This is a genomic window from Rhodococcus sp. IEGM 1381 (genome assembly GCF_030056795.1).
In the GTDB taxonomy this organism is placed as follows: Bacteria; Actinomycetota; Actinomycetes; order Mycobacteriales; family Mycobacteriaceae; genus Rhodococcoides.
Genome location: NZ_JASHKQ010000010.1, coordinates 1 through 57,455, shown reverse-complemented (window position 1 = coordinate 57,455; position 57,455 = coordinate 1). Strand labels below are relative to the sequence as shown.

The 57,455-nt window shown below is 63.2% G+C and carries 54 protein-coding genes and 2 pseudogenes (1 of these 56 running past the window's edge); 36 read left to right on the top strand and 20 right to left on the bottom strand.

Annotated elements, in window-relative coordinates; all coding sequences use genetic code 11:
• The 3 genes in view from QM797_RS19440 to QM797_RS19430 are tightly spaced (at most 60 nt apart) and all read right to left on the bottom strand, a layout consistent with a single transcriptional unit that may run on beyond the window.
• Positions 1–32 carry the start of a hypothetical protein gene (locus tag QM797_RS19440; RefSeq protein WP_283277303.1) on the bottom strand. Its footprint begins 157 nt before the window's first position, so the window shows 32 of its 189 coding nt (coding positions 1–32); it begins with the start codon at positions 30–32; its stop codon lies off the left edge, out of view.
• A gap of 60 nt (positions 33–92) precedes the next feature.
• Positions 93–656: an ester cyclase gene (locus QM797_RS19435; RefSeq protein ID WP_283277302.1), complete on the bottom strand. Its 564-nt coding sequence runs from the start codon at positions 654–656 to the stop codon at positions 93–95.
• A complete protein-coding gene (locus QM797_RS19430) occupies positions 653–1,357 on the bottom strand; it encodes an SDR family oxidoreductase (RefSeq protein ID WP_502942366.1) in 705 nt (234 codons plus the stop codon). Before QM797_RS19430 ends, QM797_RS19435 begins: the two co-directional genes overlap by 4 nt.
• 228 nt (positions 1,358–1,585) lie before the next feature.
• Between QM797_RS19430 and QM797_RS19425 the strand changes: the two genes are divergently transcribed.
• The gene (locus QM797_RS19425; protein WP_283277300.1) at positions 1,586–2,767 is read left to right on the top strand and encodes a lipase family protein; all 1,182 of its coding nucleotides are present in this window, start codon (positions 1,586–1,588) and stop codon (positions 2,765–2,767) included.
• 167 nt (positions 2,768–2,934) lie between these two features.
• Here the strand turns inward: QM797_RS19425 and QM797_RS19420 are convergent, their stop codons facing one another.
• The 8 genes from QM797_RS19420 to QM797_RS19385 all read right to left on the bottom strand — a co-directional run bounded on the left by QM797_RS19420 (position 2,935) and on the right by QM797_RS19385 (position 10,015).
• Entirely contained in the window at positions 2,935–3,783 is an 849-nt protein-coding gene (locus QM797_RS19420) for an SNIPE associated domain-containing protein (RefSeq protein ID WP_283277299.1), read from the bottom strand.
• Positions 3,784–3,978: 195 nt separating this feature from the next.
• Entirely contained in the window at positions 3,979–4,413 is a 435-nt protein-coding gene (locus tag QM797_RS19415; RefSeq protein WP_283277298.1) for a hypothetical protein, read from the bottom strand.
• 478 nt (positions 4,414–4,891) lie between these two features.
• Positions 4,892–5,746 carry a PaaX family transcriptional regulator gene (locus tag QM797_RS19410; RefSeq protein ID WP_283277297.1) on the bottom strand — a complete coding sequence of 285 codons (855 nt, stop codon included), beginning with the start codon at positions 5,744–5,746 and terminating at the stop codon, positions 4,892–4,894.
• Positions 5,727–6,947, bottom strand: a complete 1,221-nt coding sequence (locus QM797_RS19405) for a kynureninase (RefSeq protein WP_283277296.1) — start codon at positions 6,945–6,947, stop codon at positions 5,727–5,729. The genes QM797_RS19410 and QM797_RS19405 overlap by 20 nt, the downstream gene beginning before the upstream one ends.
• Entirely contained in the window at positions 6,947–7,801 is an 855-nt protein-coding gene (locus tag QM797_RS19400) for a tryptophan 2,3-dioxygenase (protein ID WP_283277295.1), read from the bottom strand. Before QM797_RS19400 ends, QM797_RS19405 begins: the two co-directional genes overlap by 1 nt.
• 83 nt (positions 7,802–7,884) lie before the next feature.
• Positions 7,885–8,742, bottom strand: coding sequence for an acyl-CoA thioesterase (locus QM797_RS19395; protein WP_283277294.1), 858 nt, complete (start codon positions 8,740–8,742; stop codon positions 7,885–7,887).
• A complete protein-coding gene (locus QM797_RS19390) occupies positions 8,739–9,173 on the bottom strand; it encodes a cupin domain-containing protein (RefSeq protein ID WP_283277293.1) in 435 nt (144 codons plus the stop codon). The genes QM797_RS19395 and QM797_RS19390 overlap by 4 nt, the downstream gene beginning before the upstream one ends.
• Positions 9,170–10,015: a fumarylacetoacetate hydrolase family protein gene (locus QM797_RS19385; RefSeq protein ID WP_283277292.1), complete on the bottom strand. Its 846-nt coding sequence runs from the start codon at positions 10,013–10,015 to the stop codon at positions 9,170–9,172. Before QM797_RS19385 ends, QM797_RS19390 begins: the two co-directional genes overlap by 4 nt.
• A 118-nt stretch (positions 10,016–10,133) precedes the next feature.
• On the opposite strand from QM797_RS19385, the gene QM797_RS19380 reads away from it, so the two are divergent.
• Complete coding sequence (locus tag QM797_RS19380) at positions 10,134–10,523, top strand: RidA family protein (RefSeq protein WP_283277291.1); 390 nt, start codon at positions 10,134–10,136, stop codon at positions 10,521–10,523.
• Here QM797_RS19380 and QM797_RS19375 read toward each other — a convergent pair whose 3' ends face one another.
• On the bottom strand, positions 10,524–11,393 hold the full coding sequence (locus QM797_RS19375; RefSeq protein WP_283277290.1) for a PaaX family transcriptional regulator: 870 nt from the start codon (positions 11,391–11,393) through the stop codon (positions 10,524–10,526).
• A gap of 130 nt (positions 11,394–11,523) precedes the next feature.
• On the opposite strand from QM797_RS19375, the gene QM797_RS19370 reads away from it, so the two are divergent.
• The 6 genes from QM797_RS19370 to QM797_RS19345 all read left to right on the top strand — a co-directional run bounded on the left by QM797_RS19370 (position 11,524) and on the right by QM797_RS19345 (position 19,299).
• Positions 11,524–13,143, top strand: a complete 1,620-nt coding sequence (locus tag QM797_RS19370; RefSeq protein ID WP_283277289.1) for an AMP-binding protein — start codon at positions 11,524–11,526, stop codon at positions 13,141–13,143.
• Positions 13,140–13,532: an acyl-CoA thioesterase gene (locus QM797_RS19365; RefSeq protein WP_283277288.1), complete on the top strand. Its 393-nt coding sequence runs from the start codon at positions 13,140–13,142 to the stop codon at positions 13,530–13,532. The genes QM797_RS19370 and QM797_RS19365 overlap by 4 nt, the downstream gene beginning before the upstream one ends.
• An 83-nt stretch (positions 13,533–13,615) precedes the next feature.
• On the top strand, positions 13,616–15,979 hold the full coding sequence (locus tag QM797_RS19360; protein ID WP_283277287.1) for a bifunctional salicylyl-CoA 5-hydroxylase/oxidoreductase: 2,364 nt from the start codon (positions 13,616–13,618) through the stop codon (positions 15,977–15,979).
• Between the two features lie 85 nt (positions 15,980–16,064).
• Complete coding sequence (locus QM797_RS19355) at positions 16,065–17,660, top strand: amidohydrolase (RefSeq protein ID WP_283277286.1); 1,596 nt, start codon at positions 16,065–16,067, stop codon at positions 17,658–17,660.
• A complete protein-coding gene (locus QM797_RS19350; protein ID WP_283277285.1) occupies positions 17,657–18,907 on the top strand; it encodes an amidohydrolase family protein in 1,251 nt (416 codons plus the stop codon). The genes QM797_RS19355 and QM797_RS19350 overlap by 4 nt, the downstream gene beginning before the upstream one ends.
• Entirely contained in the window at positions 18,904–19,299 is a 396-nt protein-coding gene (locus QM797_RS19345) for a nuclear transport factor 2 family protein (protein ID WP_283277284.1), read from the top strand. The genes QM797_RS19350 and QM797_RS19345 overlap by 4 nt, the downstream gene beginning before the upstream one ends.
• Before the next feature lie 5 nt (positions 19,300–19,304).
• On the opposite strand, the gene QM797_RS19340 is transcribed toward QM797_RS19345, so the two are convergent.
• A complete protein-coding gene (locus QM797_RS19340; RefSeq protein WP_283277283.1) occupies positions 19,305–19,841 on the bottom strand; it encodes a helix-turn-helix domain-containing protein in 537 nt (178 codons plus the stop codon).
• Positions 19,842–20,019: 178 nt separating this feature from the next.
• Here QM797_RS19340 and QM797_RS19335 point away from each other — a divergent pair, with 178 nt between their 5' ends.
• From QM797_RS19335 to QM797_RS19300, 8 genes are all read left to right on the top strand, one after another.
• Complete coding sequence (locus QM797_RS19335) at positions 20,020–21,651, top strand: ABC transporter substrate-binding protein (protein ID WP_283277282.1); 1,632 nt, start codon at positions 20,020–20,022, stop codon at positions 21,649–21,651.
• Between the two features lie 3 nt (positions 21,652–21,654).
• Positions 21,655–22,761: an ABC transporter permease gene (locus tag QM797_RS19330; RefSeq protein ID WP_283277281.1), complete on the top strand. Its 1,107-nt coding sequence runs from the start codon at positions 21,655–21,657 to the stop codon at positions 22,759–22,761.
• Positions 22,758–23,672: an ABC transporter permease gene (locus QM797_RS19325; RefSeq protein WP_283277280.1), complete on the top strand. Its 915-nt coding sequence runs from the start codon at positions 22,758–22,760 to the stop codon at positions 23,670–23,672. The genes QM797_RS19330 and QM797_RS19325 overlap by 4 nt, the downstream gene beginning before the upstream one ends.
• A gap of 1 nt (position 23,673) precedes the next feature.
• The gene (locus QM797_RS19320) at positions 23,674–24,753 is read left to right on the top strand and encodes an ABC transporter ATP-binding protein (RefSeq protein ID WP_283277279.1); all 1,080 of its coding nucleotides are present in this window, start codon (positions 23,674–23,676) and stop codon (positions 24,751–24,753) included.
• A complete protein-coding gene (locus QM797_RS19315; protein WP_283277278.1) occupies positions 24,750–25,703 on the top strand; it encodes an ABC transporter ATP-binding protein in 954 nt (317 codons plus the stop codon). The genes QM797_RS19320 and QM797_RS19315 overlap by 4 nt, the downstream gene beginning before the upstream one ends.
• A gap of 80 nt (positions 25,704–25,783) precedes the next feature.
• Positions 25,784–26,089 carry a TIGR04076 family protein gene (locus QM797_RS19310; RefSeq protein ID WP_283277277.1) on the top strand — a complete coding sequence of 102 codons (306 nt, stop codon included), beginning with the start codon at positions 25,784–25,786 and terminating at the stop codon, positions 26,087–26,089.
• Positions 26,086–27,114, top strand: a complete 1,029-nt coding sequence (locus QM797_RS19305) for an LLM class flavin-dependent oxidoreductase (protein WP_283277276.1) — start codon at positions 26,086–26,088, stop codon at positions 27,112–27,114. Before QM797_RS19310 ends, QM797_RS19305 begins: the two co-directional genes overlap by 4 nt.
• Positions 27,111–28,169, top strand: coding sequence for an alpha/beta hydrolase (locus tag QM797_RS19300; RefSeq protein WP_283277275.1), 1,059 nt, complete (start codon positions 27,111–27,113; stop codon positions 28,167–28,169). Before QM797_RS19305 ends, QM797_RS19300 begins: the two co-directional genes overlap by 4 nt.
• Before the next feature lie 62 nt (positions 28,170–28,231).
• Here the strand turns inward: QM797_RS19300 and QM797_RS19295 are convergent, their stop codons facing one another.
• From QM797_RS19295 to QM797_RS19280, 4 genes and pseudogenes are all read right to left on the bottom strand, one after another.
• Positions 28,232–29,377, bottom strand: coding sequence for an FAD-dependent oxidoreductase (locus QM797_RS19295; RefSeq protein WP_283277274.1), 1,146 nt, complete (start codon positions 29,375–29,377; stop codon positions 28,232–28,234).
• Positions 29,378–29,483: 106 nt separating this feature from the next.
• Positions 29,484–30,487, bottom strand: a pseudogene (locus QM797_RS19290) (IS3 family transposase); the annotation flags it as partial.
• Between the two features lie 867 nt (positions 30,488–31,354).
• Positions 31,355–31,987, bottom strand: a complete 633-nt coding sequence (locus QM797_RS19285; RefSeq protein WP_283277273.1) for a TetR/AcrR family transcriptional regulator — start codon at positions 31,985–31,987, stop codon at positions 31,355–31,357.
• A gap of 61 nt (positions 31,988–32,048) precedes the next feature.
• The gene (locus QM797_RS19280; protein WP_283277272.1) at positions 32,049–32,819 is read right to left on the bottom strand and encodes an esterase/lipase family protein; all 771 of its coding nucleotides are present in this window, start codon (positions 32,817–32,819) and stop codon (positions 32,049–32,051) included.
• Positions 32,820–32,973: 154 nt separating this feature from the next.
• Here QM797_RS19280 and QM797_RS19275 point away from each other — a divergent pair, with 154 nt between their 5' ends.
• The 9 genes from QM797_RS19275 (at position 32,974) to QM797_RS19235 (ending at position 43,350) form a co-directional block, all read left to right on the top strand.
• Complete coding sequence (locus tag QM797_RS19275) at positions 32,974–34,809, top strand: multicopper oxidase family protein (RefSeq protein ID WP_283277271.1); 1,836 nt, start codon at positions 32,974–32,976, stop codon at positions 34,807–34,809.
• A 68-nt stretch (positions 34,810–34,877) separates the two neighbouring features.
• Complete coding sequence (locus QM797_RS19270) at positions 34,878–35,591, top strand: MlaE family ABC transporter permease (RefSeq protein WP_283277381.1); 714 nt, start codon at positions 34,878–34,880, stop codon at positions 35,589–35,591.
• A gap of 32 nt (positions 35,592–35,623) precedes the next feature.
• Positions 35,624–36,442 (top strand): MlaE family ABC transporter permease, encoded by an 819-nt coding sequence (locus QM797_RS19265; RefSeq protein WP_283277380.1) that lies wholly within the window; start codon positions 35,624–35,626, stop codon positions 36,440–36,442.
• 1 nt (position 36,443) lies between these two features.
• Positions 36,444–37,649 (top strand): MCE family protein, encoded by a 1,206-nt coding sequence (locus tag QM797_RS19260; protein ID WP_283277270.1) that lies wholly within the window; start codon positions 36,444–36,446, stop codon positions 37,647–37,649.
• Complete coding sequence (locus QM797_RS19255; RefSeq protein WP_283277269.1) at positions 37,646–38,668, top strand: MCE family protein; 1,023 nt, start codon at positions 37,646–37,648, stop codon at positions 38,666–38,668. Before QM797_RS19260 ends, QM797_RS19255 begins: the two co-directional genes overlap by 4 nt.
• Positions 38,665–39,720 (top strand): MCE family protein, encoded by a 1,056-nt coding sequence (locus QM797_RS19250; protein ID WP_283277268.1) that lies wholly within the window; start codon positions 38,665–38,667, stop codon positions 39,718–39,720. Before QM797_RS19255 ends, QM797_RS19250 begins: the two co-directional genes overlap by 4 nt.
• Complete coding sequence (locus tag QM797_RS19245) at positions 39,717–40,943, top strand: MCE family protein (protein ID WP_283277267.1); 1,227 nt, start codon at positions 39,717–39,719, stop codon at positions 40,941–40,943. The genes QM797_RS19250 and QM797_RS19245 overlap by 4 nt, the downstream gene beginning before the upstream one ends.
• Entirely contained in the window at positions 40,940–42,058 is a 1,119-nt protein-coding gene (locus QM797_RS19240) for an MCE family protein (RefSeq protein WP_283277266.1), read from the top strand. The genes QM797_RS19245 and QM797_RS19240 overlap by 4 nt, the downstream gene beginning before the upstream one ends.
• Positions 42,055–43,350, top strand: coding sequence for an MCE family protein (locus QM797_RS19235; RefSeq protein WP_283277265.1), 1,296 nt, complete (start codon positions 42,055–42,057; stop codon positions 43,348–43,350). The genes QM797_RS19240 and QM797_RS19235 overlap by 4 nt, the downstream gene beginning before the upstream one ends.
• Here QM797_RS19235 and QM797_RS19230 read toward each other — a convergent pair.
• Both QM797_RS19230 and QM797_RS19225 read right to left on the bottom strand, forming a co-directional pair.
• Entirely contained in the window at positions 43,347–43,829 is a 483-nt protein-coding gene (locus QM797_RS19230; RefSeq protein WP_283277264.1) for an Rv1363c family protein, read from the bottom strand. The genes QM797_RS19235 and QM797_RS19230 overlap by 4 nt on opposite strands.
• Positions 43,826–44,467, bottom strand: a complete 642-nt coding sequence (locus QM797_RS19225; protein ID WP_283277263.1) for an Rv1363c family protein — start codon at positions 44,465–44,467, stop codon at positions 43,826–43,828. Before QM797_RS19225 ends, QM797_RS19230 begins: the two co-directional genes overlap by 4 nt.
• Positions 44,468–44,623: 156 nt before the next feature.
• Here QM797_RS19225 and QM797_RS19220 point away from each other — a divergent pair, with 156 nt between their 5' ends.
• The 11 genes and pseudogenes from QM797_RS19220 (at position 44,624) to QM797_RS19170 (ending at position 56,609) form a co-directional block, all read left to right on the top strand.
• Positions 44,624–45,727 carry an alpha/beta hydrolase family protein gene (locus tag QM797_RS19220; protein WP_283277379.1) on the top strand — a complete coding sequence of 368 codons (1,104 nt, stop codon included), beginning with the start codon at positions 44,624–44,626 and terminating at the stop codon, positions 45,725–45,727.
• Positions 45,724–46,977, top strand: coding sequence for an oxygenase MpaB family protein (locus QM797_RS19215; protein WP_283277262.1), 1,254 nt, complete (start codon positions 45,724–45,726; stop codon positions 46,975–46,977). The genes QM797_RS19220 and QM797_RS19215 overlap by 4 nt, the downstream gene beginning before the upstream one ends.
• A complete protein-coding gene (gene hmgA / locus QM797_RS19210) occupies positions 46,974–48,296 on the top strand; it encodes a homogentisate 1,2-dioxygenase (RefSeq protein WP_283277261.1) in 1,323 nt (440 codons plus the stop codon). The genes QM797_RS19215 and hmgA overlap by 4 nt, the downstream gene beginning before the upstream one ends.
• Positions 48,293–49,780 (top strand): aldehyde dehydrogenase family protein, encoded by a 1,488-nt coding sequence (locus QM797_RS19205; protein ID WP_283277260.1) that lies wholly within the window; start codon positions 48,293–48,295, stop codon positions 49,778–49,780. The genes hmgA and QM797_RS19205 overlap by 4 nt, the downstream gene beginning before the upstream one ends.
• Positions 49,781–49,815: 35 nt before the next feature.
• Positions 49,816–50,886, top strand: coding sequence for a lipocalin-like domain-containing protein (locus QM797_RS19200; protein WP_283277259.1), 1,071 nt, complete (start codon positions 49,816–49,818; stop codon positions 50,884–50,886).
• 71 nt (positions 50,887–50,957) lie between these two features.
• Positions 50,958–51,692, top strand: coding sequence for a hypothetical protein (locus tag QM797_RS19195; RefSeq protein ID WP_283277258.1), 735 nt, complete (start codon positions 50,958–50,960; stop codon positions 51,690–51,692).
• 458 nt (positions 51,693–52,150) lie between these two features.
• The gene (locus QM797_RS19190) at positions 52,151–52,303 is read left to right on the top strand and encodes a hypothetical protein (RefSeq protein WP_283277257.1); all 153 of its coding nucleotides are present in this window, start codon (positions 52,151–52,153) and stop codon (positions 52,301–52,303) included.
• 102 nt (positions 52,304–52,405) lie between these two features.
• Positions 52,406–53,821 (top strand): sugar porter family MFS transporter, encoded by a 1,416-nt coding sequence (locus tag QM797_RS19185; protein WP_283277256.1) that lies wholly within the window; start codon positions 52,406–52,408, stop codon positions 53,819–53,821.
• Between the two features lie 28 nt (positions 53,822–53,849).
• A complete protein-coding gene (locus QM797_RS19180) occupies positions 53,850–54,206 on the top strand; it encodes a universal stress protein (RefSeq protein ID WP_283277255.1) in 357 nt (118 codons plus the stop codon).
• Positions 54,207–54,238: 32 nt separating this feature from the next.
• Positions 54,239–54,881: pseudogene (locus QM797_RS19175) on the top strand (Gfo/Idh/MocA family protein); the annotation flags it as partial.
• 621 nt (positions 54,882–55,502) lie between these two features.
• Positions 55,503–56,609, top strand: a complete 1,107-nt coding sequence (locus tag QM797_RS19170) for a GGDEF domain-containing protein (protein WP_283277254.1) — start codon at positions 55,503–55,505, stop codon at positions 56,607–56,609.
• A gap of 143 nt (positions 56,610–56,752) precedes the next feature.
• Here the strand turns inward: QM797_RS19170 and QM797_RS19165 are convergent, their stop codons facing one another.
• Complete coding sequence (locus QM797_RS19165; protein WP_283277378.1) at positions 56,753–57,301, bottom strand: PadR family transcriptional regulator; 549 nt, start codon at positions 57,299–57,301, stop codon at positions 56,753–56,755.
• Positions 57,302–57,455 lie beyond the last annotated feature (154 nt).

Sequence of the window (57,455 nt, the reverse complement as noted above, 5' to 3'; positions counted from 1 at the left end):
GCGGTCATTTTGATTCTGGGGTCGATACTCATGTGCCTCAGTTCCTTTCGAGGAAATTGTTGTGGGGTGGTCGCTCGATTCGGTGAGCCGACCTACGCAATTCCGGCTTGCTGGAGGAAAGTCAGGTTGTCTTCGAGGTGCCAGTCCGCGTCGATTCGGCTGTCGCCGACGTGCTGTATGTCGATCGCACCGAATTCGATCGGTTCCGAGTTTCCGGTGTGGCCGTCGTACGTGCCGGTGACATGACCCCGAAAGATCAACCGCGCTGTGAACGTGTCGCCGGCGATGTAGAGATCGGCGAGCTCGCACGTCAAGTCGGGTACCGCGGTGCGGAACGTGCTCGACGCCGCGATGGGGCCGGCAGGGCCCTGCGGCCGGCCCGACTGCAGCGTGTTGTCGACAAAGCTGGGGTCCACTGCTCGGTCGAGGTACGCGGCGTCGCCGGTGTTCCAGAACGTGTACAGCGTTTGTGCAAGGCGCACCACCTGGCGCGTGCGGTCGGTGACCGGTGCATCGCCGACGTTCACGGTTCCGGGGGCGACGAGGTCGACCGCAGAGTCCACCAGGGGGCGGTCAGAGCTTGTCGTGCCGGTGGAGCATGCCGACAGCGACAGCGTCATCACCGCCAGTGCTGTCATTGCTGTGAGCTGCCTCATGAGAGCCGCCCGCCACCGTCGACGTGCAGCGTGACGCCGGTGACGAAGGTGTTCGTCAACAGAGACAGCGCAGCGGCCGCAATATCGGACGGTTGGCCCACTCTGCGCACAGGATTGGTGCGTGCAGTGTCCGCGAACAGCGTGTCCTTGCCTGATCCCATGGAGTCCCAGGCACCCGAATCCACGATGCCGGGCGACAGGGCATTGACGCGCGTGGGTGCGAGCTCCACCGCCAGCGCCTCCACCAGGAACGCCACCGCGCCGTTCGTCGTCGCCATCACCGACAGGCCGGGTGCAGGTTTCCAGGCGGCGACACCGGAGAAGAACAGAAACGAGCCACCCTCTCGCACCTGTGGCGAGAAGTGCTTCGCCAGCAAAATCGGTCCGATCACTTTGGCGTCGAACGCGTTTCGGACTGCGGTGCCGTCAAGATCGCCGAGTGGTCCGTTCGCATGATCGGCGGCGAGGCTGATGACATGGTCCACCGACCCCACCGACGAGGCTGCTTGCGCGATGGAGGACTCGTCCGCGAGGTCGATCACCACAGCACTCGCTCTCGGACCCAACAGAGCGACTGCCGCGTCGAGGGACTCACGGTGTCGGCCGGCGAGAACCACCTCACCGCCGCCGTCGAGAACAGTCGACGCAATGGCTTGGGCGATTCCCGACGCTCCGCCGATCAGAATTACTCGCATTGTCATGAACCTTTCGTTGTGTATGTGTGCCATTCGAGTGAAGCAAGAAAGTGACCGTCGAACAATCGATAGTTTTACTCATTGCCATCGATACTTTCGATACCTTTCGCCTTCGCCGGCTCGACATAGGAGCCAAGGGCCGCGGGGACGTATCCATTTTTGCGTTGACCGACCGCCTCGCGCGGTACGGTGACCGCGGGGATGGGTACGGCTCGAGAAGAATGTCGGGGGATCATGACTCTGTTCGGTGTGCTCGATCGCGTATTGACTCGACGACTGCCCCTGGAGCCTCCGGACGATCCCCATGCCGCGATCCTTCCGACCCCGATCGACAACGACGCCTTCTTCCTCACCCCTCCCGGCATCGAGGACCTCGCACCCGGTGCGGTGATCCGGCAGCGCACGACCCGCGGTCTGGTGCCCCGGCCGCGAACCGCCCTGCATCAGTTCATGGTGCGATCGACCGACGCGCGGGGTCTCCCCGCCGGCGTCACAGCCTCGCTGCTGATCCCGAGGCGACCGTGGACCGGACGCGGACCGCGGCCCGTCGTCGCCCACAACGTGGCCATCGATTCCCTCGGAGCCAAGAGCACGCCGTCGTACCGGCTCGTGCACGGTGTCGGTGCCGACCTCCCGCCGGTGATGCCGCTCTGGCTCGCCCGCGGATACGCCGTCCTCGTCGCCGATCATCAAGGCCCGCGGATGTCGTACTCCGAAGGCACGATGGCCGGGCATGCCGTCCTGGACTCGCTACGCGGGATGACGGTCGTCGCCCCGGAGCTCGCCGACAGCCCAGTGGTGGCCTACGGCTACAGCGGCGGCGCGATCGCCACCACGTGGACGGCGCAACTGCAGCCGAGGTACGCGCCGGACGTGAGGTTGGCGGGTGCCGTCGCCGGTGGAACGCCCACCGACTTCTCGATGCTGCTGGACACCATGAACGGCACCGTCGCGGCCGGCCTGCTGGGTGCGGCGAGCATGGGTCTCGCGCGTGAGCACCCCGAGATGGTGGAGTTGTTCGGCCCGAAGGCGCTGCTGTTGGCGTCCTGGGTGAAGGACATGTCCGTCCTCCCCCTGGCCTTGGGCGGGTTGGCACGCATGCGAATCGAGGACTTGGCGTCCGAGCCCGACCCGTTCGACTCCGACATCGCGCGGCGGGTGATCGCCGCGAACCGTCCGGGCGCCGACGCGCCGTCGATGCCGGTCGCGTTCTTCCACGGTTCCGCGAGCAAGTGGATCGGCGATCGCTTCATCCCCGAGGCCGGCGTGACTGCCCTGATCGAGCAGTGGCGCAGCAAGGGTGCCAACGTGCACTACGAGCCCGTGGCAGGCGACCACTTCATCGGTGCCATGACTGGGCTACCGTTCGTGTTGCGTTGGACCGCCGGGCAATTCGCGGTCAACGGTTCGGGCTAGCTCGCCGCCCGCCGAGTTCGGCGTGATAGGTCTGCATCGCGTCGATCATGTACGGCCGTGATCACCTACGGCGGGCCTCGACGAAAGAATCCTCGAACTGTCACGGACCAGGTCGCGATATACGGATAGACCGGCGTCAGTTTCGTTGGCCTCTGTCTACGCCTTGATCACGCTTCCGGCCGCGACAGCACGCTGGTCGGCCAAGAACCACGGCTCTGAAAGTATTGCGTCGCTTCGGGTTCCTCCGTGTACTCCAACAGGTTCCCCACCTTTCGAGCCAACACCTCTCGCACTTGGCCAGGTTCGGCGAAGAAGAATTCACGCCTGAGATTCGCGTGGTTCAGTCGACGAGTCGTGAAAGCCGCGTGGAGTGCTCCCTCGAGGGCAACGGCGTCGTCGGAGAAGTACAACGCGTGCACATCGAATGGGAACGGTACCGAGGCGCTCCCCAATTCGCGGACCCGATCCATCGGTTCGAGCCGCCGCGTCATACCGATCTTGACCACATCCGGTCCGAATGCACCGCGGTTGCTGATCACGTAAACATAGCCAGCGCGAATATTGGCACGCCGATAGTCGTTCTGCGCAATGGCCTGGTCGAGTTCACCCAACTTGTCTCGAATACGTCGAGCCTCCTCATCGGTGCGGCCGGCCAGAGAGTCGAGCACATTCTGATAATGCGCTCGTTCCTTGTCGAGCTTCTCCCTCTGCGCAGCCAACTCAAGCTCGACCTTGCGTTCCTCTCGGAGACGCTCGCGCTCCTCACCTTGAGCGAGTTTCTCTTCCTGCACCTTCATCATGTAATCGGCTGTGAGCTCGAGTTCTTCGACCCGATGCCTGTGATAAGACTCGGAGACATGCATCTGCATCATGTCTCCGAGCTTGGCGATCGTAGCGGCGGCCTTCTCCAGACGGCTCACGGCCGTCGCTAGGTTTCCCGCCCGGATGGTACGAACACAAATGTCGGCCTCGGCGTTGTAGGCGCGCAGCATGAGCTTCGACAGATCCGAAGTCATCTTGCGGCCTTTGGCGAGGGAGTTGTTGAAGCTCAACATGTCGGAAGCGACCGCACAGGACCATCTTGCGGTCTGGCATTCTGGGTCTTGGAATTTGCCCACGGTGCGATCGACAGCGTGGGTCGCTGTGTGTGTCCCGTTATTCGCGGCTGCTATTGATCCGCGTAAAGAGAAGAGCAAACCGATCCAGCGTTTCTATAGACAGCTTCGGCAATATCTTTGCCTGGCCTCGGAGTAGCGTCTCAGCTGGCTTGTAATGGTCAAATTTTTGTCGGGCAGCTTGTCGCTGATGCGCTTGACGATGCGGTCGCCAGGCGAAATCGAGGTCGTCGCTGCTCGGCGCTCGAAGGCGGCGTTATAAAGGTGCAGGTAGTCCTCCGGCGTGAAAATATCTTCAATGTCGCTGTTCTTACTGTTCGTGATTTCGCCGACCTCGACCAGACGCCGCTGACCGAGCCTCCCTGCCTCAATCGCTCGCTGTAGCCGCTGTGCTCCGTCGGTTCCCGCGTCGATCAGCACCGACACTTCCATGTTGGTCCCGATCAATGCTACGAACGATGGAATGTTGTTGGCCCCGCCAGCGGGCATGATGCGCCAGTCCTCGTCAAGGTGTGGCATCTTCTTCGCCACGAGATAACGGCTAATCGCATCTAGGTGTATAAAGTCGCTGGGCCCTCAACCAGGAGGTTCGCCCCGCCGATGAACAGGTGTTGGGCCACGTCATAATCAAGCGCGGCCTGAAGTGGGGACAAACTGTCTTTACTGACTCGCAAAACTTCTTTACTGACGGTTGCTCCGGTCTTCGGACCGCCGTCCTCGACGATTCGGGTGCGCTCTATCTTGTCAGTCTCGACCATGAACGGCGAGTGGGCGTGTACAGAAAGCATCATCGAGGCATGGGGTCCCGCCAACGCTCCGGTGAGATCGGCGACGACTGGTCCGCGCAGAGGCCCCGAGCGACTGGGGAGTTCGCTAGTGGCTTCGCGGACAGGCGTGGACGCAGCGGCGGTCATTTCGACTGTTCCGATCGGTTGAATACGGGATGGAGAACCAGACTGTAAACGGTCTTCGTTGGATGTATGTCTGAAGCGTGCGGGTTCTTTTTGAATCAGCCACTGACAACTGGCATTCCAACCCACTCGCGGCTCAGTGTGAGATAGCGGTCACGGGAGGAGAAGAACTCTGCCACAGTCAACTCTCCCGGCCAGTTTGCTGGAGTCATGGATGGCGGTAATCCTGGATCAACGTAGGGAATGATCCGCCACTCGTCGAGCAGGGGGACGAACCTCACGAACGCCTCTCTGCGGTCGGCCGGACCGGACTCCAACCCCTTCGACATCTCAAGGAAGGCTCGATGTCTACGGGCAATGCCGTCCAGATCCCACCACCGCTCAGCTGCATCGAGCAGTGAACCTGCAACCGCAATGTTTGAGGCGACGAAGCTCGTCACGTGGTGATTCAATTGCAGAGCCTTTATGATCTGCGAAGCTTCGGCCGCCAGATATTCGGGCGCGATCCACAAACCGGGAGAGACCGTGCCGCAGCCTATTGCGGTCAACCTTCGTCGTAGCTGGTAGCGCGCGGCACGTTGCGATTCAGGGATGGTAAACGAGATCAGACGCCATGGGTCTCCGTCTGTCATTCGGCGGAAGCCGAAGATGCGACCGTCACCCCGCTCGAACATCGCGGTAGCAGGCTCGGTGATGTCGTAGCCTGCGCGTCCCGCGCGTGTACTGGGCTGGACTATCCCCTTCTTCTTCAACCGGGTGACGGCAATTCGCGTGCTCTCCGGGGGCACCCCGAGCGCCTCCATCCAGACGACGAAATCTGCAATCGCGAACCACCCGCCCAACGGCCGTACGTACGCACCGAGAACAGTTCGCACCAACGAGGTGGCGCTCCCTGGTCGGGAGTCGAAGTCGTCGAGTATCGCACCTGCGGTGTCAGGCGAGGAGGTCGTCACGAATCGCAACGATACCGACGGCCACCTCGTGGAACGAGGTGCTGAGCGGGCTGAGCCCCAGACGGATGCCCTGTGGTGCCCGATAGTCCGGGATGACGCCCTTCTCCCACAGCCGCGCGGTGACGGCCTTGAAGTCGGGATGATCGATGGTGACGTGCCCACCGCGGCGGTCCGCATCCTCGGGCGAGGCGATCTCGACGCCCAGCGGAACCAACAGCTCCCGAATCAGTTCGAGCGCGAACTCGGTCAGCGCAATGGATTTCGCTCGGATCGTAGGCATCCCGACATCGGCGATCATCTCGATCGTGTCCTGCATCGCGATCATCCCGAACACCGACGGGGTCCCGCTGATGACGCGACGAATACCCTTCGCAGGCTCGTAGCCCTGCGACATCTCGAACGGGTCGGCGCGTCCCATCCAGCCCCAGATGGGCTGCACGAAATCGTCGAGATACTCGGCCCGTACGTACGCGAACGCCGGAGCGCCCGGTCCGCCGTTGAGGTACTTGTACGTGCAGCCGACCGCAAAATCGACGCCCCACGAATCCAATTCGATCGGCACGGAACCGACGGAGTGACACAGGTCCAGCAGCAGGAGCGCCCCGGCAGCATGCGTGACGCGTACCAACTCGGCCGCGTCGAGCAAGTAACCGGACCGATAGGCGATATGACTCACGACGACGAGGGCGGTGTTGTCGCCGACGACGGCGTCCAACTCCTCGGCCGTCACGCCGCCGTTGCGATCGGACTCGATCCACGTCAGCGTCAGACCCAGTTCACCCGCGATGCCTTCGAGCAAGTAGCGGTCGGTGGGAAAGTTGTCGCGATCGAGCACGATCTCGGTGCGACCCGGGCGCAGGGCAATGGCTCCGCGCGCGATCTTGTACAGCAGAACCGTCGTCGAGTCGCCGATCGTCGTCTGGCCTGCCGCCGCACCCAGGGCAGCGGCCGCGAGACTGTCCCCGATGGTGATGGGGAGATCGAACCACTGCTCGTCCCAGCCGCGGATCAGTCGGCCGCCCCAGGACTCGGTCATGAACGTGTTGATGCGATCGATGCTCGCCTTCGTCGGGCGTCCCAACGAATTGCCGTCGAGGTAGGCCGAGACAGAGTCGTCTTCGCTGCTGACGAACAACTCGCGGTGCGACCGCATCGGGTCGGACGCGTCGAGCTGCGCAGCCCGTTCCAGGAAGCTGGTCATCAGCGTCCGATCTCGGTGCGCACGGCCAGCAGTTCGGGGAAGAACGTCAGTTCCAGCGCCTTCTGCAAGAATCCGACGCCACTCGAGCCGCCCGTTCCACTCTTCATTCCGATGGTCCGCAGGACGGTGCGCATGTGCCGGAAACGCCAGAGCTGGAAATTTTCCTCCAGGTCGACGAACTCCTCGAATGCCTCGTACACGGCCCAGTGCTCGGTATGGTTCTCGTAGACGAACTTGATGAGCGGCATCAGGTCGGCGTTGAACGTGTACGCCTCGGCGACGTTGCGATCGAGGACCGACTCCGGCACGTCGTACCCCTTCCTGGCCAGGCAGCGCCAGAACGCGTCGTAGAGGCTCGGCTGCTCGAGGAGACCCGACAGCAGCTGATGCGCAGCAGGATCGGATTCGAAGACGGCGAGCATCCCGGCATTCTTGTTGCCGAGCACGAATTCCACTGCGCGGTACTGATAGGACTGGAAGCCCGAGGAGTTGCCGAGAAAGTCGCGGAACTGCGAGTACTCGGTCGGGGTGAGTGTTGCCAGTACCGACCACTGCTCGGTCAGAGTCTTCTGGATGTGCTTGACGCGGGCCACACACTTGAGCGCGGTTGCGATGTCGTCTACGTCGAATGCGTCACGCGCTGCGATCGTTTCGTGCAGGACGAGCTTGAGCCAGAGCTCGGTCGTCTGATGCTGAATGATGAACAGCAGTTCGTCGTGATGCTCCGGGGTGCTGACCGGGTTCTGCGCGCTGAGCAGGACATCCAGATCGAGGTATCCCCCGTAGCTCATCCGCTTGCTGAAATCGGTGACGATGTCTTTCTCGATCGCCCTCGTATTGGCCTCGACGCTCATGAGTTGTCCTCGCACTGGTGGGCTGATGCCACCAAGCGTATTACACATACATGGCGGCCGCCACTTCAACGTAATCTCATCGATCAGGGCAGGCTGACGAGCCCTTCTTGGGCCACGCTCGCCAGCAAGACGCCGTCGCGGGTGTAGATGCGACCCTGGGCGAGGCCGAGTCCGCCCGATGCGGCGGGCGATTCCTGGACGAGTGCAATCCAGTCGTCGACGCGGCCGTCGTTGTGCCACCACATCGCGTGGTCGAGACTCGCGGTCATCAATCCGTCGTCGGACCAGGAGACGCCGTTGTTGCGTAGCACCGGTTCGAGCAGCGTGTAGTCGCACAGGTAGGCCAACGCTGCGCGGTGGATGTTCGGATCGTCCGGCAACCGGTCGTATGCCTTGAGCCACACCACTTGCCGTCGAGTCCGCTCGCCGTCAGCGGTGACGTACACCGGCGAGGGGCTGTGCCGGATGTCGAAGTTGCGATCGTGTGCCCAGTAGTGCGCGTCGCGGACGTCCGCATCGCCGAGGACCTCGGCTACCGACGGAAGATCTTCCGGCGCAGGCAGATCGGTCGGCATCGGCTCGTGGTGCGCAACGCCGGCGGCCGCGATGTGGAACGACGCCTGCCCGGAGAAGATGGCCTTGCCGTTCTGCGATCCGGTCACTGCGCGTGCCGAGAAGCCGCGTCCGTCCCGAACCCGGTCCACGGTCCAGTCGGTCTCGGTGTGCACGTCACCCGGGCGCAGGAAGTACCCGTGGAAGGAGTGGATCGACCGGTCGTCGGCGACGGTGTTCATCGCGGCGACGACGGCCTGGGCCACCACCTCGCCGCCGTAGGCGCGGCCCGACGGGATCACCTGATGGTGCCCGGCGAACGCGTTCTCGCCGCGCGATTCGAGATCGAGCGATTTCAACAGTTCCGCACTGGACAGTGAGGTGGTCATCGGCGCGAAAATCCTTCCAGGATCGAATCGTCGACGTCGGGCAGGTTCACGACGATGTTGTCCGGCGTCCTGGCAGTCAGCCAGACCAACTCGTCGGTGGTGCTCATGTTCACCTCGACGTGCGGCATGTAGGGCGGCACGAAGACGAAGTCACCCTCGGACAGGTCGATGTACTCGGAGTAGTTCTCGCCGAAATAGATTCGCGCTATCCCCGTCAGAACGTAGCCACCGGTCTCGGCTTCGCCGTGGTGATGCGGCAGCGAGCGGTAGCCGGGTTCGTTGCTGACCTTGCCGAACCAGATCTTGGTGGCCGGCGTGTGCCCGATGCTCACACCGGAGATGCGAACCGCTCCCCCGGACTGGCCCGTGTCGGCTGCTTCGCTGCCCTTGCGGGTCACGACCGGAACAACCCTGTCGGTGCTTGTCGTCATGACGCATCCTTTCCGATGATGTTGCCGCTGATGGTGTTACGCAGTGTGCCGATTCCATCGACCACTGTTTCGATGATGTCTCCTACCTTCAGAAAGTGCGGCGGCGCCGCCGCGGCTCCGACGCCGCTCGGGGTACCTGTCAGGACGACATCACCGGGGCGCAACACGGTGAACTCGCTGATGTACGCGAGCAGATCAGCGGTGTCGAACACGAGGTCGTCGGTCGAGCCGTTCTGGTGTACCACGCCGTTCACGGAACACGTGATCTTCGCGCCTGCTGCCGGGTCGAACTCGTCCGGGGTCACCAGCACCGGACCGAGCGGTGTGGTGGCGTCGAACGCTTTGCCCTGCAACCACTGTGGGGTGCGGCTCTGCCAGTCGCGTGCCGAGATGTCGTTGGCGACGGTGTATCCGGCGATCGCCGCGCCCGCCTCGACGCGGTCTGCGTTGCGTATCGTCGTTCCGACCACGACCGCGAGTTCGGCTTCCCAGTCGAGCTTCGTGACCGAGTCAGGAAGGACGATGTCGTCCGTGGCGCCGACGAGGGTGTCCGCGAACTTGGCGAACAACGTCGGGTGGGTGGGTGTGTCTCGGCCCATTTCGGCGATGTGTTCGCGGTAGTTGTGCCCGCAGCACAGGATCTTTCGCGGCGTCGGGACGACCGGGGCGAACACGACGTCGTCGATAGGCTGCGCCCCGGTGGGCCGAGCCAGGATCTCGGCCATGTCGGGAGAATTCAGCAGTGCGCCGACGTCGGTGGCGTCGAGCAGCTCCCAGACGTCGCCTCGGTGGACTGCTGCGCGGGTGTCACCGCGAGCGGTCCGGACTGTCGCAAGCCTCATCGATATCGTCGCCTTTCGCCGTTCACACCGCACCTGTGTGTCGCTTCGATTACGGTGGTGAATGTAGCACCATATAGTGATGGTGTCAGCGAACCTCGACAGAAGGGACTCGGCGGAAATGACCATCGAGCGAATCAACCCGTCCACTCTCGGCAAGCAATCGGGCTTCTCCCACGCGGTGCGGGCCGACAATGCCATCTACCTGGCCGGACAGACCGCCCTGGATGTGTCGGGTTCGATCGTCGACGGCGGCATAGTCGCGCAGTTCCGTCAGTCGATGACCAACCTACTCACCGCGCTCGAGGCAGCGGGCGGTGGCCCCGAGAATCTGGTGGACGTGACGATCTACCTGCTCGACATTCCCGAGTACCAGGCGAACGGGCGTGAGATCGGGCAGATCTGGCGCGAACTCGCGGGAACCGAGTACCCCGCCATGGCCGGCATCGGCGTCACGTCGCTGTGGCAGCCCGAGGCTCTCATCGAGATCCAGGCCGTCGCTCACATCTGATCAGGGATGAATGATCGACAACGCGTGTTCGCGAGCAGGACCGCCCAACCTCCGGTTCAGCTCGGCGAACAGCTCCTCCGCGGTGACACCGGTCCACCCCTGAGGCAGCAGCGTCAGGGGCAGGCCCGGATCGAGGTAGGGTAGCCGTCGCCATTCCGTCAACATCGGTACGTACTGCTCGAACGCGACGGCCGGAGAGACTCCCTCCGAGGCGAACGAGGTCGCTACGCTGCGGTAACGCCGCACGAAATCTCCGTAGAGCTCCGACAGTTCGTCGAGATTCCACCACGATCTGACCTTGGACCGAAGGTCCTCGAACGCCACGTGCTGAGACGCGAATATGTCCACGAAGCTCGACAGACCACGCTTGTCGAGCATGGCGCGCGTCTCCCGTTCCAGATTGCCGGGAGCCACCCAGACCCCGGGCGCAGCAGTACCGAATCCGAGTGTCGTCAGGGCGCTGCGCAGCGAATGCCGCTTCTCCCGCTCCGACTCGGGCACAGAGAACACCACCAGTAGCCAGCCGTCGTCGACGGTCGCACGACGTCGATCGAAGATCCGCGTGTCACCCTCGTTCACGACGTCCAGACTGCGCTGCGACAACGAATAACCGGCAGCGCCCTCGAAACGACTGCTGAGCAACACGTCCCGACGCTTTAATCGCGAGATCGACGATCGCACCGCGGGACCGTCGACATCGAGGTCGGCCATCAGCTTGACCAACGACGCAACGGACAACCAGTTGCTCTCCGCCCGGGCGTACAGCCCGAACAGGGTAACGATCAGTTGGCGCGGCTGAATCTCCACCGTCGCATCCGACCGGACCTCGTCGGCCCTGCCCCCACGTGAACGCCCCTCGAGACTCGACATACGCACACCGTAATCGAGCCATTCCCCTGCGATGTATTGCAACCATCAGGTTAACTATCTATGTCGCCTAACGTTTCGTCGTCACAAACTGTGCATACTGGTTTCACCGCACAGAACCGAAAGGTCGATCATGCCTCTGTCACCGTCGGCGCACGTCGACACCTTCTGTCGCGACAATCTGCCACCCGAGAACTCGTGGCCGGAATTTCGCTTCGAACTGCCTTCTCTCGATTACCCCGAGCGCCTCAACTGCGCCACCGTTCTGCTCGACGACATGGTCTCGACGGTCGGGCCGGACAAGCCGTGCCTGCTCTCGCCGTCGGCGACGTGGACCTACGGGGAATTGCTCGCACGCGCCAACCAAGTCGCTCGCGTCCTCACGGAGGATCACGGATTGATACCCGGCCAGCGCGTACTGCTGCGCGGCCCCAACAATCCCTGGCTCGTCGCCTGCTGGTTCGCCGTCGTCAAGGCCGGTGGCGTCGTCGTCACCACGATGCCCATGCTGCGTGCACCGGAGATCACCAAGATCGTCGACATCACCACACCGACACTCGTACTGTGCGATCACCGGTTCGCCGCAGCGTTGGCCGACGTGGTCACCACCGCCACTGTCATCACCTTCGGCGCAGAATCCGACACCGACCTCACGGTGCGCAGCGCCACCAAGGCCGCGGACTTCACCAACGTCGATACCGCAGCAGACGACGTCGTCCTGCTTGCCCCGACGTCGGGCACCACCGGAGTGCCCAAGGCCACCATGCACTTTCATCGCGACGTCCTCGCCAATGCCGACACCTTCTCCGAGCACGTCCTCAAACCGACGGATACCGACGTCTTCACCGGCACTCCCCCCCTCGCGTTCACGTTCGGCCTCGGCGGATTGGTCATCTTCCCCCTGCGCATCGGTGCCACCACGCTGCTCATCGAGAAGGCGACCCCGACCGAACTCGCAGCGCTGGTTCGCGAGCACTCGGTGACCGTCCTGTTCACCGCCCCGACGGCGTACCGCGCCATCCTGGCCGCAGACGCCGAGATCGATCTCGTGTCGCTTCGCCGTTGCGTCTCTGCAGGCGAGCATCTGCCCGTCGCCGTGTGGGAGCAGTTCCACGAGCGCACCGGCATCAAGCTCATCGACGGCATCGGCGCGACCGAGATGCTGCACGTCTTCATCTCCGCCGCGGACGACGACATCCGTCCCGGCGCAACGGGACGTGCGGTACCCGGGTTCGATGCACGCATCCAGGATGCGGCCGGAAATCCGCTGCCCGCGGGGACCGCCGGACTGCTCGCCGTGCAGGGACCGACCGGGTGCCGGTATCTCGCCGACGAACGGCAGAGCGTGTACGTACGCGACGGCTGGAACGTCACCGGCGACACGTTCGTGTGCGATGCGGACGGGTACTTCTGGTACCAGGCGCGTAGTGACGACATGATTGTCAGCTCCGGCTACAACATCGCCGCACCCGAGGTCGAAATGGCCGTCGATCAGCACCCGGCCGTCGCCGAGTCCGCCGTCATCGGCATCCCGGACGAGGCCAGAGGGATGATCGTGCATGCCGCGATCGTTCTCGAGCCGGGCATCATCGGCGACGACACCCTCGTCGCCGAGATCCAGACGTTCGTGAAATCCATTGCTGCGCCGTACAAGTACCCGCGCAGCATTTCGTTCGAGCAGTCACTACCGCGAACCGAGAGCGGAAAGCTGCAGCGATTTCGTCTGCACGAACGCGCATCGACCGCATCGTGACCGATCCGCGCGGAATCTCGGCGGAGGCGCGCGTCGAATGGTCCGACACCGACGCCGCAGGCCACTATCACCACTCGACCGTCATCCGATGGGTCGAGGCCGCCGAGGCAGCGCTGCTGCGGTCGATCGGGCGCGCCGACTTGTTCGGCGTGATCCCCCGGGTCAGCTACAGCGTCGAGTACCGCGGACGTGTCTGGTTCGGCGACGCAGTCACGACGACACTCACCGTCCAACGCGTCGGAACCAGCTCTCTCACCTACGGTTTCGTCGTCGACGGCCCGAACCGACAGGTGGCCGAGGGAAGCATGACCGTCGTACACACCGGCACGTCGTCGACCGGTTCCGCCCCGTGGCCCGCGGACGTGAAGTCGGCCCTGCAAGACTTATAGCGCCGCCTTGACGCACGTATCAAATCCGCTATATTGAACGTATCCGCGACGCAGGTCGACGCTGCCGAACTCTAAGGAACACAATGCGAATCGCAGTAGTAGGCGGTGGCCCCGGCGGGTTGTACTTCGCAGCTCTCGCCAAGCAACTGAACCCGTCCCACGAGATCACCGTGTGGGAACGCAACGCAGCCGACGACACGTTCGGCTTCGGGGTGGTCTTCAGTGACGAGACGCTCGGCGCCATCGAGAATGCCGACCCCGTCATCTACCACCGCATGGCACGACATTTCGCGCGCTGGGACGACATCGACGTCCACTACCGAGACACCGTCCACACCGCAGGCGGCCAGGGCTTCGCGGCGATGTCCCGCAAGGTCCTGCTCCAGATTCTGCAGGAACGCGCATTCGAACTCGGCATCGACGTGCAGTTCTCCACCGCCGCCCCGGACGTCGACGAACTGCGGCGCAGCCACGACCTGGTCCTTGCCGCCGACGGTCTCAACTCCGCCGTCCGGACGCGCTACGCCGACACGTTCGCCCCGTCGTTGGACGCCCGACGCAGCAAGTACATGTGGCTCGGTACCGACAAGGTTTTCGAGGCGTTCAAGTTCTACGTCGCCGAGACCCCGCACGGAGTCATGCAGATCCACGGCTACCCCTACGGCAACGACGGCAGCACGTTCATCGTCGAGATGCACGAAGACGTCTGGGAGCGAGCCGGATTCGCAGCCCACGCCGACCATACCTTTGCACCGGGCGAGAGCGACGAGAAGTCCATCGACATCGTCCGTGACCTGTTCGCGGATGTCCTGGGCGATCATCGAATCCTGTCCAACAACTCCCGCTGGATCAACTTCACCACGGTACGCAACGAACGCTGGCACGACGGCAACGTCGTCATCCTCGGCGACGCTGCGCACACGGCACACTTCTCCATCGGGTCGGGCACCAAGCTCGCCATGGAAGACGCACTGGCCCTCGCTGCGTGTCTGCACGAGAATCCGACGGTCGAGTCGGCGCTGACGGCCTACGAAGCGGAGCGTAAGCCCGTTGTCGTCTCGGTCCAGCGTGCCGCACAGGCCAGCCTGGAGTGGTTCGAGAACATCGATCAGTACGTCGGGCAGGATCCGCGGCAGTTCGCGTTCAACATCATGACCCGGAGCCGACGCATCACGTACGACAACCTCAAGCTGCGCGATCAGGAGTTCGTCGCGGACGCGGACACGTGGTTCGCCGCCGACGGACCGACCTGTCCACCGATGTTCCAGCCGTTCACGCTCGGGTCCCTCGAACTGAACAACCGCATCCTGGTGTCCTCGATGGACATGTACTCCGCTGTCGACGGCGTCCCCGGCGATTTCCACCTGGTCCACCTCGGCTCGAAGGCAATGGGTGGTCCTGCCGTCGTCATGACCGAGATGGTGTGCGTCAGCCCCGCCGGACGCATCACCCCGGGGTGCACCGGTTTGTACACCGCGGAGCAAGAGCAGTCGTGGACTCGCATCGTCGATTTCGTGCACGAACGCTCGTCGGCGAAAATCGGCGTCCAGCTGGGTCATTCCGGTCGGAAGGGTTCGACCAAGCTGATGTGGGACGGCATCGACACCCCTCTCGACGACGGCAACTGGGACGTCGTGAGCGCCTCGCCGCTGCCCTACTCGGACAAGAACCAGACACCGACCGAACTCGACGCCACGTCGATGGCCGCCATCGAGGCAGAGTTCGTGCACGCCACCGAGGCGGCCGCTCGCGCCGGCTTCGACATCCTCGAGCTGCACTGCGCTCACGGATACCTGCTGTCCTCGTTCCTGTCCCCGCTGTCGAACACACGTCAGGACGAATTCGGCGGATCACCGGAGAACCGACTGCGCTTTCCACTGCGCGTGTTCGACGCCGTCCGCGCAGCCTGGCCTGCGGATCGTCCGATGTCCGTTCGTATTTCCGCGACCGACTGGGCCGACGGCGGCAACGATGTCGACGACGCGGTGGCCATCGCGGCCGCGTTCGCACAGCGCGGTGTCGACGTCGTCAATGTGTCCTCCGGTCAGGTCGTCTCGACCGAGAAGCCGCAGTACGGCCGCAGCTACCAAACACCGTTCGCCGACCGCATTCGTAACGAGGTCGGCACGAAATACGGCACCGCTGTCATCGCTGTCGGTGCCATTTCCTCGCACGACGACGTCAACTCCGTTCTGCTGGCCGGTAGAGCGGATCTGGTGGCCATCGGCCGCTCGCACCTCTACGATCCGCAGTGGACATTGCACGCCGCGGCCGAACAGGGATACGTCGGCCCGGGAGCGGTGTGGCCCGCGCAGTTCGCAGCAGGCAATCGCAAGCCACCGACGGGACGGACCGACGGCCCACCGCCGCGGCTCAGCCTGGTTCGAGACGGCATCTCGGGTACCCGGCATGCGCGGTGGACACCGCGGCCGTCCGTACCCGCGTGACGAGAATGTGAACAATATTTACACCGGCTACACATCTGTATGTCAGGGTTAAACACATGCTCGAACTTTCGCATTGGATACCGGCATGGACTGGCTGATCTGGAATGGCAGTATCGAAACGTTCGATCCGATACTGGGGCGCGTGGAAGCCCTCGGCATCTCCGGTGGGCGTGTCGTCGCTGCAGGTACATTCGCCGAGGTGGACGCCAGGTCGACTGTCGAGACCGTGCGCCAGGACCTCAGTGGGCGCACGGTGCTCCCGGGGTTCATCGACACCCACATGCACCTCGAGAAGGCCTCGCACGAGTTCACGATGCTCCGACTGGAACACGCGCGATCCGTGGCCGAGGTACTCCAGTCGGTGGCCGGCAGAGCCCGAATCATCGCACCGGGCGGTTGGATTCGTTGTTTCGCCGATAACGCAGCCTGGAACGAGGCCAACCTCGCCGAGGGCCGCCTGCCGACGGCGGAGGAACTCGATTCGGTCAGCCCGGACGTGGCGGTGTACCTGTATCGCCGACCCGACCGCGCCGTGATCAACTCGGTCGGCGCGCGTGCGATGACGGACAAGCTGGCGGACTTCGGAATCGAGTCGTACGACCCGGAAACCGGCTACCTGTTCGGGGCGGCTGTGCGGGTCGTCAACGACGCGATCTACGTCCTCGGCATGAACGACACGCGTCACCGCCTCGACATTTTGGCCAATGCCTGCCAGAAGCTGCTGACCATGGGCATCACGTCGGTCGCGGATCCGGGTCTTGCCGGCGCGTTCGACTCCGCCTGGGATCTCTACACCAAACTTCGTTCCGAACACCGGCTGCCTCAGCGCATTCGACTGATGAATCGATTCGACTGGCGACGGCCGTTCGACACCGAGTACGCGCGGGTCCTCGGCAGCAGCGCGCTCCCCGGGACCGGTGACGACCGCCTGGCCGCGTGGTCGCTCAAACTGCTGCTCGACGGTGAATTCGTCAACGCGTGGATGCGCGACGGGGAAGGCGAGCCGTACCCCCATTACACAGTCGACGAACTCGAACGCGTCCTTCGGCTCTGCGCAGACCGAGATTGGCCGATCTGCATTCACGCGATGGGTGGTGGCGCGATCGGTGCGATCCTCGACGCGGTGCGCACGCTGGGTGACGATCGCCCACAGCACATCAGCATCGCGCACGCCTTTCACCTCGATGTCCTCGACATCCAGGCATGTGCCGAGTTGGGCATCCGCATCTCTGTCAATCCACCGCTCGCTTACGTCTACAGCAACGAGATGCGTGCGGCCTGGGGGCCGTTGGCGGCCCGCACGATGCCGTTGGCGTCCATGAAAGCACTGGGATTTCGATTCGCGGCAGGATCGGACACCCACCCAGCCGACCCGATGGTGGGTGCGCAGATCGCGGTCACCCGGCGTGCGTGGGACGGGTCGAGCATCGGGGCGCACGAGGCCCTCGATCCCAGGACCGCGCTCGAGATGTACACCCGCGACGCCGGGGACTACCTCGGGATGCCGGATCTCGGCACGTTGGCCGTCGGGTCGATCGCCGATCTCGTCTGCTGGTCCGCCGACCCCCTGGCGGTGGAGGTCTCCACCTGGCACGAACTGACGCCGGAGTGGGTCGCCATCGACGGAACCATCGTCTATGACACGACACATACCTCTGACCTGCAAAGGATTTCATCATGAGTTCCGATCTACTGCTGCACAACTGCAGCATCATCGATGCCACCCGCGCCGACGCTCTCATCGGTGCTGCGGTGTGGATCAGCGACAACAAGATCGCCGCAGTCGGTACGGAGACCGATGTGCGCGACGCTCTCGGCGACCGTCGCCATCAGGTGATGGATCTCGGCGGCCGCTTCCTCTCGCCGGGGCTGATCAATATGCACACACACCTGTCGCTGTCGTTGCCCGGCCCTCGTGGGGCAGAGATCAAGTCCATGTCCGCACCACAGTTGGTGCTGCACATGGCCGACGGAGCAGCCCGCACGCTGAAGTGCGGTGTCACGACCATTCGCTGCGTCGGCGAGAAGGACCACGCCGATTTTCCGCTGAAGGCCTCGATCGAGGCGGGCAAGCTCCAGGGCCCGCGTATGTTCACTGCAGGACGTCCGATCTGTTGCACCGGTGGTCACGGCCACGGCTCGTCGGGTGGGCTCGAATGCGATGGGGCGACGGGATTCCGGCAGGGCGTACGTCAGCAGATCCGAGCCGGCGCTGACTTCGTCAAAGTCATGATCTCCGGCGGCCTTTCGGGCCAACACGAGGAGATCGACACCCGTCAGGTCACCCGTGACGAGCTCGAGGCCGCGATCACCACCGCACACGAGTGGGGTCGCAAGATCACTGCGCACGCCGGACCTGCGCCGATCATCGCCGAGGCCGTCGAACTGGGGCTCGACTGCGTCGAGCACGGTTACCAGCTGACCGACGAGGTGACGTCCGCGATGGCCGAGAAGGGATGCGCGTTGGTACCGACCTTGGTCGTCACCAGGTGCAAGTCCTTCTTCGACGAACTCGGCGTCCCCGAGTGGATGCAGCAGCGTGCGCTCGGCGCCGGGGAGCGGCACATGCAGAGCTTCCGTAGTGCAGTGGCGGCCGGAGTGACGGTCATGCTCGGCAGCGACATGCCACCGTTCTGGACGTTCGAGGGCACGAGTGCAGCCGTACGCGAACTCGAGCACATGTCCGACGGCGCTCTCGGTGCCAAGGCAGCGCTGGCTGCGGCGACGATCGTTCCAGCGCAATGGCTTCGCGTGGACGACATGCTCGGTACCGTCGAAGCAGGCAAGTATGCCGACCTCATCGTCACCGACGGCGATCCGTCGCTCGATACCTCCACCTACCGCACACTGTCGGTGGTCGTGAAGGACGGGGTCATCGTGCGCGACGACCTCAGCGCTGTGTACGAGCCGGAGGACGCGACCGTATGAATCCCGATGTGACGACTCTGATCCAGGGCGAACTCGACGACATGTACGACGCGTTCCAGCACCGTGATTGGGAGCGCTTCAATGTCCATCTCGATCCGTCGGTCACCGCGTGGGAGACACATCTTCCAGAGATGATCGACGGGCAAGCGGAACTGGACGCGCTCCGTGCGAGTCGCCCGGCCCCGGCTCGTCTGTCGGACTTCGGGGCGTCGGCATTGAAGGTCGACTCGTGGGGAGACACTGCGCTAGCCCGCTACCTCCTGATCGGCATCGATGCCGCGACGGCGATCGAACGCCGGTCGCGGGTCACCGAAGCATTCCGTTGGAACGGAACCCGATGGGTCATCGTGCACAGACACTCGGAGCGGCTGCAACCGGTTCCGAGCGCCTGAGCCGATCAGGGGTTGGGCGGGGTGACCGACAGCAGGAACTCTGCCGGAGCACCCGAATCGTTGAGATACCGATGCGGCAGACGGGAATCGAACGTGACACTTTCTCCGATCGCGAGATCGTATCGAAGGCCGGCGATCTCGGCCGACATCGCGCCCACCACGACCACCGCGCATTCGGTCGACGGATGGCACCACCCCTCGTCGGACGTGGACTCCCCGTGCGCGATTCGCCCGTGCAGTACCTCGAGGTCGGTCCGCCCCGGGGTCAGCCGTTCGTACGTCATATGCCCCTCGGCGCCGGACAGTTTCGGTCGCTTTCCCGGCCTGCTGACGTGCACCGCAGGTGGTGGCCCTTCGGCGAAGAGCGTGGACAGGTCCGCGCCGAACACGGTCGCCAATTTTCGAATGGTGCTCAAGCTGGGATCGGTATTGCCTCGCTCTATCTGACTGAGCAGGCCTGCGGATACTCCAGCGGCATCCGCAAGCTGCCGGAGTGACATCCCACGGTCCTTGCGCAGACTCCGAACTTGTTCGTGCAACACGTTTTACCCCCTCTTTTCCAAGCCGGCCCTCAGTCTCACGGATGACATCCAAGAAAAGTAGAGCGTTTACTTAGATTAAACGTTTGTGCACTGTAACTTTACAAGAGCACCGTAATCTAATGGCATCGACCTTCGACGCTTCCGTCGGGTTCCCTCTCAGCCTTCCGCAAGGAGAATCATGTTCGCGTTCTCATCGTCCAGGCGCCGAGGCAATGTGGTCACGCCACGTGCCGGCCGCGCACGGGCAGCCATTGCCCTTGCTGCAGTTGCTCTCACCGCTGCTGCGGGGTGCTCCGCCGGAGGATCGTCGAGCGGTGCCGACGACACCCTCGTCGTGAACACCTCCTTCGTCTACAAGACACTCGATCCGGCCCGCGCCTATGAGCAGACCGGTTACTTGAGCGTGCATTCCCTGTACTCGACGCTGCTCACCTTCGAAGGCGCCGACATCACCACCCCGGTCCCCGACCTGGCCGAAAGCTTCGAGGCGAACGCGGACAACACCGCATTCACATTCACCCTGCGCGACAACGCCGTCTTCTCCGACGGATCACCCGTCACGTCGGAGGACGTTCTGTTCTCCCTCGACCGAATGCTCAACATCAAGGGCAGCGCGTCCGGCTTCTTCGCCGGACTCACCTTCGCCGCACCCGACGAGCGCACCGTGACCATCACCAGCGAAATCCCGCGTCCGACCTTGGTCACGCTCCTCGCGATGCCTGCTGCGTCGATCGTCAATTCCGAGGTGGCGCAGGCGAACGGTGCGAGTGCTGCACCCGACGCCGCTACCGCAGACACCGCGCAATCGTTCCTCGACTCCGAGTCGGCCGGCAGCGGACCGTACATCGTGGACCGCAACGATCCCGGTAACGAAATCGTCCTCACCGCCAACGAGAACTACTGGGGCGAAAAGCCCGAATTCACCCGAGTGGTGATCCGCAACACCGATATTCAGAATCAGAAGCTGACGATGACGCGCTCCACGTCACCCGAGCTGTCCCTCGACCTGACCGGAAACCTGCTCGACGGGTTGCCCGAATCGCTGACGGTGTCCGAACTGCAGGACACGATGTACTACGCGTACGCCAACACGAACCCCGCCGTCTCCGAGATCACAAGCAACCCCGCGTTCGCGACCGCATTCAAGGCCGCCCTCGATTACGAAGGCATCGCAGGACTCTACGGTCGTGGTGGCGACACCCTTGGTGGATTCATCGCTCCCGCGTACCCCGGCTCGCTGCCGAAGGAAGACGGGCCGGTCCAGGACCTCGCCCTCGCCACCAGGCTGATCGACGAAGCCGGCCTGGCAGGCCGACCGGTCGAGTACATTTATCCGGCCATCACCTACCGTGGCGTCGATCTCGGCACAGTGGCGACAAAGATCCAGGGCGACGTCGCCAAGGCCGGTATCGAACTGCAGCTCACCCCGCTTCCCCTCGCCGCGTTCCTCGAGCGCAACCGTGCCGGCCAGGCTCCCATGGGTATGAGTCCGCAGGCGTTGACCTACCCCCGCGCCGAGAACCTCGTCCAGCTCATGAAGCCGGGTGGCGTCAACTCCGCTCGCGCCGGATGGACCGATGCGAACGCGAGCCCCGCTGCGATCGCGGCCGCGAAGACCTTTCTCGACGACTACACCGACGAAGGACGCACCGCAGCCGTGCAGGACTGGCAGCGCGTGATGGCAACCGATTCGCCGTTCATCCCGCTCGCGGTCAACTCCGGCTGCGTCGTGTCCACGTCCGCCGTCACCGGTGCCGAATACACACCGGCCGCCTGGATCGTCGACCTCGCCTCCGTCAAGGCTGCGTAACCCATGTCCACTCCACAACTGTCCGCGTCGATGCCCGTCGGGTCGACCGAGACCCCGGTCGACACCGGTGGCCGGAAGTCGCGAAAGAACCGGCCGCTGCTGAGATTCCTGGCCCGCCGCTTGTTCACCACGATCGGACTGTTGTGGGGTGCGACCGTGGTCGGATTCATCCTCGTACAGGCAGTCCCCGGAGATCCGGTGTCTGCCAACCTGTCCGACGCAGCCCTCGGCAACCCCGAGGCGGTAGCCGCGTTCGAGCAGAGGTGGGGCCTCGACCAGCCGTTGATCGTCCAGTACTTCACCTATCTCGGCAATCTCCTGCAGGGCGACCTCGGCACGTCGCAGCAGACGGGCCGCCCGGTCCTGACCGACCTCATGGACTACGTGCCGACGACACTCGAAATCGCCGTTCCCACGTTGATTCTGTCGATCCTGATCGGTGGTGCGCTCGGCCTCATCGCTGCGGTCCGCCACGGCAAGGGTGCCGACCAAGCCGTGCGAGTCGTCTCGCTCCTCGGCTTGTCGACCCCGCCGTTCTGGCTGGCCATCCTCGCGCTCTACCTGTTCTTCTTCGTACTCGGCGTCTCCCCCAACGGGGGCAGGCTCAGCCCGCAGTTCTCGCCCCCGGACAAGGTCACCGGCATGTACACCGTCGACGCCGTGCTCACCGGTCAGTTCGATGTCGCCTGGGACGCAGCGCAGCACACAATTCTCCCCATTCTCGTGCTGACTTCGGTGACGGTCGCGATGCTCACCCGCTTCGTCCGCTCGGCACTCCTCGAGGTGCTCCGCAAGGACTACATCTCGGCCGCATACGCCAAGGGATTGTCCACCCGCACCGTTCTACTCAAGCACCTCATGCGGGCGGGCATCGTGCCGATCATCACCGTCATCGGTATCAGCTTCGCCACCCTGCTGTCCGGAACAGTCCTCGTCGAGAGCATCTTCTCCTGGCCGGGTCTCGGTCAGTACGCGTACCAGAGCGCCACCGCGCTGGATCGGCCCGCAATTCTCGGCGTCACCCTGTTCGTGGCGGCCGTCTACCTGCTCCTGAACCTGATTGTCGACCTGCTGTACGGGTTGGCCGATCCGAGAGTCCGACTGACATGACACTGACCGACTCCAGAGCCGCAGCCGACGCACCCGCCACCCGTATCACCAAGGGCCGCAAACCTCGTCGGTGGTGGCCGAAGAAGACCGAAGCCAGCAAGATCTGGCGCCAGCCGGTGGTCGTCGCAGCACTGATCATCGCGAGCGGATGGGCGTTCATTGCGGCCTTCGCGCCACTGCTCGCACCGTTCGGCCCACTCGAACAGACATCGAACATCTACGCGAGTCCGAGCGCCGAACACCTCTTCGGTACCGACGAACTCGGCCGCGACGTGCTCTCCCGCGTCATCTACGGTGCGCGGTTGTCGATCCCCCTCGCACTGTCGATCGTGGCAGCCTCGCTCGTGGTGGGCGGACTGCTCGGCATGATCGCCGGCTACATCGGTCGATTCGTCGACGAGGGGATCATGCGGCTGACGGACCTCGTGTTCGCCTTCCCGCAGATCATCCTGGCCATGGCCGTCACCGCCGCTTTCGGACCGAGCACGCGCAACGCGGTGCTCGCGCTGGTGATCGTCTCCTGGCCCGTGTACGCCCGCGTCATCCGCGGCGCCGTGCTCAGCACCCGCAACGAGGACTACCTGAACGTCTCCCGCATGCTCGGCGTCGGGCCGATCAAGGCGTTGCGGCGTGATGTCTTGCCCAACAGTGTCGGCCCCGCGATCGTGCTAGCCACCCTCGAGGTCGGCAACGCCATCCTGCTGCTCGCCGCGCTGTCGTTCCTCGGTCTCGGACCGAGGCCACCCGCTCCGGAGTGGGGCGCGATGATCGCGCTCGGCACCAACGACATCAGCCGCTGGTGGGTCAGCGTCTTCCCCGGGCTCGCCATTCTGACAGTCGTCCTGGCGTGCAACGTCATCGGCGACGCACTTCGCGATCGACTCGATCCGCATTCTCTCGGAGGTCGCTGACATGATCGGTTCCGCATACGCCACACCGGCTCCGGCCGACACGGCCACGACTGCACCGCCGCTGCTCACTCTCGACGGCGTCGGCGTCAGCCTGCCCAGCGTCGACGGCGCGTTCGACGTCCTCGCCGACGTGAATCTCTCCGTCGGCCGCGGTGAGATCGTCGGCGTCGCAGGTGAGTCCGGGTCCGGCAAGAGTATGACCGGACGCGCCCTGCTCAACCTTCTTCCCGACGGTGCGGCGACCCGAGGCACCATCACGTTCGACGGAACGGACCTGAACTCCCTCGACCGCAAGGGCTGGCAACGGCTCCGCGGCGGCGAGATCGCGATGGTGTTCCAGGATCCCACTGCTGCCCTGCATCCGATGCTCACGGTCGGGTCGCAGCTGACCGAGCACATGCGAGTGCATCTCGGTCTGAGCAAGTCCGCTGCGAAAGCTCGAGCCGTCGAACTGCTGGAACAGGTGCGCATCCCGGATCCGAAGAACGCGCTGAAGAACTACCCACACCAGTTCTCCGGAGGCATGCGTCAACGCATCGCCATCGCCATCGCTCTCGCCGCGGAACCGAAGTTGGTGATCGCGGACGAGCCGACCACGGCACTCGACGTCACCGTGCAGGCGGGCATTCTGCATCTGTTCCAGCGTCTGAGCCGGGAGATGGACCTGTCCGTCGTGTTCATCACGCACGATCTCGGGGTGTTGGCCGCCCTGGCCGAACGCACCTACGTCTTCTACGCCGGACGGGTCCTCGAAACCGCGCCGACCGAGGAGCTGCTGCGCAACCCACGGCATCCGTACACCCGCGCGTTGTTGAAAGCACGACCGGAGACGTCCGACGTCGATGGTGTCCGCGCCGAGCTGACACCCATCGCCGGTCAGCCGGTCACGGCGTCCACGGCTCCCGAGGGCTGCCCGTTCGCGCCGCGGTGCCCCGACGTCGAGGACGTCTGCGCACCCGTGGTGCCGCCACTCGCTCGGGTACCTCGCATCGAGAGCCTGCGGATGCCCAGCATCTTCCACAGCGCGGCCTGCGCGGTACACAGTCCCGCCACAGCGACACCATCGAAGGAGAAGTCGTGACCGCACTACAAATGAACGACGTTGCCGTCGAATACAAGTCGTCGTCGGGCTCGATTGTTCGGGCCGTCGACGGCGTCTCGCTGACCGTCGCTCCGGGTCAGATCGTCGGCCTGGTGGGCGAATCCGGCTGCGGAAAATCCTCGCTGGCCCGGGTCGCATCGGGGTTGATCGAACCCGCATCGGGCACCGTCACCCTGGCCGGCGACCGCGTCCGACCGTTGGGGTGGCGCAAGCGCTCGGCAGCCCAACTCGGTCTGCAGATGGTGTTCCAGAATCCGTATTCCTCCCTCAATCCCCGGCGCCGCGTCGGCGAGCAGTTGATGGACGGCGTACCCGCCGATGTTCGAGGCAGTGCGCGTCGCGATCGTGCACTGGCGCAGCTCGATCGGGTCGGCATGCCGAGTTCGGCCGTCACCCGGTACCCGCACCAGTTCTCCGGTGGTCAGCTCCAACGCATCGCCATCGCGCGCGCCCTGGTCGCCGAACCGTCGGTGCTCATCGCCGACGAACCTGTCACTGCCCTCGACGCGTCGTCTCAGGTGCAGGTCGTGAACACGCTGACCGAGCTGGTCAAGGAGCTCGGCGTCGGGATGCTGTTCATCTCGCACGACCTGTCGCTGGTCCGTCATATCGCCGACGTCACGGCGGTGATGTACCTGGGCAGGGTCGTCGAAGCTGCACCGACGGAACGACTCTGGAGAGATCCCAAGCATCCGTACACCGAAGCATTGATCGCAGCGATCCCGCGGGTCGAAGCTGGAGTCGGACTCCCCCAGACGCTCGCGGGTGAGGTTCCCGACCCCAGCAACCGGCCGAGCGGTTGCAGCTTCGCCCCACGCTGTGCGCACGCGTTCGATGCGTGCCGTACCGAACCGACCTTGCTGGTCGACGGCCCCGGTCAGGTCGCCTGCTGGTTGACCGACACGCCGGCACTTGCGTCGACCCGCTGACACATTCTCTACACATTCGAGGAGTGCACCACCCTATGAGCACCGCGCAACAAGACCCAACCCCAGACTCCGGAACGGACATGGAGTTGTACGACCTGCGCATCCATGTCGACCGAATCGAAGGTCGCTCCGTGTGCGGAATGATGGTCGACGACTATATCGACATCGTTCGCTCCAACGAGATGCGGCTGCCGGAAGGCAAGCACTTCTGCATGTACGCCTTCGCAGCCATCCTGCCGATGCTCTCGGCCAAGCAACGTGACCTCCCCGCCGACGACTGGATGAACAAAGATTCGCTGGTCGCGTGCCCAGATCCCGAAGAACGGTTGATCATGCGTATCGAGCGCACCGGAAAGTGCCAGCTGCGGTCCGAGGACCTGACGTGAGCACTCCTGCAGTCGAATTCGGCCTCGGTATCCAGGGCGACAAACCCGCAGGAGAGTACGGGCGCCTCGCGGCGATCGCGGAACGCTACGACTTCGACGTCATCAGTGTCTTCTCCGATCTGATGTTCTCCCCGCCGATCTTCCCCCTGCTCGAGATGGCGGCAGCCACCGATCGGGTTCGTCTCGGACCGGCGTGCTGGAACCCATACTCGATGCACCCCTACGAGATCGCCGGCCAACTCGCGGCCCTCGATCTCGCGTCGAACGGTCGGGCGTACTTCGGACTCGCACGCGGAACCTGGCTCGGTGACGTCGGATTGGCGCAACCGAGTCCGCTCGGGTACCTCGCCGAGGTGATCGAGTACGTATACACCCTGCTCGAGGGCAAGGGACGCGGCTTCGAAGGCAAGCACTTCCGCCTGGCCGACGGCGTCACACCCCGCTTTCCGATCGCGCGAGCTCGTCCGCCCCTGCTGATGGGCGTGTGGGGACCGAAGGCGTCGGCGTTGGCAGGCGGTATCGCCGACGAGATCAAGATCGGCGGAACGGCGAACCCCGCCATGGTGGACATCATGCGTGCCCGCCTCGCCCCCGGTGAGATCAAGGCCGGCAGGGTCGTGGGTCAGACGCGCATCGTGCTCGGCGCCGTCACCGTCGTCGATCTCGACGGCCCGGCAGCACGCGCCAAGGCCCGACGCGAAGTCGCGATGTATCTGGCCGTCGTGGCCGAACTCGATCCGACGGTGGAGATCCCGACCGATCTGCTCGATCGCGTCAAAGCGTTCGTCGCCGACGGTGATCACGACGGAGCCGGCCGATTGATCCCGGACGATCTTCTCGACCTGTTCGCGTTCTCCGGTGATCCCGACCAGGTCGCCGCCCAGGCGCAGAAGCTCATCGACGCCGGTGTGCACCGCATCGATTTCGGCACCCCTCAGGGTTTGACCGACGATCGGGGCATCGAGGTACTCGGCGAACACGTCCTGCCCCAGCTGCAGGCAGCCAGAAGTGCGGTGGCACTGTGACCGACATTTCGAAGAACATTGACATCGTCGCGGCTCCCGGAGTCTTCGCGGACCTGCGTACCGCAGAAGAGCTGGTCGCCCGGGCGCTCGCCGCCCGCGGCCTGACCGGCGGAATCGTCCAATCCCCTACTGGCTCCGGCGAGGTCATCGTCGTGCCCGGTGCCGGATCAACCGTCGACACGGCGTCGTACAGCAATGTCGTACGGGTCGATCTCGGGCAGTGCCCGCCGGATCGTTCCGACGGGATTCGTACCCACATTCGTGCGCGCGGTCTCGATGGCCTCCGGTTCGCCATCGACAGTGTCTACTTCCATCGCTTCCACCCCGGCACCATCGTCGAGTACGGCGAGCACCGCGAGCAACGCGTCGAATTGCGGCTGCCCGACGGCGAGGGACCGTTCCCAGTCGCCGTGCTCATCCACGGTGGGTACTGGCGGTCGCGGTGGGAGTTCGATCTCATGGATGCGATGGCCGTCGACCTGACCGCTCGTGGGTATGCCACGTGGAACATCGAATACCGTCGCCCCGACGAGCACGGCTGGGACACCATGACCAGCGACGTCGCTGCGGCGTTCGCGGCTTTGGCATCGGGACCGGACGCCCTGGATCTGAGCAGGATCGTCGTGCTCGGACACTCCGCAGGCGGGCAGCTTGCGCTGCGCCTCGCCGCCGACACCGTCGACGCGGCCGTGACGCCCGCGTTGGCCGTCAGCCTCGCAGGCGTGTTGGATCTCAAACTCGGTGACGAACGATGGCTCGGCGAGGGTGCGGTGTCCAATGCCATCGGCGCACGCTACGCCGATGCTCGCGGGGCGTACGACGCCTCGTCACCCATTGCACGCCTTCCCCTCGATGTCCCCCACCTGGTGGTGTGCGCAGTCTCCGACGACCCGAACCTGCTCGAGATCAGTCGTGAGTACTACGCGGCTGCGGCCGCGGGTTCCGACGACGTCGAGTCCATCGAGGGACCGGGTGGGCACTTCCACGTCATCGATCCTGGTTCGGAGATCTGGCGGGACATCGTCGAGGCGGTCGAGAAGGCCCTGGCGTCGTAGCCACTCAGCCGAACGACGAGCGGCCCGGACGTATCGCACGTCCGGGCCGCTCGTTTGCTCGTCTAGGCGGAGCAGCCCGTCGGAAGTGCTGTGGCCGCGCGCAGACGCGAACGCCCCACTGCCGAGGATCGACCCAGTACGGTCAACAACGCCGTACGGGGAAGGTCCGGCACATTGTTCAACTGCCCGACTCGATACGAGAACCGCTGGGTGTGCTCGATGAGGGGACGTTCCGTGGCTTCCCAGCTCGTCAGTGCGTCGCGGAGCGAGCCCTCGGTGTGGGTGACTGCATGAGCGAGCCCGAAGGCGTTGGTCATCGCGCATCCTCCGCCCTGCCCGAGATATGGGGGCTGCGCGTGGGCTGCATCGCCGAGTACTGCAACCTTTCCTGTCGACCAGGTTTCTAGTTCCACCTGTTCGAAGTCGTCCCATCGCAGATCACCGACCACCGCCTCGACGAGGGGGCGTAGGTGCGGAAACGACCGGATCCACTCGTCACGCGGAAGAACATCTCCCTGCGCCGCGAAGTCCGCTGCTGGACAGACGAAAGCGATGTAGACCTGGGTGGCGCTGCTCGGTGTGTAGAGCACGAATCGCTTACCGGACATGTACTCGATGTAGTTCGCTTCGTCGCCGGCGGGAACAAGACCCGGGGCCCGATCGATCAACACCCGTGCGCAGCGCTGGTCGAGGCTACGGCGTTGGCGCAACAGTCCGAGCCGGTCGCGCAGTCTCGACCCGACCCCGTCCGCCACGACGACCAGGTCGGCGAACTCGGTCCGGCCATCTGCGAACGTCACCGACCCCTCCGGTTCCACGGACTTGGCTGCGGAATTCGATTCGAACCGGACACCGGATGCGTGACATGCATCGACGAGCCCGTTGATGAGGTTTTCGCGCAGCACGGTCAGTACTCTCACTCCCCCGGGCGAATTCACCGGTACCGATGCGACTGTCGAGTTTCGATTGTTACGTGTCTCGATCGCGCGTCCGCAGTGGGCACCGCGGATGACCTTCTCGAGCACTCCGAGACGGTCGAGGACGGCCATCCCGTTGCTCCACAGGTAGATTCCGGACCCGAAGGCCCGAATCTCGGTATCTCGCTCGTGCAACGTCACCGACCAGCCCTGGCGAGCTAGGGCCGCAGCGGCAGTCAACCCGCCGATTCCGCCACCGATGACCTCGGCGCGGCGTGAGACCTCGTGCATGGATCGTCCTTTCACAGCGTGGAGTGGCTCCATTTGGCGACCACGGAACAGGATCCTGCCGAAACCCGCCTTTCGGTCAGCATGACCGACTGGGGTCCCTCCCGCTTGCGGGGGCGTACTGGCTGCCGGAGTCCGAATGATGTATCAGCTCAGCAGCTTTCACTGAATGACCCTCCCTCTTGCGTTGCCACAGGGCCATCCGAAGCGGGATCGTCACCAGGTCCACAGTCTTCGACATCGATGCATGCCAGGCGACGATCCTGCGGGAGAACACGTCGATGATGAACACCACGTACACCCACCCGGCCCACGTTCGGCAATATGTGAAGTCGGTGACCCACACTCGGTTCGGTTCAGCAGCGCTGAACTGCCGGTTGAGCAGGTCGCCCGCTCGCACGCCGTCGGCCGATCGGATTGTGGTTCTGATTCCCTTCGCTCGTCGAATACCGTTGTGGCAGAGCGTTTTCATCGCACGATCGACCGCACCGTAGGACACCCCGGGGATCGCGGTCCGGTCCAGATGTGCGCGCATCTTCACCCTCCCGTACAACCCTTCCGGTGTCATCTTCCGCCGGCCGTCTGCTGGGGGCACCTCCCGCTTGCGGGGGACGGTGTTCCACACGACCTCCCTGACCGCGTCGACGACGTGGGCGTCGGAGACGGTGCGCGCAGCCGGCGTGCGTACTCGCCATGCTCGGTAGGTTCTCGCGGCGATCTTGCAGCCCTGATCACTCAGGACTCGGCAGATCGACTCGACCGCAGAACCGTTGGCACGCAACGAATCTATGAAAGCGATGATCATCGGTTGCGGGGGTCGAGTTCCCCCGCGAAGAAAGTTGTCGCAGCTTTGAGGATCGCGACGTCCTCGCGCAGCTGCTTGTTCTCGGCTTTGAGCTTTTTGATCTCCGCCGATTCCTTCGACGTAGTGCCGGCGCGGGCGCCTTGGTCGACCTGGGCTTGCAGGGCCCAGCGCCGCACCGTCTCCTGGCCGACACCGACTTGCTTGGCGATCGCCTCCGCCGCGGCGGTCACCGAGGCGTATTCCGCGCCGTGTGCTTCCAGCAACCACAGGGCCCTCGAGCGGACCTCTGGATCGATTTTCTTGGGTATGACATGCGTCCTTCCTGACTCAGAAGGAAGCGGCATCAAACCTGGGGTGCTTCACCCTGCCCAACCGTTCCCACTTGCGACACTCTCGTGACACCGAGCCACCGACGATCGGTCCGTGCCGGACAGTCGTGAACGGTCACGGACCGGCACGGTAACGGCACTGGGCGGTTCGAAGTCCGACGGCTCGGCAGCTCGACAAAGTCGGGTATTGGCTGTTTGATCTGCCTCGGGTGAGGCGGATGACGTGCGTAAATGCTACCGGCTCGGTCGAATCTGGGGATGGTGTATGCCGTGGCCGAGGCCTCTCGTGACTCTGCGACTCGGGGCCCTGCCTATCGGGTATCCAACCAAGTCCCTCGATCGACATCACCCGCTGCCATGTCGCGGACAGGCTTCTGGGATGGGCCGATCGCGACGCTCGCGCATTTGGTGCCCGGGGCAGATCCACGCCCGCGATCGGGATTTGGCTGCACCGCAACGACGCACGCCAGCTAGTCGAACTTTACAGTGGTGCCCGCTTCGCCGCGCTGCGTGCGCACCGGTCCAACCCTGAACATCAGCATCCACTTAGTTGAGAATCGGCATCGCCCACAACGCCGGGTCCGCCACGATCGACGACCTCCATATACGAGAAGACATCATCCTGTACGAAACCAAAGAGGAACAAGATCATCGACCAACGCACGAAATTCGCTCTTCGTCTCGGGGACTGCCGCGACCCCTGGGCGTGCGGCGGTCTGACCGAACACACAATTCACACAAGTAGGAAGTTAGGGTGACTGCGTCCAGTTCTTCTTGTCCGATCCCTCACTTCTCGTTACACAAGTCGGAATTCTACGACGCAGTCGGTTTCAAGGAGCATGACACTCAGTGGGTCGTGAGCAGCCTGAACATGGCCTGAACTTCGTCCACAGTCGGCGTGGGTAGGCTGCCTCGGGCGTGCACGAATCCGATCCCCGAGTACACCAAAATTCCCGCCCGCAGGCGTGCGTCATCGGGTTCGAACTCGAGATCGAGCAACGAGCGATGCACCACGTCGAATATTCGATTGTCGAGGTTGCGCACCGCATCCGCGATCTTCTCGTAATTTCGAGCCCAGTCGCGAACAGCGGACTCGACCGCGAACGTTCGATGGTCGATCAACAGCTCCGCCATGATGTTCAGCCGCTGCTCGACCTCGATGGCCTCCAGACCTTTCAGCCCCCGCAGCGTGTCGTTTTGACCGTCGCACCATTTGTCCGCGATCGCCTCCATGAGCTGGTCGATATCCGCGAAGTGCCAGTAGAAGCTGCCTTTCGTGACGTCCAGACGTTCACATAGCGTGGTGATCTTGACGCCGGATACTCCGTCGGTCGCCATGAGATCGAATGAAGCGTCGATCCAGTCATCGACGGACAGCCGCGTTGTACGACGCACCCCATTCTTGGCACCTGATTTCGTTCCGGCCGCTTTCTTCGCCGGTGTGCGGCGAGGCGCTGCCGCCTTGGGGGTGCCTGCCATCAGATCCAACTCCTCACTGTTCGTGCGGCGTGCCGCCCACTGATCGTACGATCCGAGACCGTTATTCGACGGTAACGGCATCGAGAGCCAACTGTCGGACGAGCGGATTCCGCATCAGCTGCGCGTGGTTCGTCCGATCGTTCACGTCCAAATCCTGGATGATCAAACTCTCGCTACCAGGCAATGCTGCCGAGAGCGGCGAGGTCATCAGCCCGTCGTACCGCGAGATGACATTGACGTACTGCACGCCCGGCGACATCCAACCATCGCGACCCACGCCGGCCATGTATCCCGAGTTGGCGATGATCTGCCCACACACCGCGCATATCGGTTCGAGGACAGGCTTTTCCATGGCTGCAAGCGTGTCGTAGATCCCGATTCGGCGATTGAACGCAGCCACCGTCCCGAGTCCTGCCAGGTCTGTACCGTTCCACAGCGGACCCACGGTCACCAGCGAACGCACGTGCGTTGAACTCGAACGAGCGATCCACTGCTGGGCTACCAACCCGCCCGCACCGTGTGCGAGTAACTGCACGTCTTCCGCGCCGGTACGGCCAAGAACCGATTCCACGAATGCACCCAACTCGACTGCCGAGTCCTCGATCGACGTCAGGCCCGCCACCTCGAGGTCGGCCCGCTGCAACAGAACCGAAGCCACCGAGGCACCGTACGTGAACGCGAACGCGCATATCCCTCGACGGCCCAGTTCCTCGACCCAGCCATCCCATTCCTTCTCCGACGATGCGAGATCGTGCACGAGGATTGTAGGTCTTGTGCATGCTCCTGGTGACGCGGCCGCCGGCGAGACGAAGATTGACAAGGAAGAAATCATCGACACCGCGATCGCCAGCAGCATCGGTCGACCAACGTGCTCACGCACCATTTTCAGCCCTTCGATCAGCGGAATCGACGAAACAGATTTACCACACCATACAGTGCGGTATGGTGTGTGTCACACCGTTCGCCGCCCTCGAAAGGCCTTCTTGATGACGCAGAACATGACCCGCCGGAACGCATTTCGCGTCCTGGGAGTCGGCGCAGCTACCGTCGTCCTCGGCGGTGTCGGGGGCTCGCGCGCGTTCCCTGCGCCTGCCGACAACGCTTTCGAGAGTCCCCTGCTTTTCCACTCGCCCAAAATGGTGCCGTTCCAGGACGCACTTCCGACGCTCCCGACGGTCTCCGGATCGAGTCTTTCGGTCGACGCGGTATCCGCCGCGCACCGGTTTCATACCGACCTGCCGAACGTGCCGACACTCGCGTACCACTGCGGCCCCACCGCGCAGCCCGGCTATCTAGGTCCCATCATCGAGGGGCACGCCGACGAGCCTCTGACCCTGCGCTTCTCCAACCGTATGGGTATACACCCGATTGCTCAGGACATGGACACCTCGCTGCACGGCGTCACCGAAGGCTTTCGTACCGCAACTCCGATGTCGCTGCACCTGCACGGCGGCGTGACCCCTCCGGAGAGCGACGGAAACCCCGAGCAGCTCACACGCCCCGGCGAGAGCATCGTCCACCACTTCCCCAACGGTCAGGAAGCCGCAACACTCTGGTACCACGACCATGCGATGGGAATCACCCGAGTCAACGTCTACGCGGGCCTGGCCGGAATGTACCTGTTACGGGATCGCTTCGACACCGGGCTTGCCGACAATCTCCTCGGACTTCCGTCAGGCGAATTCGAAATGCCGCTGGTCATGCAGGAGAAGATCTTTCGCGAGGACGGTCACCTGAGCATCCGATCGACCCGCATCGTGCCCGAGGGCTCATGGGAAGGCGGAGCTGTCGGCGACGTCGGTCTCGTGAACGGCGTCGTCTGGCCCGAACTCACCGTCGCGCGGGGTCTGTACCGCTTTCGGATAATCAACGCCGCGTCGTACAGCGTGTGGAGTTTGCATTTCGAGAACCATATGCGGTTCTGGGTCATCGGAAACGACGGCGGGTTGCTCGATGCGCCGGTACCCGTCACGTCCATCAGGATGGCTCCAGGTGAAAGGTACGACCTGCTCGTGGACTTCTCCGGATACGACGCCGGCGCGACGGTGGAGTTACGAAACGACGAGGCTCCACCGTTTCAAGCCGCAGTCATCGGCGCAGTGACGATGCCGCTGCTCTGTCGTTTTCGCGTCGGCTCGGCGCGTGGGTTCACCGGTGGCGTACCCACATCGCTGCGTGGCGGCGCAGGGCCGGCTCCGATCGAGCCGATTCGACTGCCGACCAGGGTGCGCACTGTCACCGTCAGCCAGCCGTACGCGCTCCGAAACCCGCCGGCAATCATGTCGCTCAACAACCTTCGCTACAGCGACCCGGATATCGAGATGCCGCGACCCGGCACCGTCGAGCAATGGAACATCGTCAACATCACCCCGGACCCGCACCCGATCCACATCCACCTCGTCACGTTCAGAATCCTGAGCCGCACGCCGCTCCGCACGGTCGACTACCAGGTGGCGAATCCGCAACCCGCCATCGGAATCAAGTGGACACCCGATCCGGAGGGCTTCCTCGCCGGACCGGCCTTCCCACCTGCGCCGTGGGAAGCCGGCTGGAAAGACACGGTACGGGTGGACGGCGGCACGGTCACACGCATCATCGTTCGTTTCCCGACGGCGGACGAGTTGGGTTTCGATCCCGACGCCACCTTCGCTCGGCCGGCCGATACCTCGGCGTCCGAACCGAGCGCGGAACACGGTCCCATGCACGACGTCCACAACGGAATGGATCATTCGGCAGGCGATCTGCAGGGCTACGTCTGGCATTGCCACCTCCTCGACCACGAAGACCACGACATGATGCTCAAGTACCGGATAGTGCAGTGACACAGCCACTCCAGCGAGCAGTCCGGGCGTCGATCAGCGCGACGTCCTCTGTCGGCGAGTTCTACGGTATGACGCTCGACACCGCAGTTGCTCTGGGTCGAAAAGACTTTCAGTGGCGAGAATTTGTGGATCAGAGCTGGTTCATCGCCAGAGTGTCCCTTTTGCCGACGATCTTGATGTCTATTCCGTTCACGGTGCTGGTCGTGTTCACCCTGAACTCCCTGTTGTCCGAATTGGGAGCAAGCGATCTCAGCGGAGCAGGAGCAGGACTGGGCGCAGTGACCCAGATAGGGCCGCTGGTAACCGTTCTCGTCGTCGCCGGTGCCGCCGCGACGGCAATCGCCGCCGATCTGGGATCGCGCACCATCCGTGAAGAGGTAGCGGCCATGGAAGTGCTGGGAATCGACCCCATCCATCGGCTCGTCGTTCCCCGCGTCGTCGCCTGCACCATGATCGCGGCGCTGTTGAACGGCGCGGTTTGCACGATCGGCCTCGTCGGCGGCTTCTTCTTCTCGGTGTACCTCCAGGACGTCACACCTGGTGCCTACGTCTCCGGAATCACACTGCTCGTCGGGCTTCCGGAGCTCATCCTGTCCGAGATCAAAGCCTCGTTGTTCGGTCTGCTTGCTGCGCTGATCGCCTGCTACCGCGGCCTGTCCGTCGTCGGCGGCCCCAAGAGCGTCGGCGAGGCGGTCAACGAAACCGTCGTGTTCTCCTTCGTCGCACTGTTTCTCGTCAATCTGGCGCTGACGTCGGTCGGCCTCGCCCTGAGTGACCGGTGACCGAGGTGACCGGTTACGAGTTCACCGTTCGGATGCGCCGTCAGTACCGCGGCCTCCTCGACGGTATCGACCACGTCGGCGCGTTGTCACTGTTCTTCGGGAGAGCCATCGCGTCGACCGGAAAAGCCGCTCGCGACTACCGAACCGAAACGCTGCGTGTACTTGCCGAAATCAGCCTCGGCACAGGAGCCCTGGCCGCTGTCGGGGGCAGCATCGTCGTCCTCGGTTTCCTCACTCTGTTCGCCGGTGCCACCGTCGCCGTCCAGGGATTCGACTCCCTGGGAAACATCGGAGTCGACGCGCTCACCGGATTCCTGGCCGCGTACGTCAACGTCAGAGTGGTGGCACCCATCACCGCAGGCATAGGACTGGCGGCGACCATCGGTGCAGGAACCACCGCACAACTCGGCGCTATGCGCATCAGCGAAGAGATCGACGCACTCGAAGTGATGGCGATCAAATCGGTTCCCTATCTGGTCGGGACACGCATCCTCGCGGGCATGATCGCAGTTCTGCCGCTGTATTCACTGTCACTGATTACCTCGTTTCTCGCGAGCAGAATTGCGACGGTCGCGGTACTCGGACAATCGGGTGGTGTCTACGACCACTATTTCTCGACGTTCCTTGTTCCCTCGGACGTGCTCTGGTCGTTCCTCCAGGTATTCGTGATGGCAGCCGCAGTCATGCTCATCCACACCTACTACGGATACACGGCGTCGGGTGGACCTGCCGGCGTCGGTGCCGCAACAGGACGCGCAGTGCGACTCTCGCTCATCACCGTCGTCATGGTGACGCTGATGATTTCACTTGCCCTGTACGGTAACTCGCGATCAGTACACCTGGCAGGATGACATGACCACAGGGCATCGAAACGCAGTGGCCGCTCCCCGCATCGCCGCGGGCGTCATGGCGGGCCTACTTCTGCTCTCCGTGGCAGCCACCTACTTCGCCTTTACCGGTGGGGTGAAAGACGCCGTCGATCCACCGACCTGGGTGACACTGCAATCGGACCGCAGCGGCCTGGTCATGCAACCAGGAGCCCTGGTGAAGATCCACGGAGTCGAAGTCGGAACAGTCGACGCGGTCCATCAGGTGACAGGCGGCGCGGTCGTCGAACTTCGGCTCGAAAAGGCCGCCGCGCAATCGATTCCGGAAAATGTGGAAGCGCGGATTGCCGCCACCACGATCTTCGGCTCCAAGTTCGTCACCCTCACCGAGCCGGCAAATCCGTCGAGCGTCCCGATCTCCTCCGGCGCAATCATCGACTCGTCCTCGGTCACAGTCGAAGTGAACACGGTTTTCCAGACCCTCACGCAGGTACTCGCCGCCGTCGAACCGGACAAACTGAACTCGACGCTGACCTCACTTGCCACCGCCGTTCGCGGCCGCGGCAACGATCTGGGACTGAGCATCGACGAGACGAGTGCACTGTTGGCAGCCGTCGAACCGAGGGTACCGACGTTGCAGCGCGAGATCGCAGCAGGAGCGACGGTCACCGAGACGCTGGCTGACGCCGCACCGGATCTGCTGACGAACCTGGAGAATCTCACTACGACCGGACGAACGCTCGTCGACAAGGCGGGAACACTCGATGCAGTGCTGCTCGGCGTCATTGGAATGGCCGACGTGGGCAATGCCGTGTTGTCGGAGAACGCCGCAGCCATTTCGAGCACCGTGCACGAGCTGAAACCGACTACCGAACTGCTGGAGCAATATTCACCAGAGTTCACGTGCTTCTTGCAGGGTGCAGATCGCGCCCGGGTCGGTGCAGAGGAAGTGTCCGGCGGGAATGGACGCACCATGTTGCTCAATAGCACCATCTTGTTCGGCATACCGCCCTACACATACGAGTCCGACTTGCCCCGCGTAGCGGCGTCCGGCGGTCCGAGGTGCGGAGCTCTACCGATGGTGCCGAACGATGCCGTGCCGACCCCGTATGTGGTTGCCGACACCGGATCCAACCCGTTCCGAGCAGGTAACACCGGCCCCGTCTTCTCGCCGAGTTCCATACTCGACTTTCTCCCCGGCGGGCTCGCAACACCGGCAGGCACTCGATGACGCGCGGATCCACCGTCGCCAAGTTGATCGTGTTCGTCGTCCTGATGAGCGCAGTCCTGGCCGGCTTGGTCGTGGTCTTCGGCCAGATACGATTCGACTCCACCACGTCGTTCCGCGCGATCTTCACCAGCGCGTCAGGACTGCGCAGCGGTGACTTCGTTCGAGTGGCCGGCGTCGAAGTAGGAAAGGTGAGTGACGTAAAGATTGTCGACAACGATCACGCGTCCGTGGGCATCGACGTCGGTGCCGGCTACACGGTGACGTCCTCCACCACTGCAACAGTGCGGTACCAAAATCTCGTCGGGGACCGGTACCTCGAGCTCACCGACGGAGCGGGTGACGCAGATCCCCTACTCGAGGACGCGACCATCCCTGTCGAGCGAACCTCTCCCGCATTGGATTTGGATCAATTGATCGGGAGCTTCGAGCCGTTGTTCGAGGCCGTGGACCCGACGAAGGTCAACGATTTGACGGCCGAGCTCGTCGCAACCCTGCAGGGACAAGGAGGTTCGATTGCATCACTGCTCGCCCATACGGCGACATTGACCACCTCACTTGCCGACCGAGACCTCGTGATCGGGCAAGTGATCACCAATCTGAATACGACTTTGACGACGTTGGCCGACCAGAAAGAGGTGGTGTCCACAGCGCTGGACCGCGCCCAGAACCTGGTGTCCGGCTTGGCTGCCGACAGTGCTGCTTTGGGGACCGCGCTATCTAGCATCGATTCTTCGGCCACCACGGTTGCAGACCTGCTGACGGTCGCGAGGCCGCCACTCGAGACCACCCTCGTCGAACTGAACAGAACTGCAGTACAACTCGATTCGGAGAAGGCGACGATAGGAAGCATCACGTCGAGGTTGCCCGATACGTACGCCGCATTGAGCCGGCTCGGCGCCTACGGAAACTTCTTCAATTACTACCTGTGCGGAATAAAGCTCAAAATCGACACACCCGACGGGCAGGGCCTCACGACTCCGCTCATCGGCCAGGAAACCGGAAGGTGTGCGCCGCGATGAACCAACGCGTACGCGGCCGCAACACGGTCCGCCTCGGTATCGTCGGCACGGCCCTGGCGATCCTGCTGACGTTGGTGGCAACGAACGTGTCGTCACTGCCGATTCTGTCGGCGGGTTCGGTGTACAGCGGCGTGTTTCGCGACACCGGCGGCCTGGCGGTCGGTGGAGACGTCGAGGTCGCTGGAATCGTCGTCGGCACGGTATCCGCTATCCAGATCGATGCGGACACAGTGATCATCACCTTCACGATCGATGGCGACGTCGAACTGCGGCAGGACGCGCGCCTGTCGATCCCCACGCAGACTGTGCTCGGCACGAAAAACCTCCGCATCGAACCGGGCACGGGGGAACACCTTTCCCCCGGAGCCCGAATCGCCCTGGACAACACCACGAGCCCTTACCAATTGACCGATGCCCTGGGAGATCTGACCGACGATGTCACCGAACTCGACACCGATGGACTCACCGAGGCCATGCGCGTGAGCACCGACGTCCTCGAACAGACTCCCGCAGACCTCGCTGCCGCGGTGGACGGCGTCGGGCGGCTGTCCCAGACCATCGCCTCCCGCGACAAATCTCTACGCTCTCTGCTGGCGACCGCAGAACAGGTCACCGGGGTACTGGCCACTCGAAGCGAGCAGATCGACACCCTCATCGTCGATGCCGACACCATTCTCGGTGAGTTGAACCGCCGTCGAGCCGTCGTCGACCGACTGTTCGATAGCGTCACCGCCCTCGCTCAGAACCTGAGTGGTCTCGTTGCCGAAAACGAAGGCCAGCTGGGATCGACACTGACCTCGCTCAATTCGGTGCTCGACGTTCTGGAGGAGAACCGAGCGAACATCGGGCAGGCCATCGAGAATCTCAGTCCATACATCACCCAACTCGGTGAGGCCGTGTCAAGTGGGCCGTTCTTCAACTCCTACATCCAGAACTTGATTCCCGGGCAGGTCATTTCGCCGTTCATCAGGGCCGCGCTCGGACTCGGCCCCGCACCTGGTGAATCTGCCAGCGTCAATCCGTTCTCTGTTATCGACGGAGCACCGCGGTGACCGCCAGGAGGTGGCAACTGGCCGCCATCGCCGTGGGAGTTGCCGTGCTTGCTGCGGTGTCCTATACCGTGGTGCCCCGTCTGACGACCACGTCGGTCGTCGCCGAATTCGCCAGTACCACTGGCCTGTACGTCGGTGACGACGTCAAGATCATGGGCGTGGATGTCGGATCGGTCAGCTCGATCGAACCGCGCGGCGATCACGTCGACGTCGAATTGCAGGTCGAATCGTCGTATTCGGTACCGTCCGAGGCCTTGGCCGTCATCGTGTCGCAAAGCTTGGTCGCCAGCCGCTTCGTACAGCTGACCCCACCCTTCACCGGCGGCTCGACAATGGAGGACGGACAACGAATCCCGATCTCGCGCACTGCAGTTCCGGTCGAGTGGGATCAGATCAAAGCGCAGCTCGCTCGCGTCGCCGATGCTCTGGGGACCGCGGCACCCGATGGAAGGGCACCGTTGGGAGCACTTGTCGATGCGGCCGACGCCAACCTGCGCGGGCAGGGTCAGAACCTCGCCACCACTGTCGTCCAGCTCTCCGACGCACTGAAGACGTTGTCGGACGGCCGAACCGATCTGTTCGCCGTCATTCGAAATTTGCAGGTGTTCGTCTCGGCGCTCTCGGCGAGCGGACAGCAGATCGTCGACTTCAACGACTCGATGGCGTCCGTCACCGACGTCTTGGACAGCAACTCGGAACAAATAGGCACAGCCTTGACCTCATTGGACGCCGCCGTCGGTGATGTCACTCGGTTCGTCTCTGCCAACCGGGACGGTCTCGACGACACACTCCGAAGCTTGCAAACCGTGGTCGGCGAGCTCGCCACGCAGCGTGACGGAATTGCCCAGATTCTCCACGTCGCCCCGACCGCGCTGTCGAATCTGAACAACATCTACCAACCCGCGCACAATGCGATCGTCTCCGCGCTTGCCCCCAACAACTTCGCCAACCCGATGGACTTCATCTGCTCTGCCATCGCCGCGGCGGAAGAGGTAGGGGCACAGGAAGGGGCGAACCTGTGTGTGCAGTACCTCGGCCCGTTGTTGAAGACTCTGGCCTTCGACTATCTTCCACTGTCCACCAACCCGATTCACGGTGTCGGTGCACTACCGGACCAACTCGTCTACAGCGAGCCGGGGCTGGAGCCGGCTGCACCGCCACCATCTCCGATACCCTCCCCGTCGTCATTGACGGATCTGCTGCTTCCTGGAGGTGGGCAATGACGACACGGAGACCGACCACGCGCCGTTCCCTGGTGTCGGTCAGCGCTGCCCTGCTGATACTCCTGACCTCCGGGTGCGGCTGGCAGGGCCTGAACTCTCTGTCTTTACCGGGCACTGCGGGTGAAGGAGACGGTGCGTATTCAGTGGTCATCGAGATGCCGGACGTGTCCACCATCGATCGCAATTCACGTGTGCTGGTCTCCGACGTCACTGTCGGACGGGTCGCGGATATCGCTCTCGACAGCGGCCATGCCGTCGTGACCGTGCACCTCGACCAAGGCGTCGACTTGCCGGCCAACGCCACAGCAGCGGTCGGTCAGACCAGTCTGCTCGGCTCGACGCACATCGAACTGGCAGCACCCACCGCCGAGCCACCTACCGGCCGTCTCAGTGACGGCGACATCATCACGATCGACCGTGCGGGTGCGTATCCCACCACCGAACAAACTCTGTCGTCCCTGTCGCTGGTGCTCAACGGTGGAGGACTTCCACAGATCGGTGACATCGTCGACGAACTGGACGCCGCGCTCGGAGGCAGACCGGAGTCGGTTCGCACGCTTATCGCTCGACTCGACTCCCTGCTCTCCGGCTTGGTCGAGCAACAAGCCGACATCGAGCGATCCATCGACAACCTCGACAGATTCGCGGCCGACGTCGCTGCTCAGAACACCCAACTCGCCGACGCGGTAACCACTCTCGGACCTGCATTGACAGTGTTGGCCGACCGGCGGGTGGATCTGACCACGTCGTTGGTTTCGCTGGGCGAGTTGGGCAGCACAGCGGAGAAGATCGTCGACGACACCGGCGGCGATCTGGTCGCCGAACTGCAAGAACTGCGTCCCGTTCTGAAGTCGTTGGCGGATTCGGGAACGTCACTGACCGATTCGTTCCGCTATCTGCTCACCTACCCGTTCCCGATCGATACCTACCAGAACGCTGTCCGCGGTGACTATGCCAATGGTGAAGTGACACTGGATCTTCGGCTGGACACCCTCGACAACGCACTCTTTCTCGGAACACCACTGGAAGGTGCACTCGGATCGATCGCTCCCAATCCGGCACCGACGGTCCCCACCACACCCGACCTACTCATCCCACCGGCAGGTAACCCATGACTCCGAAGAAGGCACTGCACCGCAAACTCTGGGTCATCCTCGCCGTAGCCGTCGTGTCCGTAGCGACCACGAGCATCTACTTTGCGCGCGTCCCGGAACAGTTCGGTATCGGCCGATATCGGGTTGCGGTAGAACTCGCCGATGGGGCCGGCCTGTACACCGGCGCGAATGTGACCTACCGCGGTTCCGAGATCGGTCGGGTCGTCGAACTCACCAGTACCGGAAACAGAGCTCGGGCCGTGGTGTCGCTGAACTCGGGTGTCGCTGTTCCGGCCGATGCCCGAGCTGAGGTCCACTCCATGTCTGCGATCGGCGAGCAGTACATCGACGTCATCCCCGATTCCGAGAACGCCCCCTACCTGTCCGACGGTTCGGTGATTCCGCTGGACCGAACCTCCGTCCCGGAACAGGTCGGGCCCACGATCGATCTTCTCCAGGGCGCGTTGGCCTCCATCGGCTCCGACAATCTCCGCAGTGTCCTCGACGAGAGTTCTACGGCGCTGGGAAACAAGGGAGCGGACGTCGCCGGACTACTCGATTCCCTCCGCAATCTCAGCGCCGACGCGAACGCCGACACCGACGCGATCACTGCCCTGATAGACAACGCCGATCCGGTGCTGGCAGCGACCGAAGCCAGTAGTGAGTCCATCAGGAACTGGGCTGCATCGCTCACCGGTATCACCGGAACGCTACGCGACCGTGACGCCTCCATCCGATCTCTCATCGATCGGGGTACGCCGATGGCCACCGAAGTGACTGCACTCTTCCAGCAGCTTCAGCCGACCCTGCCGTTGTTGCTGGCCAACCTCACGACCGTCGAACAGGTTGCCGTGGTGTACAACCCGTCGATCGAACAAATTCTGGTGCTGTACCCGCCGCTCATCGCGGCGACACAAGGTACGGGCATGCTCAATTCGCAAGCAGGAGAGCCGGGTCAGAATACCTACTTCGCAGCTCAAGTGAACGATCCGCCCCCGTGTACCACCGGCTTCCTGCCAGCATCCGAACGCAGGTCCCCCACCGAGGTCGACACGATACCGACCCCCGCGGGTCTCTATTGCAAGGTGGATCCAGCCGATCCGAGTGCCATCCGAGGGGCCAGGAACCTACCCTGCATGGAGTTTCCGGGCCGTCGGGCTGCAACCGTCGAGCTGTGTCGAGATCCTGTGGCGTCGACCGGCGAATACAACCCGACCGACACTTCTTACATAGCGGGAGATGGTCGGCGATACCTCGACGAGGGTCTCGACTCGGTACCGGACCCACTGGACGGACTGCTGGTACCGAACTAGATCGGATCCAGCTTGGAGATCAGCCACCGGCCGTCGACGCGGGTCAGTTCGATGCGGAGACTGCTCGACGCTGCCTTCGGGTCGGGTGCGTCGGTGGAGGTGATGTTCTGGTTCACGAACACCAACGCCACTGCCGAACTCTCCGACGAAGAGACAACCGAGCTCGCCGAAACTGTTGCGCTCGAGGTTATTCCACGATCTTTGGCTGCCGGCGCAATCGAATCGGCACCGAACGCACTGTAGTAGGTCAGAAAATCTCCGGTAAGGAACGACGACGCATGGGCAATGTCGTCATCGACCGAGTCGGCACGGTAGGACAGAACCGCGACGGCCCCGTCGTCGGCCGCGTCGCCGATACCGACGCCCGCCTGCGACTGCTCGTCGCCTGCTCGGTTCATTGCGTACAGCGTGGCCGCCGCTCCACCTGTGCCGACGAGCAGCACGGACAAGCCTGCTACGAGCAACCGCTCTTTGATCATGGGACGAACTCCACATCCGACACCAGGATTGTCTGGCCGTCGTTCTCGAGGCTGATTCGGAGCCGCCACACTCTCGACTCCTGTTGCGCTCCGGATGAATTGGACACATTGGACGTCGCCGCCACCAGAACGCTTGCGGTGTTGTCATCCGCATTCTCGATCCCGGCTTCGGTGATGGCTCCCGTCGCCTGGACGTTTGCCTGCTGCACTACGGAGACGAAGTCGTCGGATCGCTGATCGAATTGTTCGCGGAACGAACCCGTGGATCGTTCGAGGACCCGTGCGACGTCGTCGTCGACGGTAGCCGCAGAAATGGTCGTCAAATCCAGCACACTCTGCCGGGCAGCCTGCAGGTAGCGCTGGTCACGGTCCTGCGCCGCCCCGAACTGCTGGTAGTGGATCAGTTCTACGACAGTGACTGCGCCGAGCGACACTATCGCCACCGCGACTGCGGCGAGGAGACCCCGACGCCGGTAGTTCCGGGAGCGCACGACAGGGGTGCGTTCATCACCATCAAGATCCAGCGCCGACCCGCCGCCCGCCTCTGAATTGTCAGGAATGCCGGCATCCTCATCGGTAGACCCGCGATCCGCTGCGGAGACGGATACGCTGTCCGCCAACACTTCTCGATCGACCATCCCAATCACCTTCTCATCTCACGACCACCTACCGTACTACACGGTACGGCAGTACCGCAGTCGTCTGACGAGGAAAAATCACTCTTGTCCATACCTCAAAGTATGGTAGCTTTCTGTGATCCAGATCGCACACGCCCTAGGAGGCGGACCTTGTCCGTGATCGTCGACAACTTCCAACGAATACCCTACGAGCCCGCCCGAGACGGCCGCGTGGAAATGCACTCGGGTCTCTCGCGGCATTACCCCACCCTGCATGCCAATTTCGTTGCGGACCGTATTCACAACAAGTACGTGGGAATCCTGATGGTCCACCCGACCTCGGACTTCCTCTCACACTTTCTGCTCCGCGGCTTCGCCGAGGCGCGCCTGCCCATCATGGGCCTGAACACGCGCTACAGCTCCAATGAGCCGGCCCTGCTCATGGAACGTGCCATCGCCGATGTAGGTGCCGGTGTGCGGTGGTTGAAGAACGAACTCGGATTCGAGAAGGTGGTACTTCTCGGATTCAGCGGCGGCGGATCTCTGTCCACCTACTACCAGGAGCAGGCCGAAAACCCGACGGCCGACATCGACGGTCCACCACTCGTACCCGCGGACGGACTGATGCTCGTCGGTGCCCATACCGGACGAGCCCAAGTCCTTCGGCATTGGATCGATGCCTCGGTCACCGACGAACTCGATCCGACGTCGACGGACCCGGACCTCGATCTCTACGCTCCCGATCGACCGAGTCCCTTGGACCGCGAATGGGTGACGCGGTACCGCGCCGCACAGCTTGCGCGCATCGAGCGAATCGACGAATGGGCGATCCGGGAGCTCGACAGCATCACGGCGCAGGGTGCCTCGGACCGCGCGTTTGTCGTGCACCGCACCGTGGCCGACCCGCGCTTCGTTGACATCACCCTCGATCCGAGCGACCGACAGGTGGGAAGTATGTACGGAGATCCGGAGCGCGCCAACACCTCTGCGGGCGGTCTGGCCCGATTCGTGTCGGTACGAAGCTGGCTCAGCACGTGGAGTTCGGAATACACCGGTGCCGACGCGATCAAGAACCTGCCCAACATCGCTGCACCGACGCTGATCGTCTCGCTACTCGGCGACCAAGCTGCATTCGCCCAAGATTCCCGCGCAATGCATGCGGCCAGCCCCGATTCGACACTGATCGAACTCCGCGACCTCAACCATTATCTCGTCGACCAACCACACGGCATCGGCACCGTCACCGGCGAGTGCAGAGCCTGGATCGAGAAGAACCTATGACGCTCACCGCAGACTTCGAACGAGTCCCGACAGCGTTCACCTACTGGGAACACCGTAAACATCCTCGAATCGCGCGACTCGAATCGACAGCGCGAAAGTTGTTCAACATATCGATCTTTCCTACCGACAAGATCGCTGTGGAGTTCTGCGACAGCCTTTTTCGTGGAGATGCTGTGGCCGAGAATTTCGTCGACGAGGTCCTCGCAGCAGACCCGACGGCCGGCCGAGCACTTCTCGACCGAGCGCTCGTCGAGGGCATCGATGCACTCGACGACGTCCCAGCGAGCATGCAGGTTCTGTTCGACGAGTTCGAAACGCTGCCGGACTGGGTCCGACCGGAGGTCGTCGAACAAGGCGCTGCCATCTGGCGACGTTGGGGAACGATGCTGTTCGCCGTTGCCGGCGGCATCACATTGGAGATGTACACCGAGGCGGCGGTAGCGACTCCGCTCTCCCTAGCCGGCGGCTACGCAGGAGACAACGCCCTTCGACGATTCCTGGAGACCTGCCAATTCTGGGTTGACACATCGGAACCGGGCGCGTTGCTTCGGATCGGATCGACGGGTCGCGCGACGGCGATGAAGGTACGAGTGATGCACGTTTCGGTTCGACGCCGCATCGACGGCCACCCGGAATGGCACACCGAACAGTGGGGTTATCCCATCAGCCAGGGCTATCAGATGCTGACGCTGCTGGGCGGCAGCACCGTGCCGGCGTTGGCGCTGAGGCTTGTCGGGTTGCAGACGACACCCGACGAGATTCGAGCGTTGCTGCATTTCCAGAAGTACATGGGTCATCTACTCGGCGTCGACGTATCCAACTTCCCGACCACGATCGCAGACTCACTGCGCATGACGGCCATGGTCTCTGCGGCACGCAGCTACGACGCGGGCATCCACGGCAAGGAACTGATCGAATCGTTCCCCGCGAGTTTCGCCCCGCGGCCGAACCAGAAGGGGCTCGCGCGTATTCGTGCTCGTTACAATCACGGCATCTACGCGGCCTACACCACCTTGTTCATGAGCCCGGGAACACGCGGCAAGTATGACATGCCCTCGGCATTTCCCTGGATTCTGATCGTGCTGGCGCGGTTCCCATTCATCACGGTCCTGGAACTGATTCGGCGCACAGTGCCCGGGGTCGGGCCTCGTTTGGAACGGATATCGGACGCGCATCGTCGGAGTTGGCTACGCGCTCAAATGGACGGCCGTGAAGCTGAATTCGAGGCAAAGGGAGGTCTACGGCGATGACCGATCGACTGGAGTACCAGAGAGGCTTCGGCAACGAACACCATTCGGAGGCAATCGCCGGTGCACTGCCGTGGGGACAGAATTCACCTCAGCGTGCGCCTTACGGCCTCTACGCCGAGCAACTGTCCGGCACAGCATTCACCGAACCGCGTGAGATCAATAGGCGCAGTTGGACCTACCGCATCAACCCGTCCGCCAGGCACCCCCGCTTCGAGCGAGTCGACAATCGGTATTTTCGATCCGCCCCATTGGTCGACGGAATCCTCGATGTCAACAGACTGCGCTGGAATCCGTTCGATACACCGTGGCCCGAAGCGGACTTCATCGACAGTATGTACACCGTCGCCGCCAACGGTAACGTTCTCGAACGCAACGGAATCGCTGTGCATATGTACCATGCGACCACTTCCATGACCGAGCGATACTTCGCCGATCTCGACGGCGAACTGCTGGTAGTCCCACAGACCGGTGGTATTCGGCTTCACACCGAGTTCGGACTTCTCGACGTCGTCCCCGGTGAAATAGCAGTGATCGGTCGAGGCGTGAAGTTTCGGGTATCGCTGCACGGCGAGTCCGCCGGCGGGTACGTGTGCGAGAACTACGGTGCCTACTTCGCGCTACCCGAACTCGGCCCGATCGGATCCAACGGGCTTGCTCATGCGCGAGACTTCTCTTATCCCGTTGCTGCGTACGAGGATCGAAGCGACACGGTACAGGTGATCCAGAAGTTCGGCGGGCAACTGTGGGCGGCCGAGTACGGCCACTCCCCCTTGGATGTGGTGGCCTGGCACGGCACTCACAGCGCGTACAAGTACGATACCGGCCGGTTCAACACCATGGGGACGGTCGGGTGGGATCACCCCGACCCGTCGATCTTTACGGTCCTGACCTCGCCCTCCGAGCGGCCCGGCCAAGCCAACGTCGATTTTGCAATCTTCCCACCTCGGTGGAACGTCGCAGAACATACCTTCCGGCCCCCGCACTTTCACCGCAACATCATGACGGAGTTCATGGGTCTCGTTCGTGGACAACATGATTCCAAGGCCGAGGGATTCGTCCCCGGCGGGGCAAGTCTGCACAACATGTGGGGTGCGCACGGCCCTGATTTCGAGACGTTCACCACCGCTTCGAACGCGGAGCTAGCGCCTCAGAAATTCGACGGGTCACTGGCGTTCATGTTCGAGACGCGTCTTCCGTTGGTGACCACGGACTTCGCGCACAGTGCACAGCACCGCCAGCCGGACTACGACTCCTCGTGGAGCGGCTTGCAGCGACAGTTCGATCCGCGAACACCCGAAGGCACAGGAGATCCCCGATGACCACAGCCGACATCACCCGACCGGAGTTCGATCTACCCGAGCCGTTGCTACGCATCGGTGGCGCGCGCGTCGCCGCCGCCGACGGCGCGACGTACACCTCGGCCGATCCTGCCACCGGAGAAGTGGTCGCCGAGATTGCCGCCGCCGGTCGAGCAGATGTCGATGCGGCGGTGCATTCCGCGCGTGAACAGTTCGAGCACGGCGAATGGTCACGGACCAGCGGGGCCGAACGAGGTAGGGCCCTGAACCGACTAGCTGTACTCATCGAAGCGAACGCCGAGACACTCGCCGCACTCGAAGCCGTCGAGATGGGGAAGCTCTACCGCGACTCCGTCAACGGCGACATCCCGTGCGCCGCTGAAGTGTTCCGCCATTTTGCGGGTTGGGCTGACAAAATCTCAGGATCGACGGTGTCGCTGCCGAACTTCGGACCGCAGAATCGATTCGGGTATACCGTCCGCCAGCCACTCGGAGTCGTAGCCGCGATCACACCGTGGAACAATCCCGCGCTCATCGCTGCCTGGAAGCTCGCACCGGCTCTCGCTGCCGGGAACACCGTCGTCATCAAGCCGGCCGAAGATGCTTCGTTGTCCACTCTGCGGCTGGCCGAATTGGCCGCCACAGCAGGCATTCCTGACGGCGTCCTCAATGTGGTCACCGGATTGGGGGCCGTTGCGGGGGCGGCTCTTGCATCCCACTCGGGTGTCGACAAGGTCTCGTTCACCGGCAGCGCAGCCGTGGGGCAGTCGATTCAGAGCTTCGCGGGCACAAGCTTTCGCAAGCTGGTTCTCGAACTGGGAGGTAAAGCGCCCCAGCTGATCTTCGACGACGCCGATCTCGACGCAGCGATGCCCTGGATCGCAATGGGAAACTTCTACCATCAGGGCCAGGTGTGTGCTGCCGGCACCCGTGTGCTGGCGCACGAGTCCGTAGTCGATCGAGTCGTCGACGGACTCGTCGCCGCTGCAGAGAACGCGGTGGTCGGCAATCCGTTCGACGACCGCTCGACCATGGGCACGATCGTCAATGCCAAGCAGCTCGCGCGCGTCAACGGGTACATCGCGTCCGGCATCTCCGAGGGCGCGCAATTGGTCTGCGGCGGAATTCGAGAACAGGAGACCGGCTTCTACGCGCAGCCGACCGTGTTCCGCGGCACCAACGACCACACCATCGCCCGCGACGAAATCTTCGGTCCGGTTGCCACGGTCATCAGCTTCCGCACAACCGAGGAAGCCATCGCGATCGCAAACGACACCAAATACGGACTCAACGCAATGGTCTACTCACAGAACATCTCTCGCGTGCATTCTGTCGTCGAGAAGTTGAGGGTGGGAACCGTCTGGGTCAACGGCTGGGGAGTACCGGATCCAGCGCTGCCCTGGGGTGGACGCGCAGGCAGTGGCATCGGCCGCGAACTGGGCCGGTCGGGTCTCGACGGAGACACCGAAGAGAAGACAGTGCACATCGGCTTCGACGGCCTCTGATGCCTCGATCGATCACCGACACGAAAGAAGAGCAGATGACAACGCCCGAGATCGTCGAAACCTGGAACGGCCCAGACAGAACCGATGCCATATTGACAAAGGTCCTGCCGCGCCACAATGGTGCGCACCCGGTACCCGGCAGCCGAACAGGATTCGAGCACTGGTACTTCGACGCCCACCTCGACGACGGACACACGATCATCGGATTCCTAAATCTTCGTCGGCCTGAGGAGCCTGCACTCGTCGCGAAGCCCAGCGTCGAGATTCTCATCTATGCGCCGGACGGTACCCGCCGCCAAATCTTCAAGCGCTACTCGAAGAAGGAAGCCTCCGCGGCTCTGTCACGGTGCGACGTCCGCGTCGGGCGAAATCATGCGTGGGCCGAGTTCCCGGCGGACAGCCTGCCGATTCACCATCTGTCGCTTTCGGAGGAGGACGTCGAGTTCGACCTCAGGTTTCACAATGAGCTACCCAGTTGGATGCCTGGCGAGGGCGAAACGCTCTTCGGCGGTACCGATGTGTTCGGCTGGGTCGTCGCTGCTCCCCGTGCACGTGTCGAGGGGTCGATCACGATCGGAGGAGCGACGAAAACCGTCACCGGTAGAGGGTATGCCGACCACAACTGGGGTGCCGGCGATATGAAGAGAGTCATCGACCGCTGGCATTGGGGGCGCTTGTACGACGACGACTATTCGCTCCTGTATGCACTGGTGAAGACGCAGGACCGGCTCGATGCGCACGAGAGCCGGCCACTGATGCTGGCATACAAGGGTGAGGTGATTCTCAGCTCAGGCGAAGCAGAAGTGACTGAAGGCCCCATGCAGTACAACGCAATTGCCAATCGCAAGTACCCGGAGTGGCTGAAGATCGAAATTCCCGGTGTCGTCAAGCTCGTACTGACAGTCGACAAGGTTGTACACGCACACGATCTACTCGACGACGTTCCCGTGGCCGGACACAAGGCCTTTCGACCGCTGTTGTACCGACTTGTCGGGCACCCCGGCTACTTTCGCTTCGATTCCACCTTCGAGCTCACGGTGGTGCGCGGCGAGACGACCGACGTTCGGACAGGACGAACACTGCACGAGCTTGTCGCACTGAACTGATCTCCTACCCGTCTCGAGCGAAAGCGATTGATATGCAGCTAAATTCGATATCTTCAGGCCGGACGGCATCGGTGACGGCGGTTGCCCTCGTGCTTGGGATTGCGGTGGCTCCCACCGCGAACGCCGCGCACCCGGTCGACCTCGGTGGCTTCTCCGCGCGAGACTGCGTCGAGGTGTCTGCCATCGTGTCCGTTCCTCCTGCGAACGCGACCGCTGCACTGCCCGGCGGATACACCTCGTCGAGCTTCATCGGTTTGCCCGGAGGGCCAGGCCTACCTGGCAATTCATCGTTGCTCATGGGCGTAGAGACATGTCAGAGCGGCACCATCGGCGGAGTCCCCTTCGACGGACCGTTCGCCTTCGGCGAGCGGGTGCTCTCGGTCGATCGCCACGATGCAACACCCGGCTATCACTTCTACGCAGTCGAGCAGATAACCGATAACAAGAAAATTTACGACCTGATGAGCGCAGCCGGGTTCGATATCGCGTACCTACCCGGGGTCGGTGCCACCGCCGATTCTTCGGGCGGAGTATCCGAGGGCGGCTCCGTGCGGATCGTCGATCAGGCACCACTTCCGCAGCTTCCTTCACCGCTCGATAAGGTCAGCATCTGGAACAAGACCGATAGTGGCACCAACGTACTGCGCCTCGCCGTGCACCATCCGACGGCGCAGGCCGGAGTTGGACGAGTCTCGGCCAACGGGGGCTCCGCTATCGCCGCGTTGATCGGCACCGAGGAGTCGACTGGTATCGGTGCAATCAACAGATTCGACTTCGAGGCGACGGTGCAATCAGTTCCGGAGTAGGGATCCCGGGCACGTCGTCGAAGAAATCGAAGAAACCGAATGACTCGGCATCGAACGCAGATGGACCCAAATCGCCCCCGGCAGGACGGACAGATCGCACCTCGGATGTCCACGTCTCCATTGTTCACCGGCTTCAAGGACGCAGATGGGAATTCAAACGTCTTTGTCTGCGGGTGTTCTGATTTCGGTACGAATCTAGACCCATGCCATCCGGACGCACCTGAAGCTGTCGAAGACCGAGACGCGGTCTGCCGTCATCGGCACCGCACCGACCCGATCAGCAGCGTTTCCCGCGCCCGCCTGACCCCAATCCACCCGACCTGACGAACTCGAAAGAGCTACTAGCTCAGGTTTCGGATTCGGGCGCTGCCGATTTGCATCGGTCGCGCGCTCGTGCGCCAACGAGCACGATCTCGACCCGCGAGGGCCAACAGGTCACCGGGAAGAAGTCGAGGCAGGTGAATATTGCAGTCACCGGCTATACCGATTCGTCCTCGTGCCAACAGCTGAGCGGTGGCGTCGGGTTTGTACCCGAGCTCATCGGCGATTCGAAGGACGCGCTCTCGATCGCCGCGCGTTCGACCGGCGGCTCGGCGGGTGAAGCAATGTGACCCACTTCTCATTCCCCTGTGAGTATGTTAAGACATACATACATAAAGAGTTCAGCTCTGCCGGCACATCGCCACCCACGGGTATCGGAGGATGAGAAACAGATGTCTTCAGCTCAACCAACCTCACGCAGTGCGCTCCCGCCCGACACCCCAGGGACACACTCCAGGCGACTGGGCGTCATCGCCGTCGTCGCAACGTTCGGCGGCCTCCTGTTCGGCTACGACACCGGAGTGATCAACGGTGCCCTCGAACCGATGAAAGACGACCTCGGGCTCACCTCGTTCACCGAAGGTCTCGTCGTCAGCATCCTCATCTTCGGCGCCGCGATCGGCGCACTGGTGGGAGGGCGTCTGTCCGACAAATACGGGCGACGCCACAACATCTTGCTGCTCTCCGGCGTCTTCGCTCTCGGCACGATCGGATGCGTGCTTGCCCCGTCGTGGGAGGTGCTCGCGGTATTCCGATTCATCCTCGGCCTTGCAGTCGGCGGCGCATCCGCCACGGTCCCGGTCTATCTCTCCGAGGTCGCACCTGCCGAACGACGCGGATCGCTGGTCACCCGCAACGAAGTCATGATCGTCAGCGGCCAGTTCGCGGCCTTCATCATCAACGCCATCATTTTCAATATCTGGGGTGACCACGAATCGGTCTGGCGCTACATGCTCGTAGTCGCACTCTTTCCCGCGATCGCGCTGTTCGTCGGCATGCTGCGCATGCCCGAGAGTCCGCGCTGGCTCGTGCTGCAGGGTCGCGACGACGAAGCCTTGGCGGTTCTGAAGCAGGTGCGGACCGAGGAACGCGCAGTGGCCGAGATGGCCGAAGTACATGCCCTGGCCGAAGAAGAGAAGCTCTCCCAGACCGGAGGTGCCGCAGACCTGTCCGTCCGCTGGATCCGGCGGCTCATCTTCATCGGCGTCGGCCTCGGCGTCTTCCAGCAGTTCACCGGAATCAACTCGGTCATGTACTACGGCACACAACTGCTCAGCGACGCCGGCTTCTCCGACAGCGCCGCAATCATCGCCAACACGCTCAACGGCTTGTTCAGCGTTCTCGGCATCACTGTCGGTTTGCTCATCATGAACAAGGTGAACCGCCGGACGATGCTCATAGCCGGCTTCGGGCTGACGACCTTCTTCCACCTCCTGGTCGGACTGTCCGCGTTACTGCTGCCCGACGGCACGGCGAAGGCGTACTTCATCCTCGTCTTCGTCGTCCTGTTCGTCTTCTGCATGCAAGGCACCATCGGCCCCCTCGTGTGGCTCATGCTGGCCGAAATTTTCCCGCTCAAGATCCGTAGCTTCGCAATCGGAGTGTGTGTTTTCATGCTCTGGTTGGCCAATGCCGTTGTTGCGCTGGCATTTCCGCCTGTCGTGGAGGCGCTGGGCATAGCGCCGACCTTCTTCATCTTCGTCGGGCTCGGAATCCTGGCACTGATCTTCATCGTCACCCAGGTACCGGAGACACGCGGGCAATCGCTCGAAGAGTTAGAGGCCCGATTCCGTCGCGAATATTCGTGAACAGAACGCATAGAAAGGACGACACGACATGGCAATACTGGTTGCAGTAACCGACAACGAAGAAGGCCGCCACGCCCTGCGCGTCGCGGCCGACGAAGCACGCGCCATGCGCACCGAACTGATCGTGGTGAACTTGACTCTCGGCGGACTCGACGTCAGCGGCCTCGACGCAGAGCTTGCTGTGCTGGTCATCGACCGTGCCGGACGCGCAGACCGCGATCCAGCAACAGCTGTCCTCGACGAGATCGACGCACATCCCGAAGTGACGCGACTCGTCATCGGAATCAAAAGACGCAGTCGCGTCGGCAAAGCGTTGCTGGGCAGCATCACTCAGCGCCTACTGATGATGTCACCCGTACCGGTCCTGAGCGTCCAACCCAGCTGAGTCCGCTCGCCGGCGCTTCGAGTGGGCTCGTGGGGGGCAACGGAGTGCTGGGCGATCTCGCCTCGCACGGAGCCGACTGGTCTATTACCTCCTGGGCGACATCGAGTCGCTGGTGGCAGACACCGCGATCTTCGTTCCCGAGCGAACGAAGCCGAACGGCTCCACCACCGGACACGCTCTCGCAGCCGGGGGTGAACGCGGGGCCGTCGAGAACGAGGACTTCGTCAGCAGCCAACTCCGCCTGCACAGCGGAGCGCGCGTCGTTCTGGAGGCCAGCCGCGTGGCCGTCGGCGATCAGAACGCGTACGGATTCGAGATCCACGGCACGAAAGGTGCTGTGTCCTGGGACTTCCGCCGACTGGGCGAACTATCCCTCAGCACAGGTGACCGATACCAGGATCAACCCGCATCGACCGTCTACGTCGGACCTTCGCACGGAGAGTACGGCGCATTCCAACCCGGTTCGGCATCCTCCATCGGTTACGACGACCTCAAAGTCATCGAGGCAATGCGCTTCTTCAAGGCCATCGCAGAGACTGCCGAGCGGTCGTTGGGCTGACTGGGGATGGTAAGCCATGCGGCGCAACGCTATGAGACGCCGTCCGCAGCGCCGGGGTACTCGATGCCATGTCCGAATCGATTGCATCCGGTCGCTGGGCGCAACCCAGTGCCTGAGGTTCGCCCTCGTCAGCGCACCTTCTCAACTCCGACGGCGTGAACGGACAACCACTCACACGCGACGAGGTCTTCCTGAATGACTATTGTGTCGATGGCGGACGACCACTCGCGTCGATGCCCGTTTCACCTGGACATGACGATCGGCTACGTCTGAGGTCTCCCTCTCACCCTCTCGCGGACCGATGATAGATCGAGCGCTGCGGGTTACGGGCCGACACTGCGTGGGTTAGCCGTAGTGCGCGAGCACGTCTTATCAGAGACGGCGGCGCATCCGCCACGACGTCGCGGTCCAGGCCAGCGTGGCCGCGCTTGCGGTGGGAGCTGTTTTCTGTACGACGATGTCGCCTCGATCCTGCTCACGGGCCGCGCCGGTGCTGTCAGGCCGCCCGGGTGTCGTGTCGCCGGCCTGACAGCTCCGACCATCGCCCGCTTGCAGGCAGATGGCCCGGGGCACACGGCACGTTGCCGTTGTGAGTGGCCGTCGCTTTGGCCCACTATTAGAGATGCACGGACACGACTGACAGAATGGCTTCTGTCGCTGCGGGGCACGGGGACGGCTCGCCACACGGGTGTCGAGTCGTGGTGACGCCCTCTTAGTGCGTGAAGGCGACGATCGACATGCGTCTGATTCACCAGTGGTGGTCGTTTCCCGCTGACTACGCGTGGTCTGTGGCTTACCACCGCAACAGTTCGTTGTTGAGCCACAATCACATCGCGGTGGGTATCTGGTGCTGGTTCCTGGCTGGCATGTGCATTAGCGCAATTCACACTCCGGCAGGTTTCTCATCCTCGTCTGCGGAGACCTTCGGGCATGCCGTCGCCGCCGCAATGGCGGTCACTGGGGCAGCGTGGGTCCGCGGACCGTTTCCCTCGGAGCAAGTATCGCGACTCTTCGTCCTCTGCTTGGAATTCATCGGGGCCGGTATTTTGCTCATGCTGGCTGACCCGTTCGTCGCCCTACCAAGCGCGGCAGCGCTCGGAATAGTCGGCAGTTACATCGCGGCTTTCCACGGTCCGAAGCTCTTCTTGGCTCATCAGGCCTGGGCCCTCCTCGTCGCGGGAATCCTGCTTGCGAGAGCGGTCACCGCGCCTTCGGCCGATGTGGTGCTGGCGTGGGGTTATTTCAGTACTTTGGCTCTCGTGCTGTTCTCAGTGCCAATGCTGACCCAGGCACTCCTATTGCTCCTGCGCAGCGATGCTGCCAATGCCTTCTACGATCCGCTGACAGGGTTGCGCAATCGGCGCGGGTTGGCGGCTGCGGTCGCCGAGCGAGAATCGAAGCCTCTCTCGGGTACCGCTGGAGCTGCGGTTCTGGTGGTGGACCTCGACGGTTTCAAGCTCGTCAACGATCGGTACGGTCACGAACTGGGAGATCAGGTCCTTCGGACAACCGCCGAGGCGATCCTGGAGACCTTCCCGCCTCCTGCGATCACCGCGCGAACCGGAGGCGAGGAATTCGCGATCGTTTCCTACGTTGACTTGCACACTGCCATCGAGCAGGTAACGCGCCTCCAGACCAGGCTGGCAGGATGCCCGGAGCCGCAGGTCACAATGAGTGTCGGCGTCGCTCACCTCGCAGTTGGAACACGTTGGCTTGACTTCGAGCGAGCCTGGAACCGAGCCGACAGCGCGATGTACGCAGCAAAGCGAGCGGGCGGAAATGGGGTCCATTACGATTCCCAACAACACACCGAAACAGGTGATGTGACCGGTGTCGACGAATAGGATGCTTGCAGACCACAGCTTGTGCGGGCGGTTGCAGACGTCGCGGCCCCTGCCGCTGCGACGAGTAGGGAGATCGCTTCGCGGGGGTGGTTCACGAATGTCCGATGCCAAGGATACGGACGTACCGGAACCTCGCTGTAGAGCTACCGATCCTCGAGCACCCCGCGCGCGTACGCGCACCAGCGTATGGTTTCTTCCTCGAATGCGATTCCTCGCGCGAGGGTGAGGAAATGGCCGATGCGGTCGGTGTGGGCCAGGTAATCGCGTTCGGTTCGTCCGCTGAGCAGGTACTCGCGCGACGATTGGTACTGCTGCAGTTTCTGTTGTGCTGCTGCCTTTTTCGTGTCCAGATGCGCGCGCACCGATTCGATGTCGTCTCCGTCCATGGCCTCGACCTGGACCAGTAGTTCGTCCCGGATCGCGGTCGGTTTCGGCTCGCGTTCGATGAACTCGTGCAAGGCCGCTCTGCCGGAGGGCGTCAGTGCGAACATTCGCTTGTTCGGGCGTCGCTGCTGCGCGACGAGGCGTGCTTCGACGAGCCCGTCGATCTCCATTTTATCGAGTTCACGATAGAGCTGCTGCGGAGTGGAACTCCAAAAATTCGCTACTGCGACATCGAATGATTTCGCCAAGTCGTAACCGGAGGATTCGCCGTCAAGCAGGGCAGCGAGTATCGCGTTCCGCAGAGCCATGCTTGAAATATACATCGGATCAGGTGCGTAATTGCTTATCCGAACATGCACGACGTCTCCGCGATCGGCTGGACCGACGCATCGTGGGCGGCCACACATGCGGCCGCCCGCGATCGACATCAGCTCACGTGACGACGTTCCGATGGCCTTGGTC

Bases quoted from the DNA above. Each gene is read 5' to 3' on its own strand.
- QM797_RS19405 (WP_283277296.1), bottom strand. From the start codon at position 6,947: ATGACCAGCTTCCTGGAACGGGCTGCGCAGCTCGACGCGTCCGACCCG.
- QM797_RS19275 (WP_283277271.1), top strand. From the start codon at position 32,974: ATGACGCAGAACATGACCCGCCGGAACGCATTTCGCGTCCTGGGAGTC.
- QM797_RS19205 (WP_283277260.1), top strand. From the start codon at position 48,293: ATGACCACAGCCGACATCACCCGACCGGAGTTCGATCTACCCGAGCCG.
- QM797_RS19375 (WP_283277290.1), bottom strand. From the start codon at position 11,393: ATGTCGAGTCTCGAGGGGCGTTCACGTGGGGGCAGGGCCGACGAGGTC.
- QM797_RS19235 (WP_283277265.1), top strand. From the start codon at position 42,055: ATGACTCCGAAGAAGGCACTGCACCGCAAACTCTGGGTCATCCTCGCC.
- QM797_RS19380 (WP_283277291.1), top strand. From the start codon at position 10,134: ATGACCATCGAGCGAATCAACCCGTCCACTCTCGGCAAGCAATCGGGC.
- QM797_RS19385 (WP_283277292.1), bottom strand. From the start codon at position 10,015: ATGAGGCTTGCGACAGTCCGGACCGCTCGCGGTGACACCCGCGCAGCA.
- QM797_RS19335 (WP_283277282.1), top strand. From the start codon at position 20,020: ATGTTCGCGTTCTCATCGTCCAGGCGCCGAGGCAATGTGGTCACGCCA.
- QM797_RS19200 (WP_283277259.1), top strand. From the start codon at position 49,816: ATGACAACGCCCGAGATCGTCGAAACCTGGAACGGCCCAGACAGAACC.
- QM797_RS19370 (WP_283277289.1), top strand. From the start codon at position 11,524: ATGCCTCTGTCACCGTCGGCGCACGTCGACACCTTCTGTCGCGACAAT.
- QM797_RS19420 (WP_283277299.1), bottom strand. From the start codon at position 3,783: ATGACTTCGGATCTGTCGAAGCTCATGCTGCGCGCCTACAACGCCGAG.
- QM797_RS19390 (WP_283277293.1), bottom strand. From the start codon at position 9,173: ATGACGACAAGCACCGACAGGGTTGTTCCGGTCGTGACCCGCAAGGGC.
- QM797_RS19395 (WP_283277294.1), bottom strand. From the start codon at position 8,742: ATGACCACCTCACTGTCCAGTGCGGAACTGTTGAAATCGCTCGATCTC.
- QM797_RS19240 (WP_283277266.1), top strand. From the start codon at position 40,940: ATGACGACACGGAGACCGACCACGCGCCGTTCCCTGGTGTCGGTCAGC.
- QM797_RS19345 (WP_283277284.1), top strand. From the start codon at position 18,904: ATGAATCCCGATGTGACGACTCTGATCCAGGGCGAACTCGACGACATG.
- QM797_RS19355 (WP_283277286.1), top strand. From the start codon at position 16,065: ATGGACTGGCTGATCTGGAATGGCAGTATCGAAACGTTCGATCCGATA.
- QM797_RS19430 (WP_502942366.1), bottom strand. From the start codon at position 1,357: ATGACAATGCGAGTAATTCTGATCGGCGGAGCGTCGGGAATCGCCCAA.
- QM797_RS19425 (WP_283277300.1), top strand. From the start codon at position 1,586: ATGACTCTGTTCGGTGTGCTCGATCGCGTATTGACTCGACGACTGCCC.
- QM797_RS19180 (WP_283277255.1), top strand. From the start codon at position 53,850: ATGGCAATACTGGTTGCAGTAACCGACAACGAAGAAGGCCGCCACGCC.
- QM797_RS19185 (WP_283277256.1), top strand. From the start codon at position 52,406: ATGTCTTCAGCTCAACCAACCTCACGCAGTGCGCTCCCGCCCGACACC.
- QM797_RS19250 (WP_283277268.1), top strand. From the start codon at position 38,665: ATGAACCAACGCGTACGCGGCCGCAACACGGTCCGCCTCGGTATCGTC.
- QM797_RS19325 (WP_283277280.1), top strand. From the start codon at position 22,758: ATGACACTGACCGACTCCAGAGCCGCAGCCGACGCACCCGCCACCCGT.
- QM797_RS19285 (WP_283277273.1), bottom strand. From the start codon at position 31,987: ATGGCAGGCACCCCCAAGGCGGCAGCGCCTCGCCGCACACCGGCGAAG.
- hmgA (WP_283277261.1), top strand. From the start codon at position 46,974: ATGACCGATCGACTGGAGTACCAGAGAGGCTTCGGCAACGAACACCAT.
- QM797_RS19165 (WP_283277378.1), bottom strand. From the start codon at position 57,301: ATGGCTCTGCGGAACGCGATACTCGCTGCCCTGCTTGACGGCGAATCC.
- QM797_RS19295 (WP_283277274.1), bottom strand. From the start codon at position 29,377: ATGCACGAGGTCTCACGCCGCGCCGAGGTCATCGGTGGCGGAATCGGC.
- QM797_RS19280 (WP_283277272.1), bottom strand. From the start codon at position 32,819: ATGATTTCTTCCTTGTCAATCTTCGTCTCGCCGGCGGCCGCGTCACCA.
- QM797_RS19255 (WP_283277269.1), top strand. From the start codon at position 37,646: ATGACGCGCGGATCCACCGTCGCCAAGTTGATCGTGTTCGTCGTCCTG.
- QM797_RS19310 (WP_283277277.1), top strand. From the start codon at position 25,784: ATGGAGTTGTACGACCTGCGCATCCATGTCGACCGAATCGAAGGTCGC.
- QM797_RS19330 (WP_283277281.1), top strand. From the start codon at position 21,655: ATGTCCACTCCACAACTGTCCGCGTCGATGCCCGTCGGGTCGACCGAG.
- QM797_RS19360 (WP_283277287.1), top strand. From the start codon at position 13,616: ATGCGAATCGCAGTAGTAGGCGGTGGCCCCGGCGGGTTGTACTTCGCA.
- QM797_RS19260 (WP_283277270.1), top strand. From the start codon at position 36,444: ATGACCACAGGGCATCGAAACGCAGTGGCCGCTCCCCGCATCGCCGCG.
- QM797_RS19350 (WP_283277285.1), top strand. From the start codon at position 17,657: ATGAGTTCCGATCTACTGCTGCACAACTGCAGCATCATCGATGCCACC.
- QM797_RS19215 (WP_283277262.1), top strand. From the start codon at position 45,724: ATGACGCTCACCGCAGACTTCGAACGAGTCCCGACAGCGTTCACCTAC.
- QM797_RS19435 (WP_283277302.1), bottom strand. From the start codon at position 656: ATGAGGCAGCTCACAGCAATGACAGCACTGGCGGTGATGACGCTGTCG.
- QM797_RS19400 (WP_283277295.1), bottom strand. From the start codon at position 7,801: ATGAGCGTCGAGGCCAATACGAGGGCGATCGAGAAAGACATCGTCACC.
- QM797_RS19170 (WP_283277254.1), top strand. From the start codon at position 55,503: ATGCGTCTGATTCACCAGTGGTGGTCGTTTCCCGCTGACTACGCGTGG.
- QM797_RS19320 (WP_283277279.1), top strand. From the start codon at position 23,674: ATGATCGGTTCCGCATACGCCACACCGGCTCCGGCCGACACGGCCACG.
- QM797_RS19230 (WP_283277264.1), bottom strand. From the start codon at position 43,829: ATGATCAAAGAGCGGTTGCTCGTAGCAGGCTTGTCCGTGCTGCTCGTC.
- QM797_RS19225 (WP_283277263.1), bottom strand. From the start codon at position 44,467: ATGGTCGATCGAGAAGTGTTGGCGGACAGCGTATCCGTCTCCGCAGCG.
- QM797_RS19265 (WP_283277380.1), top strand. From the start codon at position 35,624: ATGCGCCGTCAGTACCGCGGCCTCCTCGACGGTATCGACCACGTCGGC.
- QM797_RS19270 (WP_283277381.1), top strand. From the start codon at position 34,878: ATGACGCTCGACACCGCAGTTGCTCTGGGTCGAAAAGACTTTCAGTGG.